This is a genomic window from Methylobacterium sp. WCS2018Hpa-22 (assembly GCF_031843785.1).
In the GTDB taxonomy this organism is placed as follows: Bacteria; Pseudomonadota; Alphaproteobacteria; order Rhizobiales; family Beijerinckiaceae; genus Methylobacterium.
In genome coordinates, this window is the sequence record NZ_JAVTJA010000002.1 from 55,114 (window position 1) to 112,251 (window position 57,138).

Here is a 57,138-nt window from a genome sequence, read left to right on the forward strand (position 1 = left end):
TCATGGCTCTTGTCTGCCTCGCGGCTCCGAACGCGGCAGTGGCGAAGCCGGCGGGAAACACATCCTCGGAGGCCAGCAAGGCGAGCTCCGACAAGGAGGCTCCCGGCGAGGCCCTGACCGCCGAGGCGATCAACGGCGCGACCTTCTCGGCGCCAGAGACGCCCGAGGGTGGCGGCAAGAAGGAGAGCAAGAAAGCGCGGGCGAAGGGCAAGGACAAGCGTCCTCAGCCGCTGCTGGTGAAAGTCCAGGTGCTGCTCGACCGGGCGCATTTCTCCCCCGGCGCCATAGACGGGCGGGACGGCGAGAACATGCGCAACGCCCTGTCGGCCTTCGCCGTGGCCCAGGGGCTGCCTGCGAGCCAGACCCTGAATCAGGAGCTCTTCGACAAGCTGGCCGCCTCCAGCGCCGACCCGGTGGTGGCCACCTACACGATCACCGACACCGACGCCTCGGGCCCCTTCGCGGAAAAGATCCCCGCCAAGATGGAAGAGCAGGCCGATCTCGAGGCGATGAACTACACCAATCCGCGCGAGATGCTGGCCGAGCGATTCCACATGTCGCGCGATCTCCTCAGCGCCCTGAACCCCGACGCCGCCTTCGACAAGTCCGGCATCGGCATCGTCGTGGCGGCGGTCCCTCCGCTCGAGACCGGCAAGCCGGCAAAGGACGAGGCGAAGTCCAAGAGCAAGTCCAGCGGCAAATCTGAAGACAAGGCCCGCGACGCATCGGACGGCAAATCCGCGGACAAGCCGGCTGCGGACAAAGGCACGGACACGTCGAAGAAGGACGATGCGCCCAAGAGCGACGATACCTCCAAGAAGGATGACGCCCCCAAAAAGGATGACGCCCCGAAGAAGGACATCGCGCGGGTCGAGGTCGACAAGGTCACCAGGCATGTCCGAGGCTTCGGCGAGGACGGCACCTTGCGGGCCTATTACCCCGCCTCCATCGGCAGCGCCGAGAAGCCGGCCCCCTCAGGCGAGGCCAAGGTGAAGGGCGTCGCCTTCGCGCCGGTCTATACCTACAACCCGAAATACGCGTTCAAGGGCGTGAAGACGAACAAGACCTTCTCGATCCGCCCCGGCCCGAACAACCCGGTCGGCATCGTCTGGATCGACCTGTCGATCCCGTCCTACGGCATCCACGGCACGCCAGAGCCGGAGAAGGTCGGCAAGACCGAATCCCACGGCTGCATCCGCCTGACCAACTGGGACGCCCGCGACCTCGCCACCCGCATCGAACGCGGCGCGAAGGTGGTGTTCAAGGACGAGTGAGGTGACTTGGGCGTAGAGTTGGGACGTGCGTAGTTCGAACGGACGAGGAGCAGGCTCCGACCCGAGCAGCTCCTGAGTAAGTCGGCTTTCAAGCCACCGGGCGGGATAGAGAGCACAACCGGAGGAACGGAGGTTCACTGTATAGCCCTGATTTCAATCGTATTCATCGAGAAATAGTTTAAATTTATTAAGGCTCTTGACGGCAGCGTGGTCGACATAAAACCACAGGGTATTCGTCAATGTACCGCGCCCTTCTCTGCCTAAGCGCGCAGCACGACGCCTGGGTCTTGCCCCTTGCTGCTATCGTATGCTGGGTATCGAGCCATACCGCGCTGCGGCTTGCCCGTCAGTCAACTAAGAGCCGTGGCCTGGAACCTTTGGCGTGGCTCTTGGCGGCGGGTTTCTCAGCTGGAGCCGGGGTCTGGAGTACGCATTTCATCGGTATGCTCGGTTATGATCCGGGACTCGTCGTCAGCTACAATACGCGCTTGACGCTGCTATCCTTGATGGCAGCCATACTGGCGTCGGTGGTCGCACTGGCGTTCGGACGTTGGGCCACCAATTCAGCCATGGCGGCGGGCGCCGGGATCGTTCTCGGGCTGGGCGTGGCGGCCATGCATTTTATCGGCATGGCGAGCATCCAGCTTCCTGGAGCTTTTGCCTGGGACCGAACGCTCGTCTTCGCCTCGGTGCTGATCGGTTGTAGCTTTTCAGCCGCCGCATTCGTCGCTTTCAGGCATCGAGGGCTGAAATACCCGAACGGTGTCGCCGCGACGCTTCTGACCGTCGCGATCGCGGGATTGCACTTCACCGCCATGGGCGCTGTGCAGATCACCCCTGACGGAGCGGAACCTGCTTCGGTGTCTGGGCTGCCACGTCTCGCCCTCGCCTCCGGCATCGCTGCGGTCATGCTTGCGATCCTGGGCTTTGCCGCGCTCGCCCTGTTCGCCGACCGCATGCGCCGCGCCAATCGCGCCTTGCGGACCAGTGAGACCGCTTTGCGGATCAGCGAAGAGCGTCTTGCGCTCGCCCTCGATAGCGGCAGCGACGGCCTTTGGGACTGGGATGTCGCGACAGGAAAGGTCTGGTTCTCAGACCGCTCGCAGACAATGCTCGGCTACGAGCCGGCCGAGATCGAGGGTCATGTGCGGTCCTTGATACGACTTACGCACCCTGACGACATCGAGCAGTCTCGAAGGCAGCTGGCCGACCACATAGAGGGGAAGACGAAGATCTACGAATGCGAGCAACGCGTCCGCAACAAAAGCGGTGCCTACACGTGGGTCCTGTCGCGCGGCAAGATCGTCGCGCGTGATGCCACAGGGGCTCCACTCCGCATCGTCGGCACACAGATCGACATCGCGGCGCGCAAACAGGCGGAGCAGCAGATCGAGTATCTGGCGTTGTACGATGCGCTCACCGGATTGCCCAACCGCACCCTATTTTGGGATCGCCTCGACCGTGAAATGGTGAGCGCGGAACGACGCGGACACTTCTTCGCGGTGCTCGCCTGCGATCTCGATCGTTTCAAATGCGTGAACGACAGCATGGGACACCCGGCGGGCGACACCCTTCTGCGCAAGGTCGCTGAACGGCTTACCGCGGCGATCCGTGAGGGAGACACCGTCGCTCGGCTCGGCGGCGACGAGTTTGCGATCGTTCTCAGAGGACTCGACCATCCGCAGAATTCCAGCACTACAGCGCAGCAAGTCATCGACGCCGTGAAGCTGCCTTTCGATATCGAGGGCCGCGCAGTCAGTGTCGGGATCAGTATTGGCATCGCGCTGGGGCCACAGGATGGCTGCAATCCGGACCAGTTGTTCAAGAATGCCGATATCGCGCTCTACCGCGCCAAGGCCGCAGGTCGGAGCACTTACCGCTACTACGAGCCTGAGATGGATGCGGCGATAGCCGAACGCAATGCGCTCGAACTAGACCTTCGCGAAGCCGTTCGGCTGGGTGAGTTCGAGTTGTACTACCAGCCGATCATCCGCCTCGAGAACGATATGTTGAGCGGCTTCGAGGCGCTCATGCGTTGGAGAAGTCCTTCGCGGGGCCTCGTCTCGCCCGGAGACTTCATTCCACTGGCCGAAGAAATCGGCTTGGTCGTCCAGCTCGGTGCCTGGGCCCTGAAGGATGCATGCTGCGAAGCGGCGGGATGGCCCGGCGACCTCAAGGTCGCGGTGAACGCCTCAACCGTGCAATTCGCCGAACTTGGTTTGGAGCATGCTGTTGTGACGGCGCTGGCGGCGTCAGGTCTGCCGCCGCATCGTCTCGAGCTCGAAATCACCGAGAGCGTGCTGATGAGCGACACGGAAAGCGCAATCCGTTGCCTGCATCGGCTGCGTGAGCTTGGAGTACACATAGCCCTCGATGATTTCGGCACCGGCTTTTCGTCCTTGAGTTATCTGCGGCGCTTCCCATTCGACAAGATCAAGATCGACCGTTCCTTCATCCACGAAATCGGCAATGCCGATACGGCCGCGATCGTGCGCGCCATCGTCGGCCTCGCTGAACGGCTGGGCGCGAGCATCACCGCCGAGGGTGTCGAGGACGAAATACAGCTTGCCCACGCACGTGGAGAGGGATTCACAGAGGCACAAGGCTACTTGCTGAGCAAACCACTTTCAGCGCGCGATGCTCTTCAATACGCCCGTGCTTCGAAAGATCTTGTGGCGTGATACCGCGTTTTCTTCTTCCACGCCGGCTACGAAGAACTGATGTTTTCGGGCAGGCGACCTTCAGCATCAACGGCAACGTCTGCTTCGGGACGCAAGGCCAGGACCCTACCGCTACGGTCCGGCAACGGTACTGGCTTCCAACGTCCGACGATCTGAGCCGTTGGCGGGCCGATATGGCCGTGAAAGCCAAGATCGATTGGGTGGCAATGGCATGTCTACGATTTCTGCCGCCGCTCGATGTCCTCGTTCAGCATCGGACCGACGAGGTGATCTCCGAGGCGAGCACCACTGGGGGGAGCTGTCGGGGAGCCCCGCTCCCCCTCGGGCTTCTCCTTGCCGACAACTTCGAGCGGTCCATGCAAGACGGCAATCCGTCCCGGACCCTCGCGCACGAAGGCATTGAGGCGGCCCGTGAGCGCATCGGGTCCAACCTTTGGCCCGGTGACCAATCCGGTCGGCGTGCCATCCTCGGCCGCCCTTCACTCCGTCGGCTTTATCGCGTTTCGCCCTCGGCAGCTTCGCGTCCCAGTTGATGCAGGGGAACTCTCACATCCTGTCGGCTAGATCGTTTGTCTGCACCAATGCGGATCATCGAGCTTTCTCCGCGCTATGTGCATCAGATCGTCCCGAACGGACTGGGTCGCGCTGAACGGGATATCGAAGTTCAGGCTATGATAAATCAGGCCGAGGACGGTGCTGTAGTCGGGATCGTCAGCGCTGCGGTCGATGAAGTTCAAGACCCATCGGTAGACGGATTCATGGTCCGACGGAGAGGAATCGTCCCCGACGACCAGCCGACCTCCGGTGATCCACTCGCTCCGCAATGCCGCGATGTCCTGCGCCGTCGGGTTTGTCATACCGCCTCGTGACGTTCGAACAGGCCCGGCAGCGACCGCGCCAAGTGTCTGAACTCATCATCCCCAGCCGACCACCTCATCCTGAGGTGCCGAAGTGCAGCGAAGGCCTCGAAGGAGCCTTCCAGTTCGCGTAGCGGGTTCTGGAGCCCTCCTTCGAGGCCGCTACGCGGCACCTCAGGATGAGGTAAAGCATGGGAAATCAATTTTAACAGGCTCCGACCCGTCGTCGATTTTAGATCGCATAAACGGTCGCCGCCTTTACGAAACCCATTCATTGCCGCGCTCGGTCCGCCGAAACCAAACTCGCCAGCCCGAGCAGCACCGCGTCGCAGAGGAAGGCCAGGGCGGCGGTGGCGAGCGCGCCCTGCAGCATCGGCAGGACGTTCTGGTTCTGCAGCCCGGCGACGATAGGGGTGCCGAGGGTGGAGGCTCCCGCCAGGGCTCCCACCGCCGTGGTGGCGATGGCGAGGACGAGGGCCGTGCGCAGGGCATCGACGAGGCCCGGCAGCGCCAGGGGCAGTTCCACCCGGAGCAGGACCTGGATCGGCGTGAAGCCCAAGGCCTCCGCCGCCTCGCGGGCCTCGGGCGAGACCGATTCCAGCGCGCCCACCGTGCCGCGCAGGACCGGCATGATGCCGTAGGCCACGAGGGCCAATAGGGTCGGCGGCCCGCCGAAGCCCAGGATGGGCAGGGCCAGCGCCACCATCACCACCGGAGGCACCGCCTGCGCGGCGGCGGCGATGCCGTCGATGCCGCCGCGCAGGGGCGCGGCGAACGCGCGCGTCACCAGAATGCCGAGACCGAGGCCGAGGACGGCCACCAGGGCGAGCCCGAGCGCGGCGAGGCCGAGATGATGCGTCGCGAGGGCCAGCAACCGCTCGGCGCTCAGGCCCCGTCGCGGCTCCTCGCCGAGGCCGGCCACGATCCAGGCGGCCAGGGAGGGATGGCTCATCGCCGCGAAGATGGCTCCGACCAGGAAGATACCGAAGGCCGGGCGTAGGCGGTGGGTCATGCGCGCCACCTCGCACGGCAGCTTGCCTCCATCGCGCTCAAGGCCGCTTCCGCCGCCAGCGACAGGGCGACGATGGGGATGGCGCCGAGGAGGATCAGGTCGGGCGCGAACTGGGCCATGCCGTCGAACACGATCCGCCCGAGGCCGCCTGCGCCGATGAGGGCGCCCAGTGTCGCGAGGCCGAGGCTCTGGACCGTCGCGACCCGCAAGGCTCCCACGAGCACCGGCGCGCCGAGCGGCAGCCTGACCTGCCGCAGGATCTGCCCCCTCGTCAGGCCGATGGCCTCGGCCGCGTCGACAGCGGCGGGGTCGGCGGAGCGCAGGGCCGTGCCGATCCCGCGCCAGAGCGGAAGCAGCAGATAGGCGGCGATGCCGATGAGGGCGGGCCATGGCCCCAGCGCCGAGAGGCCGAGATCGCGCAGGGCCGGCACGGCGCGGACCAACCCGGAGACCAGGGCGACGAGGCCGCCGAATAAGGCGACGGCGGGAATCACCTGTATACCGCTCACGACGAGCCCGACGATTCCCTCCCCCGAGCGCCAGAGCGACAGAAGCACCGCCGCCAGAAGCGCCAGAACGATCGCCCCGCCCGAGAGGAGCAGATGCTCGGCGATGGCCTGGTGGAGCGCCTCCCGCCGCCCGGCATATTCCACGACCAGCGAGAGCCGGTCCAACCCGCCGCCGTGCCACGCCGCGATCAGGATTCCCGCGGCAGCGAGGGCGGCGAGCAGACCGAGACCGCGGATCCGGGCGCGTCCGATGCTGGCTCCGGCGAAGGCCAGGAGGCAGGCCGAGGCCATCCAGAAACCGGAGCCGAGGCTGGCTCTCGCGGCGGGCGGCATGGAGGCGAGGCGACGAGTGGCCTCCGCCCCGAGGCCGAGCAGGAGGAAAGCCCAGGCCGCCGCGAAGAGGCCGACGGCGAGCACACCACCCATGCGTCGGGGCAGCGTCGCGAGAAGGACGAGACCGGCCAGCGACAGCAGCGAGACCAGGCCGATCGACCCATCGCCGAACCCGGACGCAGCCACGGGAGCGCCGGGCAGGAGGCGATTCGGCGCGATATCGAGCAGCGCCATCCGATGGAGGAATGCGATGAGAAGGCCGGCCCCGAAAAGCCCGGCCGATGACGCATGAAAAGCCGCCCGATGGCGGTTCGAACGCGGGTCCGATTCCGCTCTCATCCGATCAGCCCGCGCTCCGTGAGGAAATCGCGCGCGACCTTTTCCGCGATCTCGCCGTCGACGGTGATCCGCGCGTTCAGCCGGCGAAGGGTCGGCGCGTCGAGACCGGCGAAAATGCGGGCCAGGGCCGGGCCGATCGCCGGAAATCGCTCCAAAGCGGCGGCGCGGATGACCGGCGCGACCTCATAGACGATCTGAGCCGCAGCGGGATCGCTCATCACCACGAGGTCCAGGGCGGAGAGGGCCCCGTCGGTGCCATAGACCATCCCGGCATTGACCCCGCTGATCCGCTGTGCCGCCGCCCGCGCCGTCACCGCCGTATCGCCGCCGGGCAGGCTGATGATGCGGTCGAGGGGCAGGCTGAAACGGTAGGCTGCCTCGAACGACGGCAAAGCCGCCGGGCTCTCCACGAACTCGGTGGAGGCCGCCAGCAAGATCAGGCCGTCATTCGCCACCTTGGCGAAATCCGCCATCGTGACCAGATGCCGCTCCCGCGCGAAATCGCCGTTGAGGGCGATGAGCCAAGTGTTGTTGGCGGGTGCCCTGGCGAGCCAGACCAGCCCCTTTTCGGCATCGCTCCGCCGGATGGTCTCGTAGGCCTCCTGAGGGATCTTCCAGGCGGGATCGGCCTCGGTGCCGGTGAAGAACGCGCCGTTTCCGGTATATTCCGGGTAGATATCCACGTCGCCGGACAGTAGGGCGCCGCGGACGATCAGGGTCGGGCCGAGGCCGAGCTTGCGCACCACCGAGACGTTGAGATGCTCGAGCGCCAGGGCGATCATCGCCCCCGTGAGCGCTCCCTCCGTATCGCTTTTCGAGGCCACGACGAGGGGCCGCTCAGCTCGGACAGGAGATGCAGCCGCGAAGGACGCCGCGCCCAGCATTACCAGGGCGCCGCGACGATGAGTGGTCATGAGGCCGCGCCCTCGCTTGCTCCGCATGCCACAGGTATCGGCGATGTGCGTGAAAATGTATCGTCCGATAACATTAACCCGATCCTGAACCGCCGAGGCCACTTTCTGCGCCTTGACACGCCAAGCGGAACGGGCGACGGCTCGACCGTTGCCGCAGGAGCCATACGTCATTCCCGCCACCCCGACGGATGGCAAGCCTGCGAGGCTACGGATGACGGCACCGTTCCGGGCAGGAACGAATCGAAGGGAAGAATCCCCAGCGTGAGTGCTGAACAGAACGACACTCTCCTCGACGGCGCCAGGGTTCTGGTGGTGGAGGACGAAGCGGCCATCTCGATGCTGCTCGAAGACATGCTGCTCGACTTCGGGTGTACCGTAGTCGGTCCCGCTGCGCGTCTTGCGACGGCTTTGGAAATGGCTCGGAACGAGACCTTCGAAGTCGCGATCCTCGACGTCAACGTCGCCGGCGAGCCGATCTATCCGGTGGCCGAAGCGATCACCGAGCGCGACCTGCCCATCGTCTTCTCGACGGGCTACGGCGGCGCGGGGATTCGTGAGCCGTTCCGTGATCGTCTCGTGGTCCAGAAGCCATTCAGCCAGGCCGATTTGAAGCGCACCCTGATCGCTGCCCTCGCGGCAGCGAAGAAATAAGCCTCGGTCGACCTCGCTCGGGCGCTGCTCTTGGCTGATGGCCTCGTGTCAGCAGCGACCGCTCTTCCAGAGAGTACAGCGGCGCCTGCAGCCCTGCCCCATCAAGCTCGTGGGCGGGTCTGGACACGACACAACTCCGTCCTCGGATGGAGGGTTACCTCTCGGCTCAGAGTCCCTCGATCGTGAAGGCGTCGGGGAGATGGCGCGGCCAAGTCCTTGGCGCAACGAACACCGCATCCGCCCTGAACGTCATCCCCCCGTAGCGGGGATTGCGCGTGATCCAGGCACGCACGGCGCGGGAAAACCGGGCACGTTTCTTCGCATCGATAGCGACCAGGGCAGTCTCGAGATTCGCCCTTGCCTTCACCTCTACGAAAGCAACGGTGTCGCCCCGGCGTAGGACCAGGTCGATCTCGCCGCCATTCGCGCTGAAGCGCCGGGCCAGAGGGCGATAGCCCTTCATGATCATGGCGAAGAGGGCCAAGGTCTCGCCGGACTGGCCGCGCAGGTAGGTGGCGCGCCGCCGTCCTTTCGCATTGAGGAGCTTAGACGTCCGCATCGGTACGTCTGGCGAGGACGAGAGCCCGGGCATAGACGACCCGGCGGGGCTGGCCGGTGGCATCGGCCACGAGAGCAGCGGCATCCTTAATCGAGTGACGCGAAAGCGCGGCCTCGATTGCCGCATCGAGACCGGCCTCGACCTCCTCCTCCGGCGGTTCTTCCGGGTTGGTCCCGATCACCACCACCACCTCGCCCTTGGGAGCCCCCTCCTCTGTGAAGGTCTCGGCCAGGGTCGCGAGGGTGCCGCGCCGGATCGTCTCGTAGAGCTTGGTCAGTTCGCGGGCGACCGCTGCGGGCCGGCTCCCTCCGAGGATCGCGGCGGCATCCACCAGCATTTCGGGCAGGCGGTGGGGTGATTCGAACAGGACCAGTGTTCCGGGGATCTGCCCGAGCGCCGCCAGGCGATTGCGCCGGGCACCGGATTTCTGCGGCAGGAAGCCTTCGAAAAAAAACCGGTCGGTGGGCAGGCCCGCCGCGACGATGGCGGTCATCACCGCCGATGGACCGGGGATAGGCGTCACCGCAATACCCGCCTCGATGGCGGCCTGAACAAGCTTGAAACCCGGATCCGACACCAGCGGCGTCCCGGCATCCGAGACCAGGGCCAAGGCTTCGCCGTTCTGCATCCGTGCGATCATCCGCTCGCGGACAGCCGCGTTGGAATGCTCGTGATAGGCGACCAGCGGCGTCGTGATGCCGTAATGCATCAACAGCGTGCGGGTGACGCGGGTGTCTTCGGCGAGCACCGTATCCGCCGCCGCCAGAGTCGCGAGCGCGCGGAACGACACATCCTTGAGGTTGCCGATCGGGGTCGCCACCACGTGCAGGCCAGGGTCGAGCGGTTCCGCCTCTGCCGCGAGGCCGAAGGCGGTGAAGGTCGAGATGGGCTTGGCCGGATCGTGGACAGCCCTGGAGCGGCGCGTCCGATTGTCGATTCTCTGAGTCATGAGGCAGACCTTGCCACGGGGACACTGGCCGGAGGAATGCCTGCACCGGGGGTGTCGCGACATTTACTTTTGTCGTCCAGGCTTTAACCGTGCGCGCATCGGGCGTGAGATGCGGATTGGCGACGAGGAGTACCGTGCAATGGAGAAAAGCCTTGCAAGGGGCCCCGGTCCGGCAATGCCCGTTTGGGCGAGGGCCGTGGCGATTTTTCTGCTCGCCGGGGGGCTCGGCGGCTGCATCGGCGGCCCCGATGGCGGCCCACGCGCCACGAAAACCTCTCCTGACCCGGATATCGCCGCCGCTGGCGATCCGCAGGCGCCGTCACCGGGCGCGATGAAGATCGGCACGGGCTCGGTCAAGATCGCCCTCATCCTGCCCCTGTCCGGTCCCGGTGCGACCGTCGGAACGGCCCTCCGCAATGCGGCGGAACTCGCGGTCGAGGATTTCCAAAAGCCCGACCTGCAGATTTTGGTGAAGGACGATCGCGGCTCGCCCGATGGCGCACGCGAGGCGGCCCAGGCCGCCCTATCCGAGGGCGCCGAACTGGTGCTCGGCCCCCTGTTTGCGGCCAATGTCCAGGCGGCTGCCGGCGTCACGCGCGCGGCGGGCAAGCCGATCATCGCCTTTTCCACCGATGCGAGCGTCGCGGCACGCAGTGTCTATCTCCTCAGTTTCCTGCCGCAGACCGAGGTGGACCGGGTAGTCGACGAGGCGGTGGCGGCCGGGCGACGCTCCTTCGCCGCGCTGATTCCCGAGAGCAGCTACGGCAATGCCGTCGAGGCACAATTCCGTGAGGCGGTGGCCAGAAAGGGTGCTCGGCTGGTGGGAATCGAGCGATATGCGCCTGGCGCGCCAGCTCCAGCTATTTCGCGCCTTGCGGGCCTCATCAATGGTCCTGGCGCTCAGGCTGACGCCCTGTTCCTGCCGGAAAGCCCGGAAGGCTTGGCCATCGTCGCACCGGCCCTCGCCAAGGCGGGATTTTCTCCCAGCCGAGTGAAGCCCATCGGCACGGCGGTGTGGAACGACCCGCGCCTTTTCGCCCTGCCCGCCCTGCAGGGCGGCTGGTTCGCAGCGGCCGATTCGAAGGGATTCAGCGATTTCTCGCAGCGCTATCAGGCGCGGTTCGGCTCTGCACCTCCGCGTGTGGCGACGCTGGCCTACGACGCTGTCTCGCTCATGGCAGCGCTGTCGCGGCAATATGGATCTCAGCGCTTCGCCGACGCGACGCTGACGACGCAGGCCGGCTTCTCGGGGATCGACGGCACCTTCCGCTTCCGGCCGGAGGGGGTAAGCGATAGGGCTCTAGCCATCTACGAAATCCGCAGCGGCACACCGGCTATCGTGAGCCCGGCCCCGCGTACGCTCGGCCCCTCTGGCACCTGATCCGGCTTTCGCTGTCAGTTATGGCCGAGAAAGGCCGCGCTGAGGGTAGCCCTGGCCGGCGATGCACCCCGGTCGATGCGATAGATCATGAGCAAGCGGACGGGGGCCAGCATCAGGCAGCGAGTTCCGCCACAACGGCGTTGAGAACCGGCGCACCGCGCGGGGTCGCGGCGATGCGGCCTCCGTCCAGGCGGGCGACGAGCCCGTCGCCGATCAGAGCCTCGACACGCGCCGCATCGATGGGACGGCCTTTCAGCATCGCGTAACGGTCGGGGTCGACGCCCTCCTTGAGGCGCAGACCCATCATAAGGAACTCATCGCCCTGTTCGGCACATGAGAGTGCTTCGGTCTCGATGATGCCATGACCGTTGCGCTCGACCTGAGCAAGCCACGCCTCCGGCGCCCGCTCAGTGACGGTGCCCATCCGCCCTTCTTCCGTCACAAGCCGGCCATGCGCGCCTGGACCGATGCCGGCATACTCGCCGTAGCGCCAGTACAGGAGGTTATGACGCGATTGCGCGCCGGGGCGAGCGTGATTGGAAATCTCGTAGGATGGGAGGCCCGCGGCGTCGCATACCTCTTGCGTCACATCATAGAGTGCCCTCGCCATGTCGTTGTCCGGTGGGACAAGCTTGCCGGCCGCATGCAGGCCGAAGAACGGCGTGCCGGGCTCGATGGTGAGTTGGTAGAGGGACAGGTGCTCAGCCGCCCGCGCGATGGCCTCCTTCAACTCGGCCCGCCACGCCGATGCGCTCTGGTTCGGCCGCGCATAGATGAGATCGAAGGAGTAGCGTTCGAAGTGGGCAGCCGCCGTCTGCACCGCCGACATTGCCTCCGCGGCCGTATGGAGGCGCCCCAGCGCTTTCAGGGAGATGTCGTCCATGGCTTGGACACCGAGCGAGACACGGTTCACCCCCGCGGCCCGATAGCCGCGAAAGCGACCGGCCTCGACGCTCGTGGGATTGGCCTCCAGCGTGACCTCGATATCGGGGGCCGCCCCCCAGGCATCGTCAATGGCCTCGAGAAGCCCCGCCACGGTTGACGGCTGCATGAGGGACGGCGTGCCGCCCCCGAGGAAGATGCTGGAAACCGTGCGGCCCGGAACGCGCGCCGCGACATGGGCGATCTCGGTCCGGAATGCCGCCAGGAAACGTCCTTCATCCACCGGGGCATGGCGGACATGGCTATTGAAGTCGCAATAGGGGCATTTCGAAGCGCAGAAAGGCCAATGGACATAGATTCCGAACCCGGCGTCGCGGGTCGGGTGGTCCGGTCCTGAAGAGTCGGTCATTCAACGGATGTGCGCGCGGATAACAGTTTTGGCAATGGTCCCGGAGACATCCCGCGCTCAGCCTACGCCCCCTTCTTGGATTCATCCGTCACAAGAAGGTCTCGGTGAGAGACCGTTGCGGCCGTCGATGAATCCACCTGCTCCCGTCGGCACGACTGAGATCAGGGTCATCCAATCTCAATCTAGACGAGACCGGTCAGACCGGACGCTGCAGGCAACTTTGGGCCAGCAGCACGAAGGCCCGTGCCCGGTGCGACAGCGCATTTCCGCTCTGCCAATCGACACCGTGCTTCTCCTCTGAGGAGATCTCACCGAAGGTTCGGTCGTAGCCGTCGGGCAGGAACATCGGGTCGTAGCCAAAGCCTTGTGAGCCGCGCGGCTCTACGAGATCGCCGAAGACGCGGCCTTCGAACGTTTCGGTGTGGCCATCGGGCCAAGCGATGACGAGGGCTGAGACAAAATGAGCCCGGCGGGTCGTGGCTCCGCGCTTGTCGAGTTCGGCCACGATGCGAGCCATCGCACTGGAAAAGTCTTTGCTCGACCCGGCCCAGCGGGCGGAGAACAGTCCGGGTGCGCCATCGAGGGCGTTGACGCAAAGTCCGGAATCGTCAGCGAAGGCGGGAAGTCCAGAAGCCTGCGCCGCAGCGATAGCCTTGATCGCTGCGTTCTCCGCGAACATCGTCCCGGTCTCCTCGGGCTCCGGCAAGCCGAGTTCGCCGGCAGAGACGGCCTCGACACCGAAGGGCATCAGCAGCTCACGCATCTCTACGAGCTTGCCGGCATTATGAGTGGCGATGACAACTCGCCCGGTGAGAATGCGCGGCGCGCTCATGCGATCGCCTGCTTCTGAAGGGCGACGAGTTGCTCGACACCGCCGCGGGCTAGGCGCAGCAACTCGATGAGTTCGGCTTCCGAAAAGGGCTTTCCCTCGGCGGTGCCCTGCACCTCCACGAGGCCGCCGGAGCCGGTCATGACGAAGTTCGCATCGGTCTCGGCGGCCGAATCCTCGGCGTATTCGAGATCCAACACGGGGGTGCCTTTGTAGATGCCGCAGGAAATGGCGGCGACATGCTCACGTAGGGGATCGACGGAAATGATGGAGCGCCCGCGCATCCAGGTGAAACAATCATGCAGGGCGATCCAAGCGCCCGTGATCGCGGCAGTGCGAGTGCCGCCATCCGCTTGAATCACATCGCAATCCACGGTGATCTGGCGCTCGCCGATGGCGGGAAGATTGGTGACGGCGCGGAGCGAGCGGCCGATCAGCCGTTGGATCTCCTGCGTCCGTCCGGAGGGCTTGCCGGAATTTACCTCGCGGCGGGTGCGCTCATGGGTAGCGCGGGGGAGCATGGAGTACTCCGCGGTGACCCAGCCTTTTCCCGAGCCGCGCAGCCATGGCGGACCGCGCTCTTCGAGGGAGGCGGTGCAAAGAACTTTCGTTTGACCGAACGTCACGAGGCACGAACCCTCGGCATAACGGGCGACGGAGCGCTCCAGAGTCACGTTGCGCAATTCGTCGTTCGCGCGCTTCGAGGGCCGCATGGGCACTCTCCTTGGTCGGGTTCCGGGATGGTCGTCCGGGCTCTTAGGCCGCGGTCCGGCTACCGGCAAGCGCAGCGAGGTAAGGTAGGCGCGCGCCTCGCGGCGCGCACCCCAAACTCGGGCCTCAGTAGCGGTAGAAGCGGCGGTGATGATGGCCGAAATGGCGGCGGTGATGGTGATGACCGAAGCGACGACCGTAATGATGGCCGAAATGGCGACCGCGATGATGGCCGAAATGGCGGCGATGATGCCGGCCGTGGTGGCGCCAGTGTCCGCCGCCGTATTGAACCTCGGTGGCGGCCGCGTTCGCCGCGCCGGCGACTTCGCTGGATACCGCCATCGGTGCGGCTTCAGCACCACGGGGCGTTCCCAGGATCATCGCGCCCACCAGGGCGACCACGATGGCGAAGGTCTTCGCCATGGCGGACAGGGTTGGGTTCTTCATCAGGACGGGCTCCGTTTGACAGATATTTGTTTCGTCGACCGCTGGGTGCGGATGCGGTGCAACGCATGCTCGACGGAAAACGCCGCACGACCTGGCGAGATTATATATTTTTTGTTTCGGGATTAAGCAGGGGCCGATCAGAATAAGGCTTATATTCCTTTAAGTTCGTCGAGCCTCCATCCTCGCTCGACAGAATCCGCCGGAATGAGCGAGCGGTGATCGTCCCTACGCCCGCTAGAATCATAATTCGAACTCGTTGCTCTCCCATTCGGGTGCCTCAGGTTGGCAGGTAGCCGGCATATTCCAGACCGTCGTCCCTGCCATGTCACTATCTCTCATCGCCTACGCTCTCCACGGAACGCACAGCCATCAACCGTCCGTGCAAGTCATTGGCATGAGATATGCTAACGGCGAATCCGGCTACGAACGGCCGCGAACGATGTGAGGGGAAACCCGGCTGTCGGATCGCTTGAGGTACGAGAGGCTCGAAATGACGAAATATAAGCTCGAGTATCTATGGCTCGATGGATACACGCCGGTGCCGAACCTGCGTGGCAAGACCCAGATCAAGGAATTCGATGGCTTCCCGACCCTTGAGCAGCTTCCGCTGTGGGGCTTCGATGGCAGCTCGACGATGCAGGCCGAGGGCGGCAGCTCCGACTGTATGCTGAAGCCTGTGCGCCACTTCCCCGATAGCACTCGCAAGAATGGCGTCCTCGTTCTCTGTGAAGTGATGATGCCGGACGGCGTCACCCCGCACGTCTCGAACAAGCGCGCAACCATCCTCGATGATGACGGCGCCTGGTTCGGCTTCGAGCAAGAGTATTTCTTCTACAAGGACGGACGCCCCCTCGGCTTCCCCGCCACCGGCTACCCTGCCCCGCAGGGTCCCTATTATTGTGGCGTCGGCTATAAGGAAGTCGGCAGCATCGCTCGCAAGATCGTCGAGGAACATCTCGACCTGTGCCTCGATGCCGGTATCAACCACGAGGGCATCAACGCCGAGGTGGCCAAGGGCCAGTGGGAATTCCAGATCTTCGGCAAGGGTTCCAAGAAAGCCGCCGACGAGATGTGGGTCGCTCGCTACCTTCTCCAGCGCCTGTGCGAGACCTACGAGATCGATGTCGAGTACCATTGCAAGCCGCTCGGTGCGACGGATTGGAACGGCTCCGGCATGCACGCGAACTTCTCTACGGAGCACCTGCGCACGGTGGGCGGCAAGGCCTATTTCGAAGCGCTCATGGCAGCGTTCAAGGAAAACCTGGACGACCACATCGCGGTCTACGGGCCTGACAACCACATGCGGTTGACCGGCAAGCACGAGACCGCTGCGATCAACGAGTTCAGCTATGGCGTCGCCGATCGTGGTGCCTCGATCCGGGTGCCCCACAGCTTCGTCAACAATGAGTACAAGGGCTACTTGGAAGACCGCCGTCCCAACAGCCAGGGGGACCCCTACCAGATCGCCTCGCAGATCCTGAAGACGATCGCGACGGTTTCAACCGCCGACGAGGCGAAAGCGGCCGCCTAAATATTAGGCAGACAATTAAGGCTTTTGCGCCAATTATAATCGATGCCTGTCGCAGGGTCTGCGGCAGGCATTCTTTTTTGCTCATTTGGAAGGCAAGCGGGTCTCAATGAACAAGTCGCTTGGCTACCTCGGTGCAACACACTTCTTTTCGCCTACATCACGATGGGGCGTAGGGGATTACCGTCCCTACTGAGTTCACGCGCCGAAGATCGACCAGCCAAGGCGCCGAGTGAGCATCTCGAGGGCGATCCGGCCGAGATGCGAATTACCGGATGCGTCGAGGCCCGGCGACCATACCGCGATCGACGCTTTTTCGGGGGCCACCGCGATAATTCCGCCGCCGACGCCACTTTTGCCGGGAAGGCCAACACGATAAGCGAATTCGCCGGACCCGTCGTAGTGACCGCAAGTCAGCATGACTGCGTTGATACGCTTGGCGCGCTCCGGAGAGACCACGGAATGCCCGGTGAGAGGGTTGCGGCCGGAATGAGCGAGGAAGCGGCTCGCCGTGGCTAGCTGCCGGCACGACATGCCGATGGCGCAATGATGGAAATAAACACCCAGGGTGAAATCGACCGGGTTATCGATATTGCCGAAGGATTTCATGTAGTTGGCAAGCGCGATATTACGGAAACCCGTGCGCAGCTCGGAGGCGGCCACCGCCTCGTCAATGGTAATGGTCGGGTCCTGGGCGAGGAACTGCATGAAGCGCAGGATTTCACCAAGCGCTTCCCGGGGCTGGTGGCCCGACAGTATCGTGTCGGTCACCGCGATGGCACCGGCATTGATGAACGGATTGCGGGGGATGCCGCGCTCACGCTCGAGCTGGACAATGGAGTTGAAAGGACTGCCGGACGGCTCGCGACCGACTCGGCGCCAGAGCCGATCTCCCGCCATGCCGAGGGCCAGAGTCAGCGTGAACACCTTCGAGATACTTTGGATCGAGAATGAAGTGTCGCTGTCACCTGCTGCCGCCACATGCCCGTCAGCATCGATGACGACAATTCCGAAGGCCTTCGGATCGACACGGGCGAGTTCCGGGATGTAGGTGGCGACCTCACCTCGGTCTGGCCGGTCAGCCATCTCCTCGGCGATTTCTCTGACGACGGTATCAAGGTCGGGCACGGCGTCGCTCATCTGCGAGGAAACGGGTATCGATGCGAGCCAAGACGGAACCCGCATGCCTCCGCCACGGCGCCATCCGACAGATGGCGGAGTTTCGCGGCCGGCCGCACCGCGACGCAAAGGGCATTCCTTTTGGACGAAGCGGATTGCCGGAGAACAACGTCGATGCCGCGGGCCTAGAGGTTGTGCGCGAGGGCAGAGCCGGACACAATCGCCGCTCAGGAAGAACCCATTGAACGATCGCCCCCGCCCCTTCTCTTCTCAGCAGCTCCAGCCCCTCGCCACTCTAAACGAGCGCACACGCGAGATCTTTCGACAGATCGTGGAGAGCTACCTCACGACGGGCGAACCTGTAGGATCCCGCAACCTCGCGCGCATCCTGCCCATGGCGCTGTCGCCGGCCTCGATCCGCAATGTCATGGCGGATCTGGAGCATTCTGGCCTGATCTTCGCGCCTCACACATCCGCCGGCCGACTTCCGACGGAAATGGGCCTGCGCTTCTTTGTCGATGCCATGCTGGAGATCGGCGATGTCGGGCGCGAGGAGCAGGAGCGGATCGAGGCCCAGATGCGTGCCGCCGCATCTGGCCACACATTCGAAAGCGCTTTGGCCGAGGCCTCGACGCTGCTGTCCGGAATTTCCCGGGGAGCAGGCGTCGTGCTCACCACTAAGACAAACGTGCACCTGAAACACATCGAATTCGTCCGGCTCGATCCAGCCCGCGCCCTCGTCGTACTGGTGTCGGATGACGGTTCGGTGGAGAACCGCCTCCTGGATCTGCCCCCGGGCCTTCCGGCCAGCGCCCTGCAGGAAGCCTCCAACTACCTCAATGCCCGCCTTCATGGACGCACACTGGGAGGCTTGCGCGCCGAGATCGAGGCCGGCCGCGAGGCGATGAAGCGCGAACTAGACGTCATTACCGAGCGCCTGGTGGACGCGGGCCTAGCCACCACCGTCGGGCCGTCCGACGCACGTCAATTAATCGTGCGCGGCCAAGCCAACCTTCTCGACGACCTGCGCGCGGTGGAGGATCTCGAACGCATCCGCCTACTCTTCAACGACCTTGAAACGCAAAAGGATGTGATCGAACTGCTCTCCCGCGCCGAGGGTGGAGAAGGAGTGCGCATCTTCATCGGCTCGGAGAATAAACTGTTCTCGCTTTCCGGCTCGTCGATGATCGCCGCACCTTTCCGGGACGGTTCTCAGAAAATCGTCGGCGTCGTCGGTGTCATCGGCCCGACGAGACTTAACTACGCGCGGATCGTGCCGATGGTGGATTACACTGCTCGGGTAGTCTCGAAGATGCTCGACCGCAACGGGCGCTGAGCGTCATTGCGTTCATCTCACCGGACAAGACTTCGCTTCTTAGAGAAAGCTCTACCACGACTTGAAGGAAACTGGACCAATGGTCGACGACGCCCCTGCTTCAGGGATTAATGTCGAGACACTGGAGACCTTCATTCGAAGTTCGGCCCATAAGTAGCCAACGGCCTGCTGAAAGGCCTTGACTTAGCTGCCCTCCTGCTGGAAAGCGAAACTCGCTGCGATCACTCGCATAGAAGTCTCAGTCTTTCACCTCGCTGTGATCTTGCCATGCGCCCGCGTCAGGCGCAGCCTGAGAATAACGTTCTCAACCTAGCCTGTTGCACTCATGTGGCGCTGCAGAGTTTAGTAAGAGGAAGAGGCCCAACCTCGCAGGTCGTTTGATACGCGGACCAAACATAAGCCCTTGCCTGAAACATCCAGGCTCCGGATCGCTGATGACAGCTTGTCCGGAGCCTGGAGTCTGTTCTCACGTCACCACTTCGATCCGGCAAAACATCAAGCGCTACGGTTCACAATTCGACAGCGTATGCGCTTCGCCAGAAGAAGTTCCCCTCAAGGACACCACAGATGAAGATCAACCGCGGATGACGTCCACAATCTCATAGGTGTCCGGGTCAACGATGACGATGTCGTCGTCGACAAGTACGTATCTGTAATCTTCGTATTCGGGCACGATCTGCACGATGTCAGGCGGCAGGTCGTAGAGAGTGTAGCTTCGGGCGATTGCAGTCCCCACCGTCAGAGCGAAAGCACCAGCGGCGAGACGGGGGATCCCGCGACGAAGTACGCTCTGGCGAAATTCTGTACGCTGCGGAGCACCCAGTCGGCCATAAGCCCCGCGCACGGCGCCGCTATCGCCTCGGCCCGCACGATCTCGACGCCCGGCTCGATCACCCCGGTCGCTGTCGCTCCTCTCGCCACGATCCGCTTTGCCATCCTTCAGGCCGCGATCGGCCTTGCCGCTTCCGTCCATCCGCTCATCACGATCGGCCCTGCCGTCTCGATCAGACTTGCCGTCTCGATCAGACTTGCCGTCTCGATCCGGCCGGGCTGCGGGATCGCTCCTGCTGCCAGCACTCGGGCGTTCGCCCTGCTCCATGCGGCCATTTCGTTCGCCGCCAGCATCACCGCCTCGCTCCATTCCAGCCGCGCCACCGCGCTCACCCGCAGGGCCGCCGCGATCCCCCGAGGCACCACCGCGTTCCATACCACCTGCGGCTCCACCACGCTCGGCTCCGCCGCCACCGGCGCCCCGCATGCCGGCGCCACCAGCCGATCCGGCACCACCTGCGCCACCGCCGGGCGCACCGGCGCCTGCCGCTGCGCCGCCACCCGCACCGCCACCTGCTCCAGGCCCACCTTGGGCGAAAGCACTCGCCGCACCGACGACGAGAACGGCAGCCGTCACCGTACTCCGCAAGAGCTTGCTCATGTCAGTCAGTCCATCTCTTGGTTGATTGCTGACGCCACGCGGCGCCGACGCGAAGCCGAAACGGAAAGACTGCCAAAACCGTTCCGCGAATTAAAACTACTTCCCACGTTGTCTTCACACCGCACAGGCAACTTAAGCCCAAGCTTCACGGTATCGGACTTCCAAGTATTTCCACTTGGAGACGACGATGACGTACCTTTGCCATGGCGGGAAGGGCGACGGGGATGAGGGAATGGCTGACATTTGCAGCCTGCTGTAGGAAAGCCGCGTTGAGGCGCTTGTGAATTCTCCGTCGCCGCTTAACGTCGCCGACCAAGAGGCCCAGGTAGGGCCCCGACAAGGATGGTAGGGAGTGCCCATGTCCGACGCTATCGCGATCGATCCTTCGAAGCCTGACGATCCGGAAGACCGCCGTCGGCGGATATTCGCCATCGTGGGCTCGTCGTCGGGTAATCTCGTCGAGTGGTTCGACTTTTATTGCTACGCCTTCTTTGCCCTCTATTTTGCGCCGGTCTTCTTTCCCGAAGGCGACGATACCAGTCAGCTCCTGAAATCCGCCGCCGTGTTCGCGGTCGGATTCTTCATGCGCCCCATCGGTGGTTGGTTGTTCGGCCGTATCGCCGATCGCCTTGGCCGCAAGACCTCGATGATGATCTCGGTGCTGATGATGTGCGGCGGATCGCTCATGATCGCCGTGCTGCCGACCTATGCCAGTGTGGGGCACTGGGCTCCCGCCCTGCTCCTGCTCGCACGTATGATCCAGGGCCTTTCCGTGGGCGGCGAGTACGGCACCAGCGCCACCTACATGAGCGAGGTCGCCCTGAAGGGTCAGCGTGGATTCTTCGCCTCGTTCCAGTACGTTACCCTAATCGGCGGACAGCTTCTGGCCTCGCTGGTGCTGATCATTCTGCAGAGCTTCCTCACCGCCCAGCAGCTCACTGCCTGGGGCTGGCGTATCCCGTTCTTCATCGGTGCGATGGCGGCCGTGGTGGCGCTGTTCCTACGTTCGTCGCTCGCGGAGACGGCGACCAAAGAGGACATGGCCTCGAAGGAATCCGGCACCTTTTCGGCCCTTTTCAAACATTGGCGTGCGTTCTGCGTAGTACTCGCCTACACCGCCGGCGGCTCCTTGAGCTTCTATACTTTCACCACCTATATGCCGAAATATCTCTTCAACACGGCGCATATCGACAAGATCACCGCATCGCAGATCTCCACTGCGGCGCTCCTTGTCTACATGGTGATCCAGCCCTTCTTCGGCTGGCTTTCGGATAGGATCGGCCGCAAGACCAACATGCTGCTCTATAGCGGGCTCGGCACGCTGATGGTGGTGCCGCTAATGACGGCGATCGGCTCCACTACGAACCCCTACCTCTCGTTCGGCCTGATCATGATCGGCCTCACGGTGATCAGCTTCTACACGGGCATCAGCGGCATTGTGAAAGCAGAGCTGTTCCCGACCCAGGTCCGGGCGCTGGGGGTCGGCCTCTCCTACGCGGTGGCGAACTCGATCTTCGGTGGCACGGCGGAGGCGGTAGCCCTGTATTTGAAGCAGATCGGCTCGGAAAGCAGCTTCTTCTGGTACGTCACGGCGATGCTCGCCATCGCCTTCATTGGCTCGCTGATCATGCCGAACCCCAAGCGCCACGGTTATCTCGACGGTGACGGCACGGTGGAAGAGGCGCTGATGCGCAAGTCACGTCGGGCGCTGCCCGCCTAAATTGCCGCTTTGTCGAAAGGTCAAACGCACGCGGTGTTCGCTCGCCGCGTGCGTCTTCATAAACGCCGCACAGCAACCGTGATCCGGTTCAGGTGATATCGTCCGTGACTATTTCCGATGCAGTGCGAGTCAGTCGGGCATGTGCGTGATTTGGCCCTTCGCATCCGCATGGCCGAGACTTGCAGCGAGGAACTGGATCAGTTTCACGCAGCGTCGCCCATGATCGCTCGTCGCTGCCGGTCGAGTTCCTCGCTGTAGCGCTTGAGGGTGTGGCTCTCGGTGAGCAGCCCGATCACCCGACGCGAGACCGGATCATCCACCACCGCCAGAGCTTCGCTCTCCGCGCTGTCGAAGGCCGAGGCTGCCTGTTTGGCATTCATGCCGGCGGTGAGGAACACGTCTGTATAGCGCATGGCCTCGATGAGACTGGCCTCGCTATCGGCCGTCACCAGGGCATGAGCCTCGGGCACCAGCACGATTCCGGCGTAGCGCCCTTCCTTATCCACCATCACAACGCGGGACGGCGAGCCGAGGGGATGAGCCGCAAGGAAATCGCAGAGCTTCATATCGACCGGCACGGTTTCGACCTCGCGACGCATGAGCGCCCCAACGGTGAGTGACCTGATCCAGCCGATATCATGCGCGCTACGGATGCTTTCGCCGCGAAGGTGGAAGCGCCAGGTGGCAAAGGAATAGCCGAAGGTCTTCCGCACGGTCATCGACGAGGCGATCACCGCCACCAGTACGAGGCCGGTGATCGGAAAGCTGCCGGTGAGCTCGAGGGCGAGGAATGTCATCGTAAGCGGGCCGCCGATGACTGCCACCGCCAGGGCGCTCATGCCGATCACCGCATAAGCCAGCGGTGTGAGAGCGAAGAAGGTGAGTCCCTCCAGGCCGGATAGTCCATGAACGCCGGAAAGGGCCGGGATTGCCTCCGCCATCAGCGCGGCAAAGAGCTTGCCCGCCAGAGCGCCGAGAAACAGCGAAGCGAAGAACAAGCCGCCGCGAAAACCCGAGCCGATCGAGATCGCCGAGGCCGAGGCCTTCGCCACGAACAGCAGCGCCAGAGCACCGACCCCCATGGCAGGCATGTTGGTGTCGAGATGGAGATGGAGCGCTCCGTGCCCACCGGAAAGTATCTGCGGGGAGACAGCTAGGGCCAGGACGCCAACGCAGAGACCGCCGATGGCGGGGGCGAGGAAGGCCGGCAGGCGGGTCGCCCGCACACCCTGCTCGACTAGGGTGACACCACGCATGATCAGAATTCCGAGCCCAGCGCACGCGAAACCAAGAGCGAGGCTCGGTAGCGTATCGATTCCGGAGACCGCCCTCGTCGTCAGGACATCGAAACCGTTGGCAGTCACCAGGGGACTCTGCGTTACGAGCGCCTTGGCGACGAGGCTACCGCACAGGGCCGAGACGACCACCGGTGTGAGAGTGGCGATGGAATAGGTGCCGATGATGAGTTCGAACGCATAGAATGCCCCCGTGAGCGGCGCCCCGAAGGCAGCGGCGATGGCGGCGGCCGAACCACAACCCACTAGGGTACGTAGATCCGAGCGACGCATTTCAAAGGAGAGGCCGAGACGCGAGGCGATGCCGGCGCAGATCTGGGTATAGCCCGCCTCGAGACCGACCGATGCACCGCTGCCGTTCGAGATCACATTTTGCGCCGCCACGGCAGCCGACCCCTTCAGCGAGAGCCGCCCGCCATGCAGGGCATTGGCCTCGATGGGATCGACGATCGGCTGCTGCGGGCTGCCTCGGCGACGAGCCAAGCCCAGGGCGATCAGGCCGAGGATGAGACCGCCGACGGCCGGGCCGACCAGAATGAGGATCGGGGCCACATCCGTCGAAGCGCTGAGACGGGCGCCGTGCGGTAATCGATAGAGGATCTCGCGCAGGCCCTGCGTCGCGAGACTCATGGCCGAGACTGCGATCCCGGCGATCGCGCCGACGCAGGCGGCCAGCGCCACGAGCCCGGCTTCGCTGCCGCGCACCAGGGCACGCAATCGGCTTGGCACGTGGACCAGCAGCTGGCCGGCGGGAGATCCACGGCGCGGCGCGGTTTCTGAGTTCATCGACCGACGGGGGGATTGGCACGAAAGGGGTACGAAGACCGCGGCACCTTAGGGGTGGGGTGCAAGGTCCGTCGACCGAATTTCCACGTCCGGCGGCATCGATGGGGCGAAGAGTTTTCCCCATTCTGCATTCCTTGCGTCTCTAACGCTTGAAATGCCCGCAGCCTCAGGATACATCGCAGCCCGAGTGCCGCTGTAGCTCAGTTGGTTAGAGCGCTTGATTGTGGATCAAGAGGTCCCCCGTTCGAGCCGGGGCAGTGGTACCATTCGACTATCCTGGCGTCTTTGGCGACGCCTTGCAGGCTAAGAATTGGCAGCTGTTTCTAAAAGCTCCCAGCTTGGCCTTGCCTGCCTAGAATGATGCGTATCGCCCGATTACGGCAGCGCCGTTCTTGCTAGATCAGTTCCTATGCAATGTTGTCGTGAATGCCCGGTGGTTGCTGGTGTCTTCCGTCCGACCCTGTCGCATGCGGACGGTAAAGGCTCGTAATGGCTAAGCTGCCGCAAAGTGGCCATCGACGCCACGGGATGATCACGAGCCTAGCCGTTTTGTCGCCACAACTGTCCTCGTAAATGCCGATGTGCGCCACCACACGGAGACAAGTCGATCAGATGCGGGTTCAGAAGGTCGGATCATCACGAGTTACCCCTCCCTCGCGCCGCTTCGGCGCTGGCGGTGATGCGGCAACTTCATCCGATGCGCTGACGCTCAAGAATCGGGTCGGACACGACCATGGGAGCCGCCCCGCCCTCACCCGCTCCGTTCTGGCCATGATGCTGGTCGCGGGAGGCCTAAGCGCCGTCGTTCTCAACGGTACCGGCACCAGTGGCTTCGGCGCCGTGGTACAATCGGCTCAGGCGATGACCGAGCTGTCGATGCCGAAGCCCAGAATTCAGTCGGCGGTCCCGGGAGTTCTAGAAGCTCCACCCACCGTACTCACGTCATCCTCAGCCTTTGCCCCCGTCCACGACCTCGACACCGAAATCGGCTCCAATGCCGTCGATCGTGTCTCCTACGATTACCTGTTGACCGAAAGCGCTGTCGGCGACCCGAACGATATCCTCGAATTCGGACCGATGAAGATTCGCCGCCACTTGGTGCAGAAGATCGTCCGCGCTGCGCAGGCCGTACAGACCGACCCCGTCCTGCTGATGGCGGTAGCCGACAAAGAGTCGAGCTTCATCACCGAAGTGCAGGCCAAGACGTCCTCGGCGACCGGCCTATTCCAGTTCATCGAGCGCACCTGGCTCGGTGTTGTGCGCGACTTCGGAGCGAAATACGGCCTGACGCAGGAAGCGGCCCTCGTGGTCTCCGGCGATAACGGCAAGCCGAGCGTGGCAGATGCCGCCGAGCGGACCCGCATCCTCGAATTGCGGCGTGACCCCTATCTCGCCGCACTGATGGCAGGCGAGATGCTGAAACGCGACGCAGCGCGAATCTCCCTGCGTATCGGCCGCGAGCTGACCCTGGGCGAAGTGTACCTCGCCCACTTCCTCGGTCCCGACGATGCCGAGGAGTTCCTCGCTACCGTCGTCGACAAGCCGACATCCGCGGCCGCCCAGATGCTGCCGGGCCCGGCGCGCGCCAACCGTTCCATCTTCTTTGCGGCCCAACGCGGTCGCCGCAAGGCAGCGAGCCTGTCGGTGGCCCAGGTTCATGAGAAGTTCGAGACGATGATGAGCACTCGTGGTGCTCGCTACCGCGATGTCCGCTCTCTCTCGGGCGTCATGGCCTATGCCGACGCCTCGGTGGAGTGACCGCGCTTAACCGCATTTATGCGCCGATCTCGCCGTCGGTCCTGCCCCCCAGCAATCGCATTTCCCGGATCGATTCGCCATCGGCCCAACCCTTGTTGCGCCATGGGAGCAACTGACGCCTGAGTCCCTACGTTGAGCTTGGGGCCGCACGCGGCGGCACCATGCAGATGACGAAAACCGGAGGGATGACGTGCTCGATCCGAAAGGCCCGTCGAACAATCGTTCGCCTACTCCTTTCAAGGATGTTCCGAAAAAGCGCGCAGGCAACGATACGCTCGCGCCTGGCCTCGCCCTCGACCAAATCGGCGAAGCCCTCGCGTCCTTCTATGACGACCTGATCGCCGAGGGCATTCCGGAGAACTTGGCTGCCCTCGTTCGTCAGGTCCACCAGCCGGAAGCCACGCCTGAGCCCGATCCCGTTATCTCCGCGCCGATTCGTAAATCCGGCCGCCTCGCCCTCGTGGTCGAGGATGACGCATCGACACAAGGCTTGGCAGTCGCCCTGCTGGACGAGACTGAGCTCGATGCTATCGGCTGCGCTACGGCGGAAGAGGCTCTGGCCGTGATGCGGGACAGGGGCGGTGATGTCGCTCTGGTCTTTGCCGATATCCAGCTGTCGGGCGTCATGGACGGCCTGCAACTGGCGCGTGCCGTCGCGATGCTGTGGCCTACGGCGAGGATGGTGGTCACATCCGGCCGACGTGCTCCGCGACCGGACGCATTGCCGGAAAGGGTGGTCTTCATCCCCAAACCCTGGCGCCCCCAGGATGTGTTGGTGGAAGCCGAGCACGCAACCAGCAATCCTCCTCCGCCAGTGCCCTGAACTCTGCCCACCGCGGATGAATCGGCCAGGGCCGCTTTCACTTTGATGACGATCGCTATCGAACCAGCTCAAGGAGCATTGCCCCAGCGGTGATATTCAGGCCAATACTCCTGTGCCGTGAAGGCGACATCACGGGCCGCCATGACGTTGGGCGCACCTCTTGCATTGCATCGATCCAAGAGAGTGGTACCGACCGGTGCTGCGGAGCCTGTGAACGTGCCGATCCTATCCGTCCGTCACATTACGACCTACCGGTACCGCCAGCCCGTCGGCTTGGGCGAACACCGGATCATGTTTCGTCCGCGCGACAGCTATGACCAGCGCCTGATCGCCGCGACGCTGAAGATCACGCCCGAGCCGTCGTCTCTGCGGTGGTTGCACGACGTGTTCGGAAATTGCGTCGCCGTGGCGACATTCCAGGGTCGCGCCTCCACCCTGACCTTCGAATGCTCGATCACCCTCGATCACACACCCGAGCTCGCACCGGAATTTCCGATCGCGCCGCATGCGGCCTACTACCCTTTCGGCTACGGCGCCGACGATATGCCGGATCTCAGCCGCTCCATCGAGCGGGAACATCGCGATCCGAAGAACGAGGTCGATGCCTGGGCGCGTAGCTTCGTTCCGCCTGCGGGTCGCATCGGCACGCAGGATCTGCTGGCCGAGATGACGCGCCATGTCCGGCGCAACTTCGCCTATCTCGCGCGCTCGGAGAAAGGCGTTCAGGACCCCGTCACAACCCTGCGCCTCAAGCGCGGAAGCTGCCGCGATTTCGCGGTACTGATGATCGAGGCCGTGCGCGCGCTTGGCATGGCCGCCCGCTTCGTCTCCGGCTACCTCTACAATCCGCGCGGTGACCGCAACCGCCATGTGGGCGGTGGCTCGACCCATGCCTGGGTTCAGGTGTACCTGCCCGGCGCGGGCTGGATCGAGTTCGATCCCACCAACGGCATCGTCGGCAATCGCGACCTCATCCGCGTCGCCGTCGCCCGCGATCCGCGGCAGGCGGTGCCGTTGCACGGCTCCTTCTTCGGGTTTCCCGCGGACGATCTCGGCATGTCCGTGAGCGTCGAGGTCGATGAAGTCGAACTCAGTTCCCTTGAGCAGCGTACACCCGATGCGATGGTGGTGCGTTGATGACGTTCATTCCGCTGCCATCAGATGGCGGCTGGGTTCAAATCATATTTTTTCAGACATGGGGCCAATACGATGAAGATCAGGACTGGGTTCGACATCGCCTTCGAATCGGTTCAGCCGACGCCCATGATTCTTGAACTGAGCGTGCATCCATCACGCATGCCGGATGTGATGACCCCACACGTCATCAGCTTCAACCCGCCGATACCTTACCAGGAATATCGGGACGTCTACGACAACATCTGCACGCGCATCGTCACTCCGGTTGGCCGTCTCGACATCTCGGCCGATTTTACCGTTTACGATTCCGGATTGCCGGACGAATACGCTCCGCATGCGCAACAGATCGACGTACAGAACCTGCCGAGCGATGTCCTCGTCTATCTCCTCGGCAGCCGCTATTGCGACACCGACAAGCTGTCTGAGACGGCCTGGTCCCTCTTCGGAGGGACGATGCCTGGCTGGTCGAGGGTCCAGGCGATCTGCGACTACGTTCACGACCGCATCCGGTTCGACTACATGCTCGCCGATGCCACGCGCACGGCCTGGGACGGTTTCATGCAGCGCCAGGGCGTCTGCCGCGACTTCGCCCATCTGGCGGTTGCTTTCTGCCGATGCATGAACATCCCGGCGCGCTACTGCACCGGTTATCTCGGCGATATCGGCATCCCGCCAGTGCCGGACCCGATGGATTTTTCGGCATGGTTCGAAGTGTATCTGGACGGGCGCTGGTACACATTCGACGCCCGTCACAATACACCGCGGATCGGCCGCATCGTCATGGCGCGCGGTCGCGATGCCACTGATGTCGCGATCACCACCAACTTTGGTTATTCGCACCTTGCCCGTTTCGACGTGCATACGGACGAGGTGTACTAAATTCATAAGCTCACGTTAACGAGACGCGAAATCTGCGACCGGGGGTGGAACCACGCGCCTACGCCTACGCTTGTATAGCAAAGGTTACCGCACAGGTAAGGCATCCGACCATGAAGACGTTGGCGACCGCTTTTGCAGGCATGATGGGTGCTTGCATCCTCGCTTCCACCCCCGCTCTCGCCGCCTCCTCCTACGATCCGTTCGGAACGGGGGGCGACGATTACTATCCCGAGACCGAGTACAGCCAGCCCTCCTACGACCCTTATGGCTATCAGGGCAACGTCGGTCAGGGCGCGCAAGCAGCTCCGCAGGCCCAGGTCTCACCAATCCCGCGCGAGATCGTAACCTTCCGCGGCGCATACAAGCCTGGCACGATCGTCGTCTCGACCGCCGAACGGCGTCTCTACTTCGTTCTGCCGAACGGTGAAGCTATCCGCTACGGCGTTGGCGTCGGTCGTCCCGGCTTCACTTGGTCAGGCACGAAGACCGTTACCGCCAAGCGCGAATGGCCGTCATGGACGCCCCCGGCCGCAATGATCGCCCGCCGCCCCGACCTGCCGCGCTACATGGCGGGTGGTGTGGAGAACCCTCTGGGCGCCCGCGCCATGTATATCGGCAATACGGAGTACCGGATCCACGGATCCAACGAGCCCGACACGATCGGTCAGGCAGTTTCGTCAGGTTGTATCCGGATGACCAATGACGACGTCACCGACCTTTACGAGCGCGTGAAAGTAGGCGCCAAGGTCGTCGTCCTCAACTGAATTCCACGTCTCTGCAGAACAACGCCGCGTCATCCCAGGATGGCGCGGCGTTGTTTCTTTCCGGTTCGACCCTTACGGGACGACACGTCCCACCGCAGTCTGCGGTGAACTGAAGGACGCGATCGGCATGTCGCAGAAACAGCGCGCCCCGAGGGGACGAGGTCCGGGCAGCGGGCAGGAAAAGGGCTGCAGGCCGCTGATTCCCGACTGGACAGCATCGCAGTTCAAGCCGACGGCCCGGCGGGGCGGGGGCCCGCGATCCTCGTAATAGTCGCGCCGGGGCGCGGGGCGGTAGTAGCCGTCGTCATACTGGGCGCTGGCGGCGCCAGCGGATAGCACACCGGCCAGAGCGAGGGCCAACAGGCCGAAACGCTGGGCGGCGCGCAAAAAAGCAGGTCGCATGAAGGTTCGCCCTCTTCGACGAGCCCGAAATCCGGGCGGGGCGCCAGGGTTAGGAGACCGGCCGTCGCGGTGCAAGCGCCGTGTCGCACCTCGTTCGCTGCCGTCGCCGACGGGACTACGGCACCGGCGAATGAGGACCTTTCAAAGAACTGTGAGGGAGGCGATCGGCAGCCACGCTTCCAGTTCGTCGCCGTCGACGTCGCCATCCACGAACCAGCGGCACAGGGCCTTGTCGTCCACGATCTCGACGACGGTCATTGTCGCCTCGTTGTCGTCAGACCCCACGTAATCACCCGGCTTGATGGTCATCGATCCCCGTTCCCCCCGATCTCCGCTGCGTGGACATCCTAAGCTTTGGTGACTTGAGACTGTCGAGCAGGACTGCCGCACCGTCCCGGACAAGGTCTCAGGAGCGATACGGCAGTTTCATATGCCGTGCCGGCTCGTCTGAGAACCTGCCTCCGCCCTCGCTGCTTATGCTCGGATCATCGTTGGGAGCGACTCATCGAGCTGCACATTCGAAATCCGGGACGGGCACGGCACGCATCAGGCGGGCCTGACCAGGAACCCGACGATCCGGCGGACCAGGGGCAGGACCAGGAGAAGCGTCGGGAACGCCACCACCCAGGACAAAGCCCAGGCCGGCGGCCAATGCTCGAGGAAAGCCGCATCGGCCCCCAAGGTCTTGTAGGTGGAGATCGCCGAGACGACGAGCGTCATCAGCAGCGAGAGCATCAGCGGCATGATGAGCCACTGACTGCTCGGCGGCAGGCATCCGCGGAGGCTGAACGATTGCAGGCGGTTCATGAAAACCCGACGTCTGTACCGCAATCCGGGGCAGCGCTGACACCGACCGGAAGACGGATCGGAAAATGCGTTGCTTGACGTCAGACGCTTACGGCACGCGCTTGGCGCGGCGAAACTTGACTAGGGCAGCTTGGCCGGGAGCGTCAATAGCCGAATATCGAGCCGGGTCATCGCGTCCATCTTCAGAAAAACAATAAGGCCCGCCTCACCGTGAGGGCGGGGCGGGCCTCTATCATCGGACGGATCAGATCCGTCGCATTTCGAAAATATCAGGAATTGGCGTTGCGAATGGCTTGCTCGGCATCGGCGCCGGCCTTGCGAGCGGCCTCGGTGCCCTGCTCCATCGCCTTGCGGGTGTTCTCAGCCGTCTCCTGCATCGCTGCCTTGGCCTTCTCGGCGCCTTGCTGCATTGCACTCTGCGCCAAGCCACCGAACTCCTTGGCCTGGGCCTGGATCGCGGCGAACTGGCTGCGGACGAACTCAGCCTGATGCTGCATGGCTTCCTGCAAGTCGCGCGAGCGAACGAGCTTCTGGGCGAGGTCGAAGGCGGCATTCACGTTCTGCTCGGCGAACTCGAAGCCGCGCGCGGAGACGTCATGTGCACTGGTACGGGCCGTGTCGGCCGAACCCTGGACCGTGTCGGCGGTGCGACGAGCGGCGCCAATGAATGAGTCGAAGGCCTTACGAGCCTGATCGACGCTCTTCTCAGCGAAATCGCGCATTTCAGCGGGCACTTCATAGTTCGGGGTGTTGCTCATGTCCGTCTCCTCTGAACTTGCTTGTTGATCGTTTGTTGTGCGCTGCACAATAACACAGCGCCCGCTCTATGCCACCCTCGATCACGGCATTAAGGATGACAAAAGGTAAACGCGCATCGGCGGCGCTTGGTGTCTACATCCGCGGCGCGTTGCGGTTAAAAAAGGGTGCGAATCACTCACGTGTCACGCGAAACGGGTACGAATGTTCGAAAGACGGGCTGAAGAACCGATATCCGGCCCTGAACCGGACCTCGGCGACCTTATTAGGCACTGGAGCGGTGATTCGCGGTTTGGCGCTCGCCTGAGCGGCCCAGACGCGGTGTGGCTTGTGCTCGACGGTACGGCGGAGCGAATCCTGCTGGCTTCGACGGCGGATGGCCTTGCGCGGTCTCTGAGCGACGGCGAATCGGGCCGGATCGACGACGCGATTCGCATGGGCGAACAAATTCGTCCGCGCGCCCTGCCGCTGGATCGGCCATCGCTGATGAAGCTGCGATTCGACACGCGTCGTCTCGGACAGGCCACGACCTGCCTTGCTTTGCGGACGAAGGATGCATCGGGTCGTAATTGCGTGATCGTGGCGGTCCTCGATCGCCTGCCGGGCCACCGAGCCTCGCCCCAGAAAGGCGCAGGCGAACAGGAGCGCGCACAGGCTGATCCGACGGCAGCACCTGAGCCGCGTCCTTCCGCCTTCGAAGACACGTCCGCACCATTGGACAGCCGCGCGGTGCGGACTGGGCGCGTAACCTGGAAAAGCGACGCCGAGGACAGGCTCACGGACATTTCCGGACCCGCCGCCGCCTCAGTCAAACCCGTACTAGTCGGAAGGACCTGGGCTGCGCTGTCACACACGCGCACGCTGCTCGACGCGGAAGGGCTCCTGCAGGCGTTGGCCCAGCGCCGGACCTTTCGTGCAATTTCCGTCACGCTGCAGGCCGATGGCATGCCGGGCGCGATGGATCTCGACATATCCGGTACGCCGATCCAACGCGGGGCAGCCGAGTTCACCGGGTTCAACGGCTTCGCCATGGTGCGGTCTTCGACCGCTTCATCGGAGAGTGGGTCGGTGAGCCCAGAACATGCGGACATCATCACCGACCTGCATCCTGGCGATCAGCCTGTATCGGAGGTGGAGCCCGATGATGAAGCATCTGCCGATACTGCCGAGGCTGTGACGCCAACGGCCATGGAGCTCAGCGCCATGGACTTGGCGAGAAAAACGGACTCGGCGAGAAAAACGGACTCGGCGAGAAACGAAGAAACATCAGCTCTGCCCGTGGCGGAACCCGCTTTTGCGACGATCGGTGATGATCCGGCCGCTGCTGCGGTAAGAGATTCCTCCCCCGCTCTCCTTAACGTGGAGCCGTCAGGGGAAGAAACGACCGAACGGTCTGCGACCGGAACAGAGCCCCCTACGACTGACGAAGACGCCTGGACACCGTTGCACGACCCGCATTTGTCCAGCAACGAGCATGCGGCGTTCCGCGAAATCGCGCGGGCCCTGGGCGCGCGCTTCGCCGGCGATAGCACGCCCGACGATGAGGTTTCGGAGGCCAGGACCGGCGAAGAGCGCGCCACCGGCGGTTCTGTGACTCCGTTTCCCACGGCGATGACGCGGTTCGCGGAGCCTGCATCGGAAGACCCCAATGCCGCCGTCAGCGCGACGCTGGAGCGAGTGCCCGGCGGCGTGATGGTCTATCGCGGCGACAGCGTCCTGTTCGCCAACAGCCACCTGCTGGCGATGGCAGGCTTCGCCGATCTGTCCGAACTGGCAGCATCGAGCGGCATCGGCAAGCTGTTCGGCGGCCTCGTCCCGCACGAGCGGAAGATCAACGGCGCCCCCGCCATCCTCACTGCCGCCTCGGGGCACCGCCTGAGCGTCGACATACAGGCCTCCGATCTCGATTGGCGCGGCGCACCGGCTCACCTTCTTCTCATCCGCGACGCCGTTGCCGGTGAGCCTGGCCGTGAGCGCGTTGCCCTGCAGATCGCCGACGCCTTCGCGGGAGCCCGAGCCGCCGATGCGCAGGCCGTTCTCGACAGCCTCGATGACGGAGTCATCACCCTCGACCGGAATGGGCGGATCATCGGCCTCAACCGCAGCGCGGCGACGACCTTCGGCCTCGACCCGCGCGAAGTCGTCGGTGCCGCCATCCTCAGCCTGTTCGCAGCGGAAAGCGCGGTGGCCGTGCTCGCCAGCGTCCATGGCATAGCCGGTTCGGGGCAAACCGTCCTCGCGCAAGCGACCCCGGATGTGATCGGCCGCACCGCCGCCGGCATGTCTCCGCTGCTGATCAAGGTGACACCCCTCGCCGGGCGGGACGACGGCCGCATGGTCATGACCGTGCGGGACGTCCGCGCCACCAGACGTATCGAAGCGGAAACGTCGAACGCACGGCAGGCTGCGGAATATGCCAGCGCACGCAAATCGGATTTCCTCGCCCGGATCAGCCACGAGATCCGAACGCCGATGAACGGCATCCTCGGCTTCGCCGATATGATGCTAGCCGAACCGTTCGGTCCCGTTGGCCATGAGCGCTACCGCGACTATCTGGGCGACATCCACGCTTCGGGAACTCACGTCCTCAGTCTCGTCAACGACCTGCTCGACCTTGCAAAGATCGAAGCCGGCCGCCTCGACCTCACCTTCGCCGAGGTCCCACTCAACGACGTCGTCACCCATTGCGTCGCGATGCTGCAGCCGCAGGCGATGCGCGATCGAATCGTCGTACGGACGAGTTTCTCCGACGACCTGCCGATGCTGGTCGCGGACGAGCGCTCGGTACGGCAGGCTGCGCTCAATATCATCGCCAACGCCATCGCCTTCACCGAGGCCGGCGGACAGGTCATCGTCTCCACCACCATGGCGGATCGTGGCGAGATCGCCCTCAGGGTCCGCGACACCGGAATCGGGATGACCCCCGACGAGGTAGAGACCGCCCTCGAACCGTTCCGGCAGATCGCCGTGGCGGCCTCGGCCAGGGGACGTGCGGACGGACGAAGCACCGGAACCGGCCTCGGTCTGCCGCTCACGAAGGCGCTCGTCGAGGCCAATCATGGCCGCTTCCGCATCGAGAGCCGGAAGGATGAAGGCACCCTGGTGGAAATGCTGTTTCCACCGCAGGCGGCGGTCAGAACGGCGTGATCAGCGTGGCGAGCCCAGGCTCGTCTGGCGGAAACGCATCAGGCATGGTGGACCGGCACGACGCCGCGTGCCCTTGGGCGATCGCCTAGCGGCGACCGTCGGCGAGCCAGATTAGGTACGAGCGTCATGACGAGACACGTCATGCGTCGGTTGACCGATATCGAGCAATCTCGCCTTGATGCGATAGTGGCCGAGTCCCAAAGGGCCAAGCCGACACTGCCGCCGCGTACCGAGCCAGGCGGTTCGCCTCCCCGAAACGGGTATTCTCACGTGGGTGCGAACGCTTGCTGGTCGGCAACCCAGGCAAGCGCCACCCGTTCTCCAGGTAGGTCTTGGAGAAACCCCATGCACATAACCCTCAGGCTTCTTTTCGCTGGCCTGCTCATATCCGGAGCGACAAGCGTCCTAGCCCAAACGGCGGGTCCGTCGCAGACGACCGGTCAGAACCTGGAATCGGCGGGCTCGTTCCGAAATATTGCTCCGACCGGCGTCACCAAGCCGCCCGGCGCCGCAGCTGCGCCCGACACCCGGCTACCCCCCGATGAGGCCCGCAAGAAGGGCGAGACCGAAGGTTCGGGGATCAAGGGAATCTGTATCGGCTGCAACTGACAGCCGGCCGATCATGGATCGAGAGTATTGCCCAAATTGGGGGTGCGGACGCAGGTGCATCCGCCCCCTTCGCGCTTGCGATAGGACTGTTCCTGCGCCTAAGAACGAGTTGGAAGTCCCGGCTGCGCGGTTTTCGCGATACGATCGGGCACCAGTAGGGAAAACGTCATGGACGAGAAGGTGGTCGACGTCCGCGCGACCTGGATCGACGGTGCGCATGTAGACGACGCCGGGTATCAGGCGATGTACAAAGCCTCGGTCGATGACCCGGCTGCATTTTGGGGTGAACACGGCAAGCGGATCGATTGGTCGACGCCTTATTCGACCGTCAAGAATACAAGCTTTGCTCCAGGCAACGTCTCGATCAAATGGTTCGAGGACGGCAAGACCAACGTCGCCTACAATTGCATCGACCGTCACCTCGCGACGCGCGGCGACCAGGTAGCGATCATTTGGGAAGGCGACGACCCCAACGAATCCAAGCACATCACCTATCGGCAGCTTCATTCGGAAGTCTGCCGCATGGCCAATGTGCTGCGCAATCGCGGTGTCGGTAAGGGTGACCGGGTCACGCTCTACCTGCCGATGATCCCGGAGGCCGCATACGCCATGTTGGCCTGCGCCCGGCTCGGCGCGATCCACTCCATCGTGTTCGGCGGCTTCTCCCCGGATTCTCTGGCGGGCCGCATCGAGGGCTGTGCCTCGAAGCTCGTCATCACCGCCGACGAGGGTCTGCGCGGCGGCCGCAAGGTCGCGTTGAAGGCCAATGTGGATGCCGCGATCGCGAGGCTCGGCAAGGATGCCGTGGACCACGTCGTCGTTGTGCGTCGCACGGGCAGTAATGTCGCCATGGAGCCCGGCCGCGACGTCTATTACGACGAGGCCGCCGCCATGGTCACCGACGAGTGCCCGGCCGAAGCCGTGGAGGCAGAGCACCCGCTCTTCATCCTCTACACCTCAGGCTCCACGGGCCAGCCCAAGGGTGTGGTGCATACCACCGGCGGCTACCTCGTCTACGCCGCGATGACGCATCAATACGTCTTCGATTACCGCGAGGGCGAGGTCTACTGGTGCACGGCGGATGTGGGCTGGGTCACAGGCCACAGCTACATCGTCTATGGCCCGCTCGCCAACGGCGCCACGACCCTGATGTTCGAAGGCATCCCGACCTATCCGTCGACCTCCCGCTTCTGGGACGTTGTCGACAAGCACAAAGTCAACATCTTCTACACCGCGCCCACGGCGATCCGCTCGCTCATGGGCGGCGGCGAAGGCCCGGTGAAGAAGACCTTGCGGGCAAGCTTGCGCGTCCTCGGCTCGGTCGGCGAGCCGATCAACCCGGAAGCCTGGGACTGGTACTACCGGGTGGTCGGCGACAGCCGCTGCCCCATCGTCGATACCTGGTGGCAGACCGAGACCGGCGGCATCCTCATTACGCCGTTGCCCGGTGCCACCAAGCTAAAGCCCGGTTCGGCCACACGCCCATTCTTCGGCGTGCAGCCGCTCATCGTCGATGCGGAGGGCAAGCCGCTCGACGGTGCCTGCGAGGGCAACCTCTGCATCGCGGATTCCTGGCCGGGCCAGATGCGCACGGTCTATGGCGACCACGAGCGGTTCGAGCAGACCTACTTCTCCACCTATCCAAACCTCTACTTCACCGGCGACGGCTGCCGCCGCGACGCGGATGGCTATTACTGGATCACCGGCCGCGTCGACGACGTCATCAACGTGTCGGGTCACCGCATGGGAACGGCGGAGGTCGAATCCTCGCTCGTCGCCCATCCGAAGGTCTCGGAAGCCGCCGTCGTCGGCTATCCTCATTCTATGAAGGGACAGGGCATCTACGCCTACGTCACCCTCATGGAAGGCGAGGACGGTTCGGACGAGCTGCGCAAGGAACTGGTGGCCTGGGTCCGCAAGGATATCGGCCCCATCGCCTCGCCGGACCTGATCCAGTTCGCCCCCGGCCTGCCCAAGACTCGCTCGGGCAAGATCATGCGCCGCATCCTCCGCAAGATCGCCGAGGACGAGTTCTCATCGCTCGGCGATACCTCGACCCTCGCCGAGCCCGCCGTCGTCGATGACCTGATCGAGAACCGCCAGAACCGCGCGTCCTGATTGCGGGCCTCGCACAAGGAAGCGGCGCATCTCGAAGGAGGTGCGCCGCTCGCATTTTCAGCCACCTCTCCCGCCTGTCCTGACGATATCGTGACCGTGCGGCGCTTGCGCCGGCACGCCTCGCAACACGAGACAGGTTCGGCGGCATCGCACGCGCTCGCCTCCCATCGCCATAGTATTCGCCAAGACCGAGGCCCCGTTCAGAAGGGCCGAAGCTTCAGGGAAAGTTACGCCATGTCCGATATCGAGACTGCGCGGATCGCGCAGAATCCGCGTTTCAAGGAACTCGTCCACGAGCGGACCCGCTTCGGCTGGACGCTGACCATCGCGATGCTGCTCGTCTATTTCGGCTTCATCGGCCTCATCGCCTTCGACAAGTCGCTGCTCGCCATGAAGGTCGGAAGCGCCACGACCTCGTTGGGCCTGGTCCTCGGCGTCGCCGTGATTGTCTTCGCCTTCATCCTCACCGGCATTTACGTCCAGCGTGCCAACGGCCGTTTCGACGAACTGACTGCCGCCCTCAAGCAGGATCTCGGCCGATGATCCGCTCAGCCCACCCCATCGCCCTGGGTACCACCCTCGCAGTCATCCTCGCTGGCGCGGCCTACGCCGCCGGTCCGGATCTCGGCGCCGTCACGAAAGCCCAGACGAACTGGCCGGCCATCGGTATGTTCGCGTTCTTCGTGCTCTTCACCCTCGGCATCACTTATAAGGCCGCCAAGGGCACCAAATCGGCCTCTGACTTCTACGCCGCCGGCGGTGGTATCTCGGCCGGCACCAACTCGCTGGCCATTGCCGGCGACTACATGTCGGCTGCCTCATTCCTCGGCATCTCCGGCCTCGTCTATACGTCCGGCTTCGATGGCCTGATCTATTCCACAGGCTTCCTCGTGGGGTGGCCGATCGTGCTGTTTCTCATTGCAGAGCGGCTGCGCAACCTCGGCAAGTTCACCTTCGCCGACGTCGCCTCCTTTCGCCTCGACCAGACCTCGATCCGCATCATTTCGGCAGTGGGCACCCTCGTGGTGGTGGCGTTCTACCTGATCGCCCAAATGGTCGGCGCAGGGAAACTGATCCAACTGCTGTTCGGCCTCGAATATCTCTATGCGGTCGTGATCGTCGGCGTGCTGATGATCGTCTACGTGGCGTTCGGCGGCATGAAGGCGACCACTTGGGTCCAGGTCATCAAGGCCTGCCTTCTCCTCGGGGGTGCCACCTTCATGGCCGGTGCGGTGCTCTACAAATACGGCTTCAACCCCGAGGCCCTATTCTCGGCCGCCGTCGCCACCCATCCGAAGGGCGATGCCATCATGGCGCCGGGCGGCCTCGTCTCGAACCCCATCGAAGCGATCTCCCTCGGCGTCGGTCTGATGTTCGGCACCGCTGGCCTACCACACATCCTGATGCGCTTTTTCACCGTCTCCGATGCTCAGGCCGCCCGCAAATCGGTGTTCTACGCCACCGGCCTGATCGGTTACTTCTACATCCTGACCTTCATCATCGGGTTCGGCGGCATCGCCCTGCTGATGTCCGATCCGGTCTACTTCAAGCTCGATCCGGCGGGTGCGTTCGACAAGCTGAAGGGGATGCTTGGCGGCACCAACATGGTTGCTGTGAACCTCGCCAACGCCGTTGGCGGGCCGTACTTCCTCGGCTTCATCTCGGCAGTCGCCTTCGCCACCATTCTTGCTGTCGTGGCAGGGCTCACGCTCGCCGGTGCATCGGCGGTCAGCCATGATCTCTATGCCAGCGTCATCGCCCGCGGACGCACCAACGAAGCGTCCGAAGTGCGCCTCTCGAAGATCTCGGCGGTCGTCATCGGTATCGTGGCGATCTATCTCGGATACGTTTTCGAGAACCAGAACGTCGCCTTCATGGTCGGCCTCGCCTTCTCGGTGGCGGCGAGCTGCAACTTTCCCATCCTGACCATGTCGATCCTTTGGCGGGGCACGACCACCTGGGGCGCACTGATTGGCGGATTCGTCGGCCTTTTCGCGGCTGTCGGAATGGTGATCCTGTCGAAGGCAGTGTGGGTGACGACCTTCGGTAATCCGGTGGCGATCTTCCCCTACGACAACCCGGCCCTGTTCTCGATGCCGCTGGCCTTCCTCACGATCTACGTCGTGTCGAAGCTCGACAATACTGCCAGGGCCAAGCGCGAGCGCGCATTGTTCGAACAGCAGTTCGTGCGCTCGGAGACTGGGATCGGAGCCGACGGCGCCCACGCTCACTGACGGTTCCAAGACCAGACTACGATTGCGTGAAAGGGCGCGGCGGAAGCCGCGCCCTTTCTCATTCATGGCATCCAACCGGGCAGCGGTCCTACCAATCGGCACCAAAGTGACACGTTTGCATAAAAACGTGAGTATCCCTGGGCCGTACGGCTTTTTCACTCTTGGGCGAAATCATGGCGTGAGGTAGCGTCGATCGCTCTCGTTTCCGTGAGCGGCAAGACCAATGCGCGCCAGGACTTGAGCGACTGCGAACGCCGACGCAGCGCCCAAGTTTCTGAAGTGATGAAAGCCAGGCCTGCAAAAGCCTGGAAGTAAAAAAATTTTGGAGGATTCCCCCATGTCTGCAACGTCAGCGGTCCCATTACCAAAGGAAGCCGCACGGCCCATGAGTGCCGGCGAGAAGAAGGTCATTCTGGCCTCCTCGCTCGGTACCGTGTTCGAGTGGTACGATTTCTATCTCTATGGATCGCTGGCCGCGATCATCGGCGCGCAGTTCTTCTCGGCCTATCCGGAAGCCACGCGCAACATTTTCGCCCTGATGGCCTTCGCAGCGGGCTTTCTGGTCCGCCCCTTCGGCGCACTGGTGTTCGGACGTCTCGGCGACCTTGTGGGCCGCAAGTACACCTTCCTCGTGACCATCCTGATCATGGGCATCTCGACCTTCGTGGTCGGCCTTCTGCCATCCTACGCCACGATGAACGAGTACGGCGTCGGTTGGGTCGCGCCCGTGGCGCTGCTGGCTCTGCGCATGCTCCAGGGTCTCGCCCTCGGCGGTGAATATGGCGGGGCGGCAGTCTATGTGGCCGAGCACGCTCCCCCCGGGCGCCGCGGCTTCTACACCGCCTTCATCCAGACCACGGCGACCCTCGGGCTGCTGCTGTCGCTGATGGTGATCCTGTTCACCCAGATCTACGTCAACGCGAACTACGCGCCCGTCGCCACCACCCTCGCTGACGGTTCGGCCGGGACGATCACGCCCTTCGCCGCCTGGGGCTGGCGCATCCCGTTCCTTGTTTCCATCGTGCTGCTTGGCGTTTCCGTCTGGATCCGTCTGCAGATGCAGGAAAGCCCGGCCTTCAAGAAGATGAAGGACGAGGGCACCGGCTCGAAGGCGCCGCTCTCCGAGGCGTTCGGCCAGTGGCGCAACGCCAAGTGGGCGCTCCTCGCCCTGCTCGGCCTCACCGCCGGCCAGGCCGTGGTCTGGTACACCGGCCAGTTCTACGCGCTGTTCTTCCTTCAGACGATCCTGAAGGTCGATCAGTTCACGGCCAACGTGCTCATCGCCTGGTCGCTCATCCTCGGCACCGGCGGATTCCTGTTCTTCGGCGCGCTCTCCGATAAGATCGGCCGCAAGCCGATCATCCTCGGCGGTTGCGTCATCGCGGCACTGACCTTCTTCCCGCTGTTCAAGGCACTGACCGCTGCGGCCAACCCGGCCCTGCACGCGGCTCAGCAGAGCACGCAGGTGGTGGTCAAGGCCGATCCGGCGGATTGCTCGTTCCAGTTCAATCCGGTGGGAACGGCCAAGTTCACAAATTCCTGCGACATCGCCAAGGCGCTGCTCGCCCGGTCCGCAGTGAACTACACCACCGAGCCCGCCGCTCCCGGCACCAAGGCCACCGTCACCGTCGCCGGCAAGGAGTTCGCCGCCGCCGATCCGGCCTTCGCCAAGGATATCGGCGCGGCCCTCACCGCCTCCGGCTACCCGACCGCCACCAACCCGAGCATCGTGAAGATCGCCATCGAACCGAAGGACGGCCTGTCGAACTTCGCCAAGATGATCGACATCTTCTCGGTCCAAAAGTTGACGATCATCGGTATCCTGACGATCCTCGTCCTCTACGTGACGATGGTCTACGGCCCGATCGCGGCGGCTCTCGTCGAGCTCTTCCCAACGCGGATCCGCTACACCTCGATGTCGCTGCCCTACCATATCGGCAACGGCTGGTTCGGCGGCCTTCTGCCGGCCACCGCCTTCGCCATGGTGGCCCAGACCGGCGACATCTATTTCGGCCTCTGGTACCCGATCGTCATCGCCCTCGCGACGGCCGTCATCGGTGCCCTGTTCATCCCCGAGACCAAGGACAGGGACATCTTCACCTGGGACGACCGCCCGGCACGCTAGCGTTCGAGGCGTAGAACTGGACCGGGGCTCAACCCCGGTCCACCTTGAGCAAGTGCTTCAAGGGCGTCGGTGCCTTGAAGACCCGATGCCAGTCAGGCGAAGAGACGAAGAAGGCCCTGTCGCGAGACAGGGCCTTCTTCGTCTGTCATCTCCGACGTCGTCGACGGGTTCGACTTATGCCGCAGGGTTCGGTCAGCCTTTGCATGAGGCCTTTGCCTTCACGCAGCCTCGGCGGGCTCCTGATAGGCCTGCTTCAGCGCATCGTGGTCCGCCATCGTCTGCCACGCATAGCGCATCGCGAATTCGGCCACCGCCTCGTCGAAGGCATCGCCCTTGCCGAGATAGCCGGCGATCATCGCTGCGTCCCCTGAGCGGGCATGGGCGCGGGCGAGCGTGGTCCCGCAAAGTTGGGCATAGGCCTTGGGACCGCTCTCGGACATGATTTCGGCGACGGCCGACAGCTTCTTATTCTTTAACTGACGGACATAGTAGGAGCGTCCACTCGCATCGGAATAGGCGGTGCCCAGGAACATGTCGCTCGCGGCCTGCATGATGCGCTGCCCGTCGATGACGCGCTGACCTTCGGATGCGAGGAAGAAGGGGCTCAGGGCGAGCTGCGCCAGCACCGAAGGCCGGGCTTCCTTGATCTGCAGGAAAAGCGGCGAGCCATCCGCGTCGGTATACAATCCCACGGCGCAGACCGTGCCCACCGAGCCGATCCCCACCACCTTGAAGGCGACATCGCGCTGCGTGTAGCGCAGAGCCAGCAGGTTCCGGTCGGCCTGAAGGCTTTGCGGATAGGCGAGCAACGCGGCGGCCGCTTCCTGCACCGCCTCGGTCAGACCGTTCGGCCCTTCATGGAAGACGGTCGGGGCCTTGTCGGCGATGCGCCACAAAGACGGATCGGCGCCGAAGCTCGCAGGATCGAGGTCCGGTGCATCGCCATGGCTGAGGCCGTCGGCGGTCTCGGAAGCCGCGTCGGACAGGAGGCGGCGGCACAGATCTCCGTCGCCGAGGCGACCGATTTCGTGATCGAGATCGATCCGACTGTGCCAGATGGCGAGCGGCGAGAGATGCGACAGGTCACGCATATGTTCGCGATAAGCCCGGACGCTTGCCCGAGCCGCACGATGTGCCCGATCCTCGCCCTGAGGCAGGGCGGCGACAGCGACACTGGCGGCGAGGCGCTTCACATCGATCGTGAAATCGACGTTCCAAAGCGTCTCGTCGAAATCGTTGATGTCGAAAAGGGTCTGGCCCTCGGCGCTGCGATACACGCCGAAATTGCCGATGTGGCAATCGCCGCAGGCCTGGACGGGAATGCCCGGAACCGGAACGCCCGCGAGGTCGGCGGCCATCACGGCGGCAGCCCCACGCAGGAACGCAAATGGGTTTGCCCGCATCCGCTCGTGCCGCAGAGGGATCAGTTCGAGCAACCTGCCCGAATCGTTCGCCCGGAGAACCGCGAGCGGATCGCGGTTCTCGGCAGGATACCAGTCGGCATGGGATTCACGGGGAACCGCATCGCGCAAGCGCTTACCGGCCGCTCGGCGCTGGGCGCGATCGGGGGAAGGAGAGATGTTCGTCATGGAAGAAAGCCTCGACAAGGCGATGCGCGCAGGCCGTTTGCCGCGCACCGCGCGGCATCAGTGCCGGAAGTGACGATGCCCTGTAAACACCATGGCGAGACCGGCTTCGTCGGCGGCCTTGATTACGTCGGCGTCACGCATCGATCCGCCCGGCTGAATCACCGCGGTGGCGCCGGCTTCCGCCGCCGCGATCAGGCCATCGGCGAAGGGGAAGAACGCGTCCGAGGCAACCACAGAGCCCTTGGCTAGGCTCTCGGTCGCACCGATGCGTTTGGCGCCCTCCGCCGCCTTCCAGGCGGCGATACGCGAGGAATCGACCCGCGACATCTGTCCGGCGCCGATCCCCACCGTGGCGCCGTTCCTGGCGTAGACGATGGCATTCGACTTGACGTGCTTGGCGACGCGGTAGGCGAAGCGCAGGTCGGCGTATTCCTGGGCCGAGGGCTCGCGCTTCGTCACCACCTTCAGCGTCATGTCGTCGACCACCGCGGCGTCGCGGCCCTGAACGAGGATGCCGCCGGCGAGGTTGCGCATGGCGAAGCCCTTGGCGCGCGGGTCGGGAAGAGCGCCCGCGAGGAGGAGACGCAGGTTCTTCTTGGCCGCGACGATGGCGATCGCCTCCTCGGTGGCGTCCGGCGCGATGATCACCTCGGTGAAGATCTCGACGATCCGCGCAGCCGATTCGACATCCAGTGTGCGGTTGAGGGCGACGATGCCGCCGAAGGCCGAGGTCGGGTCGCAGGCCAGAGCCCGCTCATAGGCCTCCGCCAGCGTATGACCTTCGGCGACGCCGCAAGGGTTGGCATGCTTGATGATCGCCACCGCGGCGGCGCGGGCCGGATCGAATTCGGCGACGCACTCATAGGCCGCGTCGGTGTCGTTGAGGTTGTTGAAGGATAGCTCCTTGCCTTGGAGCTGGCGGGCACTCGCCACGCCGGGCCGAACGAGGCCGGGCGTCCGGTAGAAGGCCGCCGATTGGTGTGGGTTCTCGCCGTAGCGCAGGGATTGGGCGAGCGTGCCGCCGAAGGCGCGGTAGGCAGGCGCCTCATCCATCTCCACATGGTCGGCAAGCCAGGACGCGATGGCGGCGTCGTAGGAGGCGGTGCGGGCAAAGGCCTTCTGGGCAAGGCGCTTTCGAGTCGCCGCTCCGAGCGCGCCGTTACCGGCCTCGAGCTCGGTGAGGATGGCAGCGTAATCAGCCACATCCACCACCACAGCCACGTCGGCGTGGTTCTTCGCGGCGGCGCGAATCATGGCCGGACCGCCGACATCGATGTTCTCCACCGCATCGTCATAGCCGCAAGGCTTCGCGATGGTCGCCTCGAACGGGTAGAGATTGACCACGAGAAGATCGATGGCGCCGATGCCGTGTGCGGCAAGCGCAGCCTGGTGCTGAGGATCGTCGCGCACCGCGAGCAGGCCGCCATGCACAGCCGGGTGCAGGGTCTTCACCCGTCCGTCCATCATCTCGGGAAAACCGGTGATCTCGGCCACCTCCGTGACAGGAAGCCCCGCCTCGGTGAGCGCCCGATGGGTGCCGCCGGTGGAGACCAGGGCCACGCCACGCTCGGACAGCGCGCGGGCGAAATCCACGAGACCCGTCTTGTCGGAAACGGAAAGAAGTGCGCGGGAAACCCGCGCCTGATCATGCGACATCGTCGAGAACCGTTCGGCACAGGGCAGATCCTGCCCCTCAAAGGCGCGGGTACCACATGTGACGCCCTATCGGCTACCGCGCCGCGTCATCGGGCATGGAAGCGTCACGCACGGCGGGTTCGCCCCGCCCCGGCGCCTGTGCGATGTGCAGGAAGCGCCATCGCACCGGGGCGCCCTCCCCGGCCGTGACATACAGGACGATCTGGTCGGTTCGGCGCGCGCCGGTGAGACCCGCGAAATAGACGCTCTCCTCCAGCGCTACCGCAGCGCCCTCGGCCTCGAACCGCCAGACCTCCCCCAGGGGCGAGGCGAGATCGACCCCACCGCCGACCGCCGCATTGGCCGCGATGGCGGGATGCAGATGGAAGCGGATTGCCGCCTCGGGCGGACGCAGCCGGATCCGGTTGCCCTTATGGGCCACCGGAACGAAGGCATCCTCGCCTTCTAGCCCCGCCCCGTCGGGCAGGAGGCGCCAGCGGCGCTCATGGACGATCCCGAACTCGGCGGCATAGCCGTCATGGCGTCCGGCCAGGATCAACGTTCCGCCATCGCTCGTCCGCTCGGATTTGACGGCGCGCGGACCGCGCACGAGCACGGGACCGATCCGCTTGATGAGCCAGTCCGAGGCCCAGCGACTACCCAGTCCTTCGCTGGCACCGAGGAATCGGCATGAGGACGAATCCCCTATCGTCGCCGTGGAATGGGCGGCGGTGCTGCGGGCGAGGCGACGCAATTCCGGGCCGCTCGCCGGCAGGCCGCAATTGATCACCACCCGCTGGGGGCCGCTCGACATCTCGAAGGAGAGGCAACCGGCCCCCGCATTCATCGAGAAGGGCAGCGGCGGCGGCGCCCCCACATCAGCGACCAAGACGACACGGCCGCTTTCCAGCCGCTCGTAGCCGGAATTCGGCGCATGCATCAGCGGCTGCGCCAGGGCCCCGTCATAGACCAGCAAGGTGGCGAGATGGTCCGCCGCCGTAGCGCCCATGCCATTGAAATGGCTCAGGGACGCATCGCCGTGGCGCAGGAGCCGCAGCAACGGGAGCATCCGGTCGATCGCGTGAAGCAGAGCCTGCGGCGGGTCGAGGCTGCGGCTCAGGAAACTTTGGCGCAGGGGCAGGAGATCGAGCAGGAGCTCCATGGCGAAGCGCGGATCGCGGCTGCGATGCCCGCCATCCGCCATGATCTGCCGATCGAGTTCGCGAGACAGGATGCGGGTGGCCCGGCGCAGGATCGGCTGGATGCCCTCGCAGCACAGGCCGGCATAACATAGCGCCACCACCGCCAAGAGCCGCGATTGCGGCGGCAGGCCACGGCGCAGGGAGCGTTCGAGGTCCCTTGCGCCGCGCCCGACGGCCTTGAGGAACGCCTGGTAGAAGGCATGGTCCGCGCCTTCCAGAACCAGCGGCGACTGACAGAGGAAGGAGATCAACCGCCGCGCGGCAACGGGGACGGGCGCGGCCAGAGTCTCATCGCCACGGCCAGCGATGAAATCCGCCACGAAGGCTCGGGCATTGGCTCGAGCCAGGGCCGTATCGGCGGCGCGCAGATGGCGCAGCCATCCGAATCCGTAGAACGCATCCGCCCATTCCGGTGACGGCGGCGCATAGTCGAACGGTGACCGACCGCTCACGGAAAGAGAGCGTCCCGCGAAAACGAAGAGGCCGGCATAGATGTCGTCGGCAAAGGTGGCGTCGCTAGTGCGCAGATCGTGCGGGGCGATGACCAGGGCGCTGACGCGCGCCCGCGCGAGCAGGTCTGGACTCGCCGTCAGGCGTGCGGACACGCCCCGCGCCGAGCGGATGATCTCCCGCCCGACGAGCCGATAGAACCGCCAGCGATCAGCCCCCCAACCCACGCACACCTTTCCTCCAGCGCCCAGACCCGATTGGGCCCTCGCGCCAGATGTCGCCCATCACGAAAGCTAAGCCGTGCGTATTAACCAACGATTAAGGATGCCGACACTGCCCACGATGCATAGGCCGATCTGCGCACGGGTTTTTGCCTTCGAGCCGGAGCCATCCACTGGGGCGAGGCGTGGCACCAAGCTGAATCGTCGAACTGTATTTTTTGGCAAACTCGGCTGGAACGGTTGAATGCTGCACAGGTTATACACAGCGTCCAGCGAGCTTCTCCCCTGTAGCCTCCAGCAATGGCAGTGTGTCCATGACTGTCATCCCAGTCGCCAAGCGTGCCGGCCTCTTGATATCGGCAGCAGCGTTATTGTGCACATCTGGCGCAGCGATGGCGCAAAACGCTCAAGACCGTGGCTTGGGCGGACTTTTCGAGGCGCTGTTCTCTCCCGCCCGTCCTGCTGTCGAGCAGCAGCAAGCCGTCCCCGTGCCCCAATTTGAGCGCCGGCTTCCGTCGATCCGGCGCGAAGTCAGCCGCCCCCGTCCGAAGATCCGTTATGCCGCCCTGCCCAAGAGCGAGCCGCTGCAGCTTCATATCGCCGAGCGCCAGACGCCGATCTCCATGTCTTCTGGACCGATGAACGCCCTGCTTAAGGATCCGACCCTACGTCCGGGCGACATCGTCGTGCTGAAGGACGGCGCGCGTGTCTTTACCGGCAACGAGGACAAGACTCACACGGTGCGGGATTTCGAGCCGGTGAGCCGTTCCGCCTCGGTCGATCGCAAGACCAAGGCACTCCTGTCCATGATGATCGCACCGATGGGTGCATTGCCGCCCGACGAGGTGCGCAAGTTCATGGCGCGGCTGAAGAAGAGCACACCTGCCAGCGATCAAAACAGCGATGCGCAAGTGCAGACCGTCTCCATGCGAATCATTACACCGTAAGGCCGACACCGATACTGTTTTTAGACGCCTATCTCAGATAGGTCACGCTGTACAAGGTCTTCCTCAGCTCGCTTTCCGTGACCCAGATGCGTCCGTTGTCGCAACGTTCACGGATGCCGTCGCGCATGCGACCGCAATATTCACCGGTATTGTCCTGGATTCTATACTGGCAGGTGCCCTCTGCCTTGCGGCGGCCGATGACCGGGCTCGCATGATCGGCGAACAGGTCCGGGTCCTTCGGATCGCGGTCTTCGAGAAGGTACCAGCTGTACCCCACTGTCGGAACACGGCCGTGGTCGAGTGCGTAATCGACCATGGCCAGGATTCGGTCGAGTTTTTGCTTGCTCGGATGACGGCCGGACTCGAGCATGTCCGCGAAATCGGCCTGGCTCGCCGCCACACGGTATGAGACCGGCAGAAGCGGCACAGGTAGCGGCACACGACGGCAGACGGCCTCCACATGGGCGATCCATGCTGCGTTGAATGAATCAGCCCACCGCCCACGCAAGTGGGAAGCAGTTGCAGCCACCGCGCGAAAGCTCTGCCGCGCCGGGTGAAGCCTCGTCCGGTAGCGCAGCGAACGCAATGCCGGCATTACGTAGCGATAGCCATCATTGGACGGCAGGTCGCGGTCCTCGCAATACCCGCCGATGTTGTAGAGGAGCGCCGCCATGTCCTCCTCACCGCCTTCGATCTTGTCGAAATACGGTTCCAGGGCTGGGTTACCGTCCTTGGTGACCTCGGCAGTATTGCGACTCCAGGCGATGTCGGCCCGGTAGGCCGGATGCGCACGGAGATGGCGCTTGAGATGCGGGTCCGAGATCGTCTCCAGCCTGGCTGGGTCGGCGAAATAGAATTTCGTCGCCACATCCAAGGGAGAGACCGGCCTGCCAACGCGGTGCGAAATCATGTCCGCCGTGGCATAGGCAAAGCAGATCGCGCTCTCACCTTGGTTCAGCGGCAGGTCCTTCGGCGAGGGCGAGATGCCTACATCCTGGGTCCCTGTATGAATCTCGAAAGGAATCGTCGCCGAGACCGAGGCGCAGGTCGCATTGCGGGTATAGGTCGGCGCAACCGGCAGGATTCGGCGGTCGATCTCGTCGGCCCCAGCTTGGCCGAGGAGAAGAAGCCCCCCGAACAGGCCGGCAATGGCATGGCGGGGGGCACGCACCGTGCGTCCTACGCCTTCCGAACCAGACGGCTCGCGAAGAACCCGTCGATCCCGCCGCGCGCCGCAGACGGCCCTTCCTCGCCAAGGGCCGTTTCGCCGGAGAGGTGCGAGGGCAGCGTCCGAAGATCGCCGTCGCCATTGATGAGTTCTTCGAGGCCGCCAATCTCCTCGACGCGGATCGGAAGCCGCTCGAAAGCCGGATTGCGTGCGAGGAAGGCTGCGACCTGCCCCTCACCTTCCTCGGGTTCCAGCGAGCAGGTGCAATAGACGAGACGCCCACCCGGCTTCACAAGGGTGGCGGCGCGATCGAGCAGGCGGCGCTGCAGACCGGCAAGGCGTCCGATATCGCCACCGGCCTTGGTCCAGGCGACGTCCGGATGCCGCCGGATCGTGCCGGTCGCCGAGCATGGCGCATCGAGAAGCACGGCGTCGAACGTGTCGGCATCGCTCTCGGGCAACTGAGTAGCATCGCCGATGCGGATTTCGGCCTTGAGGCCGAGGCGCGTGAGATTCTCCGTCAGACGCTCGAGGCGCTGGGCCGAACGATCCACGGCGACCACTTCCGCCCCCATGGCGGCGAGCTGAGCGGTCTTGCCGCCCGGTGCCGCGCAGAGATCGGCCACGCGCTGCCCCGGCCCGACTGCGAGCAGGCGCGCCGGGATGGCGGCGGCTGCGTCCTGCACCCACCACGCGCCCTCAGCGTATCCGGGGAGTTCCGAAACCGCAGAACGGACCTCGTGCAGGCGGATGCTGCCGGTGGGAAGGGCGACGCCGCCGAGGCGATCGGCCCATTCCGCGGCCGGTCCACGCGGCGTTATGTCGATCGCGGCGCCGGAGAGATGAGCCGAGGCGATGGTCCGGGCAGTGTCGGGTCCGTAGGCGGCGCTCCAGCGAGCGGCGAGCCAGTCCGGCGTATTTTGCGCCAGGGGATCGGACGCCTCTGCGGCGATGGCCTCCCGCTCGCGGATCACCCGACGCAGGATGGCGTTCACGAGGCCCGGCGTGTGCTGAAGGTAGGGGTCACCCTTGGCGAGGCGCACCGAAAGATCGACGGCGGCATGGTCCGGCACGTTGAGATCGAGGATCTGAACGGCGCCGGTCACGAGGAGAGCCACGAGACGTGGCTGATCCGGCGGCAGGCCCTGGTTCATCCGAGCCGAAAGCATTCGCCGCAGGAAGCCGAGGCGGCGGAAGGTGGCGGTGGCAATGGCGCGGGCGAGGGACGCATCGGCCGCATCGAGGCCTGCGTCACGACCCGCCTGAGCGAGGGCGTCTTCGAGCGCGAAAGCCCGTCCCTGAACGAGGAGATCGGCCACGGCGGCATGCGCCACCTGCCGGGCAGCGAGGCCCGGAACGGTGCGGTCGATCGTCGTCGTCGGCCCGTCCGCGTTGCGGCGTGTCGCCATGAATGCCACTTTCCGTATCCGAGGCTCGGTTACCCGAAGCCAGTTCCAACGGATGCCCTCCCATCCGGCCCACTGAGATGCAAGCCATGACAACGCCCGACAACGCGGAAAACGCCGAGATCCCGCCCCGCGCGGGGCTGACACCCGCCGCCGAGCGTGCTTTGGCCGAGGCTGCCGACCGCCGTGCTGTCATCGACGCGAAGGTGGCGGAAATCTCCGCTGCGCGCGAACGCCAGGGCCGTGGCGGCCTCGAGCCTGTTCGTTACGACGACTGGGAAGTGAAAGGCATTGCCGTCGATTTCTAAGCGAGGTCTCAGCGCGTGACGTAGACCTGCGTTCCAATGGAGACGCGCCCGTAGAGATCGACCACATCCTGGTTGTACATGCGGATGCAGCCGTAAGATGCGTATGTACCCACCGAGTTCGGGCGGTTGGTGCCGTGAATGGCGTATTCACCACCGGCAAGCGTCATTGCCGCCGCGCCCATCGGGTTATGCGGCGAGCCGCCGGCGATGACGTCGGGCAGTCGCGGATTGTCGCGCTTCACCTCCCGCGGCGGCGACCAGGCCGGCTCCACATACTTGCCGTCGATGGTGGTGGCGCCGGTCCATTGCTTGCCGGGCTTGCCCACCGCCACCGGATAGCGGATCGCCGTGCCGTCACCGTTGACGAGGTAGAGCCGCCGCTCTGAGGTTCTGACCACGACCGTGCCAGGCATGACCGCTTGATCAAAGGCAACGAGCTCACAGGATGCGGCGGGTTTCGCCGCAAACCCGACACTGAGGATTGTTCCGGCCAGATAAACAGTGAACCCATGACGCGCGAACATTTGGTGTCGTCCTCGAAACCGTGACCGTGAGCTTCACGATAAGCAGCTCTCGAAGTTGCGGTTCCGGTTACCGGAGCGCCCTATCCGGGGGATACGCACGCATATCGCGCCGGGCAGTTAAGCGTGGCCTAGGGTGTTCCGGATAAAAGCGAATGATCCGGGTAGGCTTTCGTTAAGACCGGTAGCTTCATCGCTCCAGCAGCCCCGTCGCCGCCCTGTCCCGCTCCTGCCAGCCATGCCGGACGAGTTCGGGATCCTCGTGCTCCTCCACGGGATAGCCAACGCAGAGATAAGCGACGAGGCGCCACGTCGGAGGAACATCGAGAAGGCGGGTAACCCCGTCCGGCTCGATGATCGAGACCCAGCCCACACCGATCCCATGGGCGCGCGCTGCCAGCCAGAATGTATGCACGGCGGTCACCACCGAGTAGCGCAACATTTCCGGCATGGTGGCGCGGCCGAGCCCGTAGCCGCATTCCGTCGCTTCGTCGCAGAAGACCACAAGATGGATCGGCGCCTCGCGCAAACCCGCAAGCTTCAACCGGTTATAGGCTTCCCGACGCTCCGAATCGTAGGTTTCCGCCGCATTGCCGTTGCAGCGCTCGAAATTATCAACCACCGCCGCCCGCCTGTCAGGATCGGTGACGCGGACGAAGCGCCACGGCTGGCTGTTGCCGACCGATGGACTCAGACAAGCAAGGTCGAGGCATTGGCGCAAGACGGCGTCGTCGACCGGATCGGCCCGAAAGCGGCGCACGTCTCGACGCCAGGCAATCAGGTCGCCAAGCGTCTCGCGAAAGCCGGGGTCGAAACTCGTCACGAACGGACATCTCCTCATTGCGGGCTTATGACCGCTGGACCCTGTTAGCGACCAATGCCGAGATGCACAGGGAGAGAAGTGATTGTGCGCCTGCCGCAGCCAGAGAGGTTTTTAAACCAGAGCACGCCCGCATGGCAGAAAAAAAGGCCGCACTCCGGAGAGGCGGCCTGAAGTCCTTGGGTCTCGAAACCTCTGGAGTGCCGCTTCCGTGGCATCGGCGAGCTCCCGAAAGCTGGGGAGCATGGATATCGGTCACCCGACCGAGCACGGAACCGACGAGGTTCGGCCACAGGTATCATCTTCTATCAAGGCCGACGATGGGCAATAACGCGGCGAAATCGTGATGTTGTGTTGCCCGTCCGTAGCTGGTGCCGCAGCGCACTCGACGGTTGGCTGGGCTTGCGGCCTCGGATCGGGAGGCCCATCATCTGCTCTTTATGGTGTCCGTTGGGTCGCCGAAACCGAGGAGCGAGGATGGACGAGAGGACCGGAGCCGAGCCGCGATCACAGGATTCGTCCAACCGCGTCGTGCCTTTCCCGACGGCCCCGGTTGTACCACAGGTAGCCTTCGACCGCTCCGAACTCAGGACCCTGTTCAACCTCTACGGCCGCATGGTGTCCGCCGGAGAATGGCGCGACTATGCCCTCGACTTCCGCCGCGACAAGGCGGTGTTCTCGATCTATCGCCGCTCGTCCGAGACGGCTTTGTTCAGGGTCGAGAAGGATCCTAAGCTCGCCCGTCGGCAGGGCGCTTATTCGGTGATTTCCGCCGCCGGCATTGTACTCAAGCGCGGCCATGACCTCGCCCGCGTCCTAGCGGTGCTGGAGAAGCCCCTACGGGTAGTGTGACCCCTGACGTCACGGAAGGAAGAACGGGATCGTCTCCCATCGGATGGGGGGCCAACCCAACCGGTACGCGATCACGGAATACAGACCGCCGAGTACAACCAAACTGATGATGCCCACGACGATGCCGACACCGAAGCCGGCCCATGCGCCTGTGCCTATCGCGGCGGCAACGCTCGCGCCGACAATGGCGTAAGTCGGCATATCGCTCGAAGGTGGGGTGTCACTCCCCGAACCTCTCACGATCTTCGGCACTACAGGCTTTCCCACAGCAACATCCTAGCCTTGCTGCAGCCAACGCAAAAGGCCCCGGCGTTTCCGCCGAGGCCTTCTCGCTCCGTGTCCCATAAAGCTCGTTTAGCGACGGTCGCCGAGGAGCTGGAGGAGGAACTGGAACATGTTGATGAAGTCCAGGTAGAGGGTCAGAGCGCCGTTCACCGACAGCTTGGCTGCGCCTTCGGCATCGGCACCGCTGTAGAGGAACATCTCCTTGAGCTTCTGCGTGTCGTAGGCGGTAAGGCCCGCGAAGATCAGGACGCCGAGAACCGAGACGGCGAACTGAAGCGCGCTGGAAGCAAGGAAGATGTTCACGATCGAGGCGATGAAGAGGCCGATCACGCCCATGATCAGGAACGAGCCCATCCCCGAAAGGCTGCGCTTGGTGGTGTAGCCGTAGAGGCTGAGACCGCCGAACGTGGCCGCCGTGATGAAGAAGACCCGGACGACACTGGCGCCCGTGAAGACGAGCAGCAGGGTCGACATCGACGCGCCCATCACCGCCGCGAAGGCGAAGAAGGTCAGTCGAGCGGACGAGGCCGACATCTTATCCATCCGCATCGTGAAGATAAAGATGAACGCGAGGGGCGCCAGCATGAGGACCCACTTCAGCGGGCTGGTGTAGAGCATCTGGCCGAACGGGGTCAGGGCGAGCTTGCCCGTCGCCGTCTGGGCGGTCGCAGCCATGTTCAGGCCAAGGGCCACGAGGCCCGAGATCCCGAGGCCGATGACCATGTTGTTGTAGACGCCGAGCATGAAGGTGCGCAGGCCCTGGTCGACCTCGACCTGCGAGCCAGCATAACCCTGCGGCTGGGCGCCGTAGCGGAAGGGGCTATTATCGAATGCCATGGGAGTTTCCCTTGGAAGCTCTCTCAGCGTGTGATTTGGAACCGAGGCTCACGCACAGGACCTCTGGCACGTGACCGCGCCTTGAGCCGAAATATGTTCCGTCATGCCGCTCCGCACAAGGGGGCGGCCGAGCTTTGTGCGCCCAGAATCATAGCTTCTGAGCGCGATCTTTATTTGCAGCCACGCGGATTAAATCGGGTTCATCATTCACCCGGCACGGTAGAGCTATAGTGTCATTTCATAAAGCATGACTTTCGCCGGCTCACTCCCACCGAACTCGCGAGGATAGGCCTATCCTCGCCCGGATCAGAATCGGCGCAGGTAAGGTGCCGGCTTCTGACCGAGGATGCGCCAAGTCCCGGCAAGGCCGAGGAGGATCGCGAACGCCACCGCGAGGGCGGATGCGACGAGGGCGCCCGAGAGGTCGAGGGCGAAGTCGAGCTTCATCACGCGGGTGACGATGGCCCAACCTGCCAGCGTTCCGGCAAGGAGCCCGAACACGGCGGTGGCTAGCCCCAATGCGCCGTATTCCAATGTGTAGGCCAGGAGCAGGCGACCCCGGGTGGCGCCCAGTACCTTCAGCACGACGGCGTCGTACAACCGGGCTCCGTGCCCCGCCGCGATGGCACCCGCGAGAACGAACAGGCTCGCCACTACGGCGACGCCACTGGCGCCACGGATCGCCAGCACCAGCTTGCCGACGATATCGTTGACCGTATCGAGAGCGTCTTTCACCCGCACGCTGGTCACAGACGGGAAGGCGCGAGCAATATCACGTAGGATCACGGCCTCGGCCTTGGCATCCGGCCCGCCGCCCAGCGTCAAGGTGGCAAGGTCCGAGTGCGGCGCGCCCCGGAAGGTACCGGGAGAGAACACCATGACGAAGTTGATGCCGAGGTTGCGCCATTCGACCTTGCGGAGATTGGCGACCGTGGCCGTCAGATTCCGCCCGAGCACGTTCACCGTGACGGTGCCGCCCACGGAGAGACTGAGACTGCGCGCCAATTCCGAGTCGAACGAGACCAGGGGTTTCGCCCCCTCCTCGGCGTTCCACCAGGAGCCCGCAACGAGGTTCGATCCCTCGGGAAGATCCTCGGCATAGGTGATGCCGCGGTCGCCATCGAGCACCCAGGCGGCATCCTCCGGCGGTTTGATCGCAGCTGCCGGAACCCCGTTGATGGCGACGATGCGCCCACGCATCATCGGCACGCGCTCGATCTTGGCGCCGGGCGCGAGTTGGCCGAGAGCCGCGTGGAACCCGTCCGCTTCCGCCGCTGGGATATCGAGGAAGAACAGGTTCGGTGCACGGGCCGGCAAGGAACTTGTCAGCGTCCGGCGAACATTGGCGTCGATCAGGCTCAGCGTCACCAGCAATGTCACGCCGAGGCCCAGGGACAGGACGATGGCGGGGGTGAGGGCACCGGGGCGGTGCAGGTTGGCGAGCGCCATGCGGGGCGCGGCCGAGCGCGGGCGAGGCAGACGCCGCGCCAAAGCCATGAGGCCGAGAGCGACGAGGCGCAGGAGTCCGAAGGCAAGTCCGGCCGCTACGATGAACATCAAGGCCACCCTGCGGTCGAACGCCGTGGCGAGCGCCAGCGTCACCAGGGTCGCGAGCGCAGCGACGAGGATCAGGCGATAGCGGAGCCGCGTCTTGCGGGTGTCGGGATCGATCACGTCTCGGAACAGGCCGGAGACCGGCACATCATGGGCGTGGCCGAGAGGAATGATGGCGAAGGCGAGCGCCGTCAGAAGGCCGTAGGCAGCGGCGAGCAGCAATTCCCCTGGTGCTAGGGTCGGGTTCAGCGGCAGCGGAAGCGCATTGTGGAACAGCATGTCGAGGAGGAACGGTAATCCCGCCCCGATCACGAGGCCGAATGCGGTACCGAGGCCGGCGACCAGCATCACCTGCGTCAGGTAGATGGCGACCACTTGTCCGCCCGGCGCGCCGACGCTCTTCAGGGTAGCGATGGAGCCGCGTTTCCTCGCGACGAAGGCGTTCACCGCATTGGCGACGCCGACACCGCCGACGATCAATGCGGTGAGACCGACCAAAGTGAGGAACTGGGTGAAGCGCTCGACGCTCTTGGCAAAGCGCGGATCGGCGTTTGAGCGCGAGCGCATCTCCCAGCCCGCATCTGGTGCTGCCTTGGCGATGGTTGCGATCCGTCGCTCCAGCTCCGCATCGTCGGCCTCGGGCGCCAGGATGCGATAGCTCCAGCGGTTGAGGCTGCCCGGTCGGATCAGACCCGTCGCTTGTAGGGTCGCGGCGGAAACCAGGAGGCGCGGGCCGAAGCCGATGCCGTTGGCGATCTTGTCCGGCTCGGAGACCAGAGTGGCACGTATGGCAATCGGCTTACCGGCGATCTCGATCCTATCGCCGACCTTCAGGTCGAGGCGCGTAAGAAGGAGCGGGTCGGCGACCGCGCCGAATACCCCATCCTTCTCGGCCAGCAGACCAGAGAGCGGCGTGTCGGGGTCGGTCACGAGGTCCCCGGCGGCGGGATAGGCGCCGTCAACGGCCTTCATTTCCACGAGAGCGGCGCCCTTGTCGCCAGCCAGAGCCATGGCGCGCAGGGTCGTCACCACCGAAACCTTGCCCTGTGCGTCGAGGACGGCACGCTCGTCCGATGTCGCCTCACGGTTTATGAGGCTGTAGGTCAGGTCGCCGCCGAGGATACGCTTGCCCTCGCGGCCGAGACCATCCGTGAGCGAGCGCGAGATCGAAGCGACACCGGCAATGGCCGCGACGCCAAGCGCGATGCAGGCGAGGAACACCGCGAAACCGGAAAGGCCGCCGCGCAATTCACGGAATGCGAGGCGGAGCGTCAGTGGAACGCGGCTCGGTTTCGGAGCGGGCCGAGGCAGGGTGCCGTGCATGGGGTCAGACCTTCCGCCGAACGCGGGAGTTCAGCAGGATCACGCCGCCACCGCCTCATCCACCCGCCCGGAGCGCAGTCGCACGGTGCGGTCGCAGAGCCGGGCGAGGCCGGGATCGTGGGTGACCAGAACGAGGGTCGCGCCCCGGTCGCGCTTGAGTGCGAAGAGCAGATCCACGATCTGGCGGCCCGTGGCTTCGTCGAGATTGCCCGTCGGCTCGTCGGCAACGAGGATTGCTGGGTCCGGAGCGATGGCACGGGCGATGGCGACCCGCTGTTGCTCTCCCCCGGAGAGCTGGGCCGGATAATGATGGAGACGGTGTCCGAGGCCGACCGCTTCGAGCTCGGCCTTGGCTCGCTCATGTGCGTCGGCCTTGTCGGCGAGTTCGAGGGGAAGGGCGACGTTCTCCAAGGCGGTCATTGTCGGGACGAGATGGAAGGCCTGGAACACGATTCCGATGCGCCGCCCGCGAAACCGCGCAAGGGCATCCTCGTCGAGCGTCCCGAGA

The 57,138-nt window shown here is 64.3% G+C and carries 49 protein-coding genes and 1 tRNA gene (2 of these 50 cut by a window edge); 21 read left to right on the forward strand and 29 right to left on the reverse strand.

Annotation, left to right across the window (positions count from 1 at the left end):
• Together RQI43_RS02750 and RQI43_RS02755 are read left to right on the forward strand one after the other, a co-directional pair.
• Window positions 1-1,274: the 3' portion of a L,D-transpeptidase gene (locus RQI43_RS02750; RefSeq protein ID WP_311274141.1), read on the forward strand. The gene continues 34 nt to the left of window position 1, outside the view; 1,274 of the gene's 1,308 nt are visible here — the last part of the coding sequence; its start codon lies off the left edge, out of view; its stop codon occupies window positions 1,272-1,274.
• Window positions 1,275-1,663: 389 nt separating this feature from the next.
• Window positions 1,664-3,955 (forward strand): EAL domain-containing protein, encoded by a 2,292-nt coding sequence (locus RQI43_RS02755; RefSeq protein WP_311274142.1) that lies wholly within the window; start codon window positions 1,664-1,666, stop codon window positions 3,953-3,955.
• Window positions 3,956-4,515: 560 nt separating this feature from the next.
• Here the strand turns inward: RQI43_RS02755 and RQI43_RS02760 are convergent.
• The 4 genes from RQI43_RS02760 to RQI43_RS02775 form a co-directional block, all read right to left on the reverse strand.
• Complete coding sequence (locus RQI43_RS02760) at window positions 4,516-4,812, reverse strand: hypothetical protein (protein ID WP_056432245.1); 297 nt, start codon at window positions 4,810-4,812, stop codon at window positions 4,516-4,518.
• A 271-nt stretch (window positions 4,813-5,083) separates the two neighbouring features.
• Window positions 5,084-5,824, reverse strand: a complete 741-nt coding sequence (locus RQI43_RS02765; RefSeq protein ID WP_311274143.1) for an ABC transporter permease subunit — start codon at window positions 5,822-5,824, stop codon at window positions 5,084-5,086.
• The gene (locus tag RQI43_RS02770) at window positions 5,821-7,005 is read right to left on the reverse strand and encodes an ABC transporter permease subunit (protein ID WP_311274144.1); all 1,185 of its coding nucleotides are present in this window, start codon (window positions 7,003-7,005) and stop codon (window positions 5,821-5,823) included. Before RQI43_RS02770 ends, RQI43_RS02765 begins: the two co-directional genes overlap by 4 nt.
• Complete coding sequence (locus tag RQI43_RS02775) at window positions 7,002-7,919, reverse strand: glycine betaine ABC transporter substrate-binding protein (RefSeq protein WP_405030542.1); 918 nt, start codon at window positions 7,917-7,919, stop codon at window positions 7,002-7,004. Before RQI43_RS02775 ends, RQI43_RS02770 begins: the two co-directional genes overlap by 4 nt.
• A 261-nt stretch (window positions 7,920-8,180) precedes the next feature.
• Here RQI43_RS02775 and RQI43_RS02780 point away from each other — a divergent pair, with 261 nt between their 5' ends.
• Window positions 8,181-8,570 (forward strand): response regulator, encoded by a 390-nt coding sequence (locus RQI43_RS02780; RefSeq protein WP_056432242.1) that lies wholly within the window; start codon window positions 8,181-8,183, stop codon window positions 8,568-8,570.
• A gap of 166 nt (window positions 8,571-8,736) precedes the next feature.
• On the opposite strand, the gene RQI43_RS02785 is transcribed toward RQI43_RS02780, so the two are convergent.
• Window positions 8,737-9,129, reverse strand: a complete 393-nt coding sequence (locus tag RQI43_RS02785; RefSeq protein ID WP_311274145.1) for a YraN family protein — start codon at window positions 9,127-9,129, stop codon at window positions 8,737-8,739.
• Window positions 9,116-10,078 (reverse strand): 16S rRNA (cytidine(1402)-2'-O)-methyltransferase, encoded by a 963-nt coding sequence (gene rsmI / locus RQI43_RS02790; protein WP_056432237.1) that lies wholly within the window; start codon window positions 10,076-10,078, stop codon window positions 9,116-9,118. The genes RQI43_RS02785 and rsmI overlap by 14 nt, the downstream gene beginning before the upstream one ends.
• 175 nt (window positions 10,079-10,253) lie before the next feature.
• On the opposite strand from rsmI, the gene RQI43_RS02795 reads away from it, so the two are divergent.
• Window positions 10,254-11,459, forward strand: a complete 1,206-nt coding sequence (locus RQI43_RS02795) for a penicillin-binding protein activator (RefSeq protein WP_311274340.1) — start codon at window positions 10,254-10,256, stop codon at window positions 11,457-11,459.
• Window positions 11,460-11,571: 112 nt separating this feature from the next.
• Here the strand turns inward: RQI43_RS02795 and hemW are convergent, their stop codons facing one another.
• The 4 genes from hemW to RQI43_RS02815 form a co-directional block, all read right to left on the reverse strand.
• A complete protein-coding gene (hemW, locus tag RQI43_RS02800) occupies window positions 11,572-12,750 on the reverse strand; it encodes a radical SAM family heme chaperone HemW (protein ID WP_311274146.1) in 1,179 nt (392 codons plus the stop codon).
• Window positions 12,751-12,946: 196 nt separating this feature from the next.
• Window positions 12,947-13,582, reverse strand: a complete 636-nt coding sequence (gene rdgB / locus RQI43_RS02805) for an RdgB/HAM1 family non-canonical purine NTP pyrophosphatase (RefSeq protein ID WP_311274147.1) — start codon at window positions 13,580-13,582, stop codon at window positions 12,947-12,949.
• Complete coding sequence (gene rph / locus RQI43_RS02810) at window positions 13,579-14,292, reverse strand: ribonuclease PH (RefSeq protein WP_056432220.1); 714 nt, start codon at window positions 14,290-14,292, stop codon at window positions 13,579-13,581. Before rph ends, rdgB begins: the two co-directional genes overlap by 4 nt.
• 124 nt (window positions 14,293-14,416) lie before the next feature.
• Entirely contained in the window at window positions 14,417-14,737 is a 321-nt protein-coding gene (locus RQI43_RS02815) for a hypothetical protein (protein WP_056432217.1), read from the reverse strand.
• Window positions 14,738-15,227: 490 nt separating this feature from the next.
• On the opposite strand from RQI43_RS02815, the gene RQI43_RS02820 reads away from it, so the two are divergent.
• On the forward strand, window positions 15,228-16,268 hold the full coding sequence (locus RQI43_RS02820; protein ID WP_056432213.1) for a glutamine synthetase beta-grasp domain-containing protein: 1,041 nt from the start codon (window positions 15,228-15,230) through the stop codon (window positions 16,266-16,268).
• Between the two features lie 195 nt (window positions 16,269-16,463).
• Here RQI43_RS02820 and RQI43_RS02825 read toward each other — a convergent pair whose 3' ends face one another.
• On the reverse strand, window positions 16,464-17,405 hold the full coding sequence (locus tag RQI43_RS02825) for a glutaminase (RefSeq protein ID WP_311274148.1): 942 nt from the start codon (window positions 17,403-17,405) through the stop codon (window positions 16,464-16,466).
• Window positions 17,406-17,625: 220 nt separating this feature from the next.
• Between RQI43_RS02825 and hrcA the strand changes: the two genes are divergently transcribed.
• A complete protein-coding gene (hrcA, locus tag RQI43_RS02830; protein ID WP_311274341.1) occupies window positions 17,626-18,720 on the forward strand; it encodes a heat-inducible transcriptional repressor HrcA in 1,095 nt (364 codons plus the stop codon).
• A gap of 574 nt (window positions 18,721-19,294) precedes the next feature.
• Here hrcA and RQI43_RS02835 read toward each other — a convergent pair.
• The gene (locus RQI43_RS02835) at window positions 19,295-19,693 is read right to left on the reverse strand and encodes a DUF1236 domain-containing protein (RefSeq protein WP_311274149.1); all 399 of its coding nucleotides are present in this window, start codon (window positions 19,691-19,693) and stop codon (window positions 19,295-19,297) included.
• Window positions 19,660-20,094, reverse strand: coding sequence for a hypothetical protein (locus tag RQI43_RS02840; RefSeq protein ID WP_311274150.1), 435 nt, complete (start codon window positions 20,092-20,094; stop codon window positions 19,660-19,662). Before RQI43_RS02840 ends, RQI43_RS02835 begins: the two co-directional genes overlap by 34 nt.
• A gap of 416 nt (window positions 20,095-20,510) precedes the next feature.
• Between RQI43_RS02840 and RQI43_RS02845 the strand changes: the two genes are divergently transcribed.
• Window positions 20,511-21,872: an MFS family transporter gene (locus RQI43_RS02845; protein ID WP_056432202.1), complete on the forward strand. Its 1,362-nt coding sequence runs from the start codon at window positions 20,511-20,513 to the stop codon at window positions 21,870-21,872.
• Window positions 21,873-22,075: 203 nt separating this feature from the next.
• Here RQI43_RS02845 and RQI43_RS02850 read toward each other — a convergent pair whose 3' ends face one another.
• Window positions 22,076-23,953 (reverse strand): chloride channel protein, encoded by a 1,878-nt coding sequence (locus RQI43_RS02850; protein ID WP_311274151.1) that lies wholly within the window; start codon window positions 23,951-23,953, stop codon window positions 22,076-22,078.
• Between the two features lie 189 nt (window positions 23,954-24,142).
• On the opposite strand from RQI43_RS02850, the gene RQI43_RS02855 reads away from it, so the two are divergent.
• From RQI43_RS02855 to RQI43_RS02880, 6 genes are all read left to right on the forward strand, one after another.
• A tRNA-His gene (locus RQI43_RS02855) sits at window positions 24,143-24,219 on the forward strand.
• A 346-nt stretch (window positions 24,220-24,565) separates the two neighbouring features.
• Window positions 24,566-25,711, forward strand: a complete 1,146-nt coding sequence (locus RQI43_RS02860; protein WP_056432198.1) for a transglycosylase SLT domain-containing protein — start codon at window positions 24,566-24,568, stop codon at window positions 25,709-25,711.
• 301 nt (window positions 25,712-26,012) lie between these two features.
• Window positions 26,013-26,534, forward strand: a complete 522-nt coding sequence (locus RQI43_RS02865; RefSeq protein WP_056432480.1) for a response regulator — start codon at window positions 26,013-26,015, stop codon at window positions 26,532-26,534.
• A gap of 216 nt (window positions 26,535-26,750) precedes the next feature.
• The gene (locus RQI43_RS02870; protein ID WP_056432476.1) at window positions 26,751-27,671 is read left to right on the forward strand and encodes a transglutaminase family protein; all 921 of its coding nucleotides are present in this window, start codon (window positions 26,751-26,753) and stop codon (window positions 27,669-27,671) included.
• A 72-nt stretch (window positions 27,672-27,743) separates the two neighbouring features.
• Window positions 27,744-28,550, forward strand: a complete 807-nt coding sequence (locus RQI43_RS02875; protein ID WP_311274342.1) for a transglutaminase family protein — start codon at window positions 27,744-27,746, stop codon at window positions 28,548-28,550.
• A 110-nt stretch (window positions 28,551-28,660) separates the two neighbouring features.
• The gene (locus RQI43_RS02880) at window positions 28,661-29,314 is read left to right on the forward strand and encodes a L,D-transpeptidase (RefSeq protein ID WP_311274152.1); all 654 of its coding nucleotides are present in this window, start codon (window positions 28,661-28,663) and stop codon (window positions 29,312-29,314) included.
• A 72-nt stretch (window positions 29,315-29,386) separates the two neighbouring features.
• Here the strand turns inward: RQI43_RS02880 and RQI43_RS02885 are convergent, their stop codons facing one another.
• From RQI43_RS02885 to RQI43_RS02900, 4 genes are all read right to left on the reverse strand, one after another.
• Window positions 29,387-29,716: a hypothetical protein gene (locus RQI43_RS02885; protein ID WP_156467902.1), complete on the reverse strand. Its 330-nt coding sequence runs from the start codon at window positions 29,714-29,716 to the stop codon at window positions 29,387-29,389.
• Window positions 29,717-29,857: 141 nt separating this feature from the next.
• Entirely contained in the window at window positions 29,858-30,025 is a 168-nt protein-coding gene (locus tag RQI43_RS02890; RefSeq protein WP_187273350.1) for a hypothetical protein, read from the reverse strand.
• Between the two features lie 237 nt (window positions 30,026-30,262).
• Window positions 30,263-30,523, reverse strand: a complete 261-nt coding sequence (locus RQI43_RS02895) for a DUF2798 domain-containing protein (RefSeq protein ID WP_311274153.1) — start codon at window positions 30,521-30,523, stop codon at window positions 30,263-30,265.
• A gap of 269 nt (window positions 30,524-30,792) precedes the next feature.
• Entirely contained in the window at window positions 30,793-31,281 is a 489-nt protein-coding gene (locus RQI43_RS02900; protein ID WP_027172066.1) for a phasin, read from the reverse strand.
• 1,456 nt (window positions 31,282-32,737) lie between these two features.
• On the opposite strand from RQI43_RS02900, the gene RQI43_RS02905 reads away from it, so the two are divergent.
• From RQI43_RS02905 to RQI43_RS02925, 5 genes are all read left to right on the forward strand, one after another.
• The gene (locus RQI43_RS02905; RefSeq protein ID WP_311274154.1) at window positions 32,738-34,426 is read left to right on the forward strand and encodes an ATP-binding protein; all 1,689 of its coding nucleotides are present in this window, start codon (window positions 32,738-32,740) and stop codon (window positions 34,424-34,426) included.
• Window positions 34,427-35,203: 777 nt separating this feature from the next.
• Window positions 35,204-37,153, forward strand: a complete 1,950-nt coding sequence (acs, locus tag RQI43_RS02910) for an acetate--CoA ligase (RefSeq protein ID WP_311274155.1) — start codon at window positions 35,204-35,206, stop codon at window positions 37,151-37,153.
• A 234-nt stretch (window positions 37,154-37,387) separates the two neighbouring features.
• Window positions 37,388-37,696 carry a DUF485 domain-containing protein gene (locus RQI43_RS02915; protein ID WP_311274156.1) on the forward strand — a complete coding sequence of 103 codons (309 nt, stop codon included), beginning with the start codon at window positions 37,388-37,390 and terminating at the stop codon, window positions 37,694-37,696.
• Complete coding sequence (locus tag RQI43_RS02920; protein ID WP_311274157.1) at window positions 37,693-39,387, forward strand: cation acetate symporter; 1,695 nt, start codon at window positions 37,693-37,695, stop codon at window positions 39,385-39,387. Before RQI43_RS02915 ends, RQI43_RS02920 begins: the two co-directional genes overlap by 4 nt.
• 385 nt (window positions 39,388-39,772) lie before the next feature.
• Window positions 39,773-41,512, forward strand: coding sequence for an MFS transporter (locus RQI43_RS02925; protein WP_082494167.1), 1,740 nt, complete (start codon window positions 39,773-39,775; stop codon window positions 41,510-41,512).
• A 218-nt stretch (window positions 41,513-41,730) separates the two neighbouring features.
• Here RQI43_RS02925 and RQI43_RS02930 read toward each other — a convergent pair whose 3' ends face one another.
• From RQI43_RS02930 to RQI43_RS02940, 3 genes are all read right to left on the reverse strand, one after another.
• Window positions 41,731-43,101 carry a DUF2252 domain-containing protein gene (locus RQI43_RS02930; protein ID WP_311274158.1) on the reverse strand — a complete coding sequence of 457 codons (1,371 nt, stop codon included), beginning with the start codon at window positions 43,099-43,101 and terminating at the stop codon, window positions 41,731-41,733.
• 57 nt (window positions 43,102-43,158) lie between these two features.
• A complete protein-coding gene (gene purH / locus RQI43_RS02935; protein ID WP_311274159.1) occupies window positions 43,159-44,757 on the reverse strand; it encodes a bifunctional phosphoribosylaminoimidazolecarboxamide formyltransferase/IMP cyclohydrolase in 1,599 nt (532 codons plus the stop codon).
• Window positions 44,758-44,830: 73 nt separating this feature from the next.
• Window positions 44,831-46,615 carry a heparinase II/III family protein gene (locus RQI43_RS02940; protein WP_311274160.1) on the reverse strand — a complete coding sequence of 595 codons (1,785 nt, stop codon included), beginning with the start codon at window positions 46,613-46,615 and terminating at the stop codon, window positions 44,831-44,833.
• A gap of 308 nt (window positions 46,616-46,923) precedes the next feature.
• Between RQI43_RS02940 and RQI43_RS02945 the strand changes: the two genes are divergently transcribed.
• Window positions 46,924-47,556 carry a hypothetical protein gene (locus tag RQI43_RS02945; RefSeq protein WP_311274161.1) on the forward strand — a complete coding sequence of 211 codons (633 nt, stop codon included), beginning with the start codon at window positions 46,924-46,926 and terminating at the stop codon, window positions 47,554-47,556.
• A 28-nt stretch (window positions 47,557-47,584) separates the two neighbouring features.
• On the opposite strand, the gene RQI43_RS02950 is transcribed toward RQI43_RS02945, so the two are convergent.
• A complete protein-coding gene (locus tag RQI43_RS02950; RefSeq protein ID WP_311274162.1) occupies window positions 47,585-48,727 on the reverse strand; it encodes a hypothetical protein in 1,143 nt (380 codons plus the stop codon).
• A gap of 8 nt (window positions 48,728-48,735) precedes the next feature.
• Entirely contained in the window at window positions 48,736-50,133 is a 1,398-nt protein-coding gene (locus RQI43_RS02955) for an RsmB/NOP family class I SAM-dependent RNA methyltransferase (RefSeq protein WP_311274163.1), read from the reverse strand.
• Window positions 50,134-50,219: 86 nt separating this feature from the next.
• On the opposite strand from RQI43_RS02955, the gene RQI43_RS02960 reads away from it, so the two are divergent.
• Window positions 50,220-50,438 (forward strand): DUF1674 domain-containing protein, encoded by a 219-nt coding sequence (locus RQI43_RS02960; RefSeq protein WP_311274164.1) that lies wholly within the window; start codon window positions 50,220-50,222, stop codon window positions 50,436-50,438.
• Between the two features lie 8 nt (window positions 50,439-50,446).
• Here the strand turns inward: RQI43_RS02960 and RQI43_RS02965 are convergent, their stop codons facing one another.
• Both RQI43_RS02965 and bluB read right to left on the reverse strand, forming a co-directional pair.
• Window positions 50,447-50,962: a L,D-transpeptidase gene (locus RQI43_RS02965; protein WP_311274165.1), complete on the reverse strand. Its 516-nt coding sequence runs from the start codon at window positions 50,960-50,962 to the stop codon at window positions 50,447-50,449.
• 187 nt (window positions 50,963-51,149) lie between these two features.
• A complete protein-coding gene (gene bluB, locus RQI43_RS02970) occupies window positions 51,150-51,800 on the reverse strand; it encodes a 5,6-dimethylbenzimidazole synthase (protein ID WP_311274166.1) in 651 nt (216 codons plus the stop codon).
• A 456-nt stretch (window positions 51,801-52,256) separates the two neighbouring features.
• Here bluB and RQI43_RS02975 point away from each other — a divergent pair, with 456 nt between their 5' ends.
• Complete coding sequence (locus tag RQI43_RS02975) at window positions 52,257-52,631, forward strand: DUF2794 domain-containing protein (protein ID WP_207410308.1); 375 nt, start codon at window positions 52,257-52,259, stop codon at window positions 52,629-52,631.
• A gap of 9 nt (window positions 52,632-52,640) precedes the next feature.
• Here the strand turns inward: RQI43_RS02975 and RQI43_RS02980 are convergent, their stop codons facing one another.
• From RQI43_RS02980 to RQI43_RS02995, 4 genes are all read right to left on the reverse strand, one after another.
• Entirely contained in the window at window positions 52,641-52,832 is a 192-nt protein-coding gene (locus tag RQI43_RS02980) for a hypothetical protein (RefSeq protein WP_207410307.1), read from the reverse strand.
• A gap of 153 nt (window positions 52,833-52,985) precedes the next feature.
• The gene (locus tag RQI43_RS02985; protein ID WP_311274167.1) at window positions 52,986-53,753 is read right to left on the reverse strand and encodes a Bax inhibitor-1/YccA family protein; all 768 of its coding nucleotides are present in this window, start codon (window positions 53,751-53,753) and stop codon (window positions 52,986-52,988) included.
• Between the two features lie 306 nt (window positions 53,754-54,059).
• Window positions 54,060-56,630 carry an FtsX-like permease family protein gene (locus RQI43_RS02990; RefSeq protein ID WP_311274168.1) on the reverse strand — a complete coding sequence of 857 codons (2,571 nt, stop codon included), beginning with the start codon at window positions 56,628-56,630 and terminating at the stop codon, window positions 54,060-54,062.
• 39 nt (window positions 56,631-56,669) lie between these two features.
• On the reverse strand, window positions 56,670-57,138 hold the 3' portion of the coding sequence (locus RQI43_RS02995) for an ABC transporter ATP-binding protein (RefSeq protein ID WP_244477881.1). The gene runs 305 nt beyond the window's last position; 469 of the gene's 774 nt are visible here — the last part of the coding sequence; the start codon falls outside the window, past its right edge; it ends in the stop codon at window positions 56,670-56,672.

What these genes read in the sequence shown, in the direction of transcription:
- RQI43_RS02760 (WP_056432245.1), bottom strand. Translation starts at nt 4,812, where the DNA reads ATGACAAACCCGACGGCGCAGGACATCGCGGCATTGCGGAGCGAGTGG.
- RQI43_RS02765 (WP_311274143.1), bottom strand. Translation starts at nt 5,824, where the DNA reads ATGACCCACCGCCTACGCCCGGCCTTCGGTATCTTCCTGGTCGGAGCC.
- RQI43_RS02770 (WP_311274144.1), bottom strand. Translation starts at nt 7,005, where the DNA reads ATGAGAGCGGAATCGGACCCGCGTTCGAACCGCCATCGGGCGGCTTTT.
- RQI43_RS02775 (WP_405030542.1), bottom strand. Translation starts at nt 7,919, where the DNA reads ATGACCACTCATCGTCGCGGCGCCCTGGTAATGCTGGGCGCGGCGTCC.
- RQI43_RS02785 (WP_311274145.1), bottom strand. Translation starts at nt 9,129, where the DNA reads ATGCGGACGTCTAAGCTCCTCAATGCGAAAGGACGGCGGCGCGCCACC.
- rsmI (WP_056432237.1), bottom strand. Translation starts at nt 10,078, where the DNA reads ATGACTCAGAGAATCGACAATCGGACGCGCCGCTCCAGGGCTGTCCAC.
- RQI43_RS02795 (WP_311274340.1), top strand. Translation starts at nt 10,254, where the DNA reads ATGCCCGTTTGGGCGAGGGCCGTGGCGATTTTTCTGCTCGCCGGGGGG.
- hemW (WP_311274146.1), bottom strand. Translation starts at nt 12,750, where the DNA reads ATGACCGACTCTTCAGGACCGGACCACCCGACCCGCGACGCCGGGTTC.
- rdgB (WP_311274147.1), bottom strand. Translation starts at nt 13,582, where the DNA reads ATGAGCGCGCCGCGCATTCTCACCGGGCGAGTTGTCATCGCCACTCAT.
- rph (WP_056432220.1), bottom strand. Translation starts at nt 14,292, where the DNA reads ATGCGGCCCTCGAAGCGCGCGAACGACGAATTGCGCAACGTGACTCTG.
- RQI43_RS02815 (WP_056432217.1), bottom strand. Translation starts at nt 14,737, where the DNA reads ATGAAGAACCCAACCCTGTCCGCCATGGCGAAGACCTTCGCCATCGTG.
- RQI43_RS02820 (WP_056432213.1), top strand. Translation starts at nt 15,228, where the DNA reads ATGACGAAATATAAGCTCGAGTATCTATGGCTCGATGGATACACGCCG.
- RQI43_RS02825 (WP_311274148.1), bottom strand. Translation starts at nt 17,405, where the DNA reads ATGAGCGACGCCGTGCCCGACCTTGATACCGTCGTCAGAGAAATCGCC.
- RQI43_RS02835 (WP_311274149.1), bottom strand. Translation starts at nt 19,693, where the DNA reads ATGGACGGAAGCGGCAAGGCCGATCGCGGCCTGAAGGATGGCAAAGCG.
- RQI43_RS02845 (WP_056432202.1), top strand. Translation starts at nt 20,511, where the DNA reads ATGTCCGACGCTATCGCGATCGATCCTTCGAAGCCTGACGATCCGGAA.
- RQI43_RS02850 (WP_311274151.1), bottom strand. Translation starts at nt 23,953, where the DNA reads ATGAACTCAGAAACCGCGCCGCGCCGTGGATCTCCCGCCGGCCAGCTG.
- RQI43_RS02860 (WP_056432198.1), top strand. Translation starts at nt 24,566, where the DNA reads ATGCGGGTTCAGAAGGTCGGATCATCACGAGTTACCCCTCCCTCGCGC.
- RQI43_RS02875 (WP_311274342.1), top strand. Translation starts at nt 27,744, where the DNA reads ATGAAGATCAGGACTGGGTTCGACATCGCCTTCGAATCGGTTCAGCCG.
- RQI43_RS02880 (WP_311274152.1), top strand. Translation starts at nt 28,661, where the DNA reads ATGAAGACGTTGGCGACCGCTTTTGCAGGCATGATGGGTGCTTGCATC.
- RQI43_RS02885 (WP_156467902.1), bottom strand. Translation starts at nt 29,716, where the DNA reads ATGCGACCTGCTTTTTTGCGCGCCGCCCAGCGTTTCGGCCTGTTGGCC.
- RQI43_RS02890 (WP_187273350.1), bottom strand. Translation starts at nt 30,025, where the DNA reads ATGACCATCAAGCCGGGTGATTACGTGGGGTCTGACGACAACGAGGCG.
- RQI43_RS02895 (WP_311274153.1), bottom strand. Translation starts at nt 30,523, where the DNA reads ATGAACCGCCTGCAATCGTTCAGCCTCCGCGGATGCCTGCCGCCGAGC.
- RQI43_RS02900 (WP_027172066.1), bottom strand. Translation starts at nt 31,281, where the DNA reads ATGAGCAACACCCCGAACTATGAAGTGCCCGCTGAAATGCGCGATTTC.
- acs (WP_311274155.1), top strand. Translation starts at nt 35,204, where the DNA reads ATGGACGAGAAGGTGGTCGACGTCCGCGCGACCTGGATCGACGGTGCG.
- RQI43_RS02915 (WP_311274156.1), top strand. Translation starts at nt 37,388, where the DNA reads ATGTCCGATATCGAGACTGCGCGGATCGCGCAGAATCCGCGTTTCAAG.
- RQI43_RS02920 (WP_311274157.1), top strand. Translation starts at nt 37,693, where the DNA reads ATGATCCGCTCAGCCCACCCCATCGCCCTGGGTACCACCCTCGCAGTC.
- RQI43_RS02925 (WP_082494167.1), top strand. Translation starts at nt 39,773, where the DNA reads ATGAGTGCCGGCGAGAAGAAGGTCATTCTGGCCTCCTCGCTCGGTACC.
- RQI43_RS02930 (WP_311274158.1), bottom strand. Translation starts at nt 43,101, where the DNA reads ATGACGAACATCTCTCCTTCCCCCGATCGCGCCCAGCGCCGAGCGGCC.
- purH (WP_311274159.1), bottom strand. Translation starts at nt 44,757, where the DNA reads ATGTCGCATGATCAGGCGCGGGTTTCCCGCGCACTTCTTTCCGTTTCC.
- RQI43_RS02945 (WP_311274161.1), top strand. Translation starts at nt 46,924, where the DNA reads ATGACTGTCATCCCAGTCGCCAAGCGTGCCGGCCTCTTGATATCGGCA.
- RQI43_RS02955 (WP_311274163.1), bottom strand. Translation starts at nt 50,133, where the DNA reads ATGGCGACACGCCGCAACGCGGACGGGCCGACGACGACGATCGACCGC.
- RQI43_RS02960 (WP_311274164.1), top strand. Translation starts at nt 50,220, where the DNA reads ATGACAACGCCCGACAACGCGGAAAACGCCGAGATCCCGCCCCGCGCG.
- RQI43_RS02965 (WP_311274165.1), bottom strand. Translation starts at nt 50,962, where the DNA reads ATGTTCGCGCGTCATGGGTTCACTGTTTATCTGGCCGGAACAATCCTC.
- bluB (WP_311274166.1), bottom strand. Translation starts at nt 51,800, where the DNA reads ATGAGGAGATGTCCGTTCGTGACGAGTTTCGACCCCGGCTTTCGCGAG.
- RQI43_RS02975 (WP_207410308.1), top strand. Translation starts at nt 52,257, where the DNA reads ATGGACGAGAGGACCGGAGCCGAGCCGCGATCACAGGATTCGTCCAAC.
- RQI43_RS02980 (WP_207410307.1), bottom strand. Translation starts at nt 52,832, where the DNA reads ATGCCGACTTACGCCATTGTCGGCGCGAGCGTTGCCGCCGCGATAGGC.
- RQI43_RS02985 (WP_311274167.1), bottom strand. Translation starts at nt 53,753, where the DNA reads ATGGCATTCGATAATAGCCCCTTCCGCTACGGCGCCCAGCCGCAGGGT.
- RQI43_RS02990 (WP_311274168.1), bottom strand. Translation starts at nt 56,630, where the DNA reads ATGCACGGCACCCTGCCTCGGCCCGCTCCGAAACCGAGCCGCGTTCCA.